The sequence below is a fragment of the Neisseria sp. HMSC073G10 genome (genome assembly GCF_001812605.1).
Classification (GTDB): Bacteria; Pseudomonadota; Gammaproteobacteria; order Burkholderiales; family Neisseriaceae; genus Neisseria; species Neisseria subflava_A.
The window spans coordinates 158,468-199,130 of the sequence record NZ_KV809488.1 but is presented as its reverse complement, the minus strand read 5'-3'; the positions used below and the strand labels follow the sequence as shown (position 1 = coordinate 199,130).

Sequence of the window (40,663 nt, the reverse complement as noted above, 5' to 3'; positions counted from 1 at the left end):
TGTTGGGGGAAAGGAATTTTGCAAAGGTCTCAGATATGCTTTTGGTTTTATTAAAAAATAAAAAAAGACGTGTAACGGGTACACGTCTTTTTCAGAGAATGAGCTTTATTGCTTATATTCGCTGCCGTCTTCACGGAAAAGTTTTGGCTGATCGCCTTTTTCCACCACTTCTTTATTGATGACGACTTTTGCTACGTCTTTCAAATCTGGCAGGGTGTACATGGTGTCCAAGAGGCAACGTTCGACGATAGAGCGCAGGCCACGCGCACCGGTTTTGCGTTCCATCGCCAGTTTGGCAATACTGCGCAAGGCGTCTTCTTCAAACTCAAGGCCGACATCTTCCATTTCAAACAAGGTTTGGTATTGTTTGACCAAGGCGTTTTTCGGTTCGGTCAAAATGTTGACCAAAGCATCTTCGTCCAATTCTGCCAATGTGGCAATCACCGGCAGACGGCCGATAAGCTCGGGAATCAAACCGAATTTAATCAAGTCTTCCGGCTCGACTGTTTCAAACAGGGCTGAAATATCGGCGTTTTCATCTTTGCTGTGCACCGCCGCACCAAAGCCGATACCGCCTTTTTCAGTACGTTGGCGGATGACTTTTTCCAAGCCGGCAAATGCACCACCACAAATAAAGAGGATGTTGGTGGTATCAACGTTGATGAATTCTTGGTTCGGATGTTTGCGACCGCCTTGAGGGGGAACGCTGGCTACCGTGCCTTCAATCAGTTTCAGCAAGGCTTGTTGCACACCTTCGCCGGATACGTCACGCGTGATGGACGGATTGTCGCTTTTGCGTGAAATTTTATCGATTTCATCGATATAGACGATGCCGCGCTGGGCTTTTTCAACGTCAAAATCACATTTACCCAAAAGTTTGGTGATGATTTGTTCGACGTCTTCACCGACATAACCGGCTTCGGTTAAAGTTGTGGCATCCGCCATGACAAAAGGTACATCCAGTTTGCGCGCCAAAGATTGCGCCAACAGGGTTTTACCTGATCCGGTAGGGCCGATGAGCAGGATATTGGATTTGGACAACTCGACTTTGCCCTCCGCTTTCGGGTGGCGCAGGCGTTTGTAGTGGTTGTAAACCGATACTGCCAACGCTTTTTTTGCGTGTTCCTGACCGATAACGTGGTCGTTGAGGTTGGCAACGATTTCGGCCGGGGTAGGCAGTTTTTTCTCGGCGTTTTCTTCTTTCGCTTTGACAAGCTCGTTTTCAATTTCGCCGAACTCGTTGTCTTGCAGCATTATGCCGCAAGTTTCTACACATTCGTTGCAGATGAAGGCGTGTTCGCCTTCGATCAGGTTTTTAACGTCGTTTTCGGACTTCCCGCAGAATGAACAGGTGCGTTTTTCTTCAGACATAATAATTTCTTCGTATGGTTGTATGGAGGCTGTGTTGTAAAGGGGGAACAGATATTTCGGGCGTATTGCCGGATTGAGGGAATGCCTCTGACAAAGGAGCCTAAGTATAATGACTATCTTGTGTTTTTTCAAATCAGAGCAGGCATTGCGCCGTATCGTCTAAGAAACAGATGCGGACGTTGGATTTGAATATCTCGCAAACAAACGCAAAGTTTTCTCAACTCGCTTTACAATTAGCGAAAAATTTAACAGAATGTTGAATTAAATGTATTTTTTTTTGAATTGGCAGATATGAAATTCTATAAAACTTTAGGAATGGTATGGACAGGTGTGGCATTGGCCTTTGCTTCTGCGCCTGCCGTTGCCAATGATATGGATGTATTGGGACAATTTTTGGAGCAAAATTTCCCAGTGCAAAATGACCCGCTGGAAGCTTTTGCATTGAGTCATGCCGACCAAGTCGAAGCTCAAGCCGCTTTGGCAGGTCCTCTGCTGTCTTCGCAATCTGCTTTGATTTTCAATAATAAAACCGGTGAAGTGCTGTATCAGAAAAACCCTGATCGTGTCATGCCGATTGCCTCTATTTCCAAATTGATGAGCGCGATGGTGGTTTTGGATGCGCATCTGGATATGAACGAGCCTATTACGATTACCGAGGCTGAAATCGACCGTTTGAAAGGTACGGGCAGCCGTTTGAGCATCGGCACGACGCTGACACGCGGCGAACTGTTGCACCTGAGCCTGATGAGCAGTGAAAACCGTGCTACTCATGCATTGGGCCGTACGTATCCGGGCGGTATGAGCGCATTTGTTGCGGCTATGAATGCCAAAGCGCAAAGCCTGGGTATGACCAGCAGTCGTTTCTATGAGCCTACCGGTTTGAATTTCCAAAACGTTTCCACTGCACGCGATTTGAATCGCATGGTTGCGGCAGCAAGCAAATATCCGCTGATCCGTAAAAATTCTACTTCAAATTACGGCTCGGTTTGGACGGCAAATGGTCGTCAAAACTACAAAAACTCCAATGCCTTGGTGCGTGAAGGCAGCTGGAATATTGAATTGCAGAAAACCGGCTATATCCGCGAGGCAGGACGTTCTATGGTGGTTAAGGCCAATGTACAGAATCAGCCGATTACCATTGTGTTGCTCAACTCTCCGTCTTCCACAACCCGCGTAAATGATGCGCGTAAGATTGAGTCTTGGATGTTGCAGCGTCGCTCTTAAATATTACGCTTAAAGGCCGTCTGAAACCGTTCAGACGGCCTTTTGTGTAAAGAGTATTAAATTTGGGTACAATGTTGTTACATTAATTTTAAAACACAGAGAGAAAACATGTTGAAAAAATGGAATAAAAAATATTGGGCCGGCATGGGCGTGATTTTGGCATTGACCGGCTGTACTTCTGTAGCAGATATGGTTGGCTACGATACTGCGACTTTAAATGAAGACGCGGCTAAAAGTTACACACAAGTCATTCAAAAAGCACGTGGTCAAAAAGCTTTGGATGTTTCATCTCCAACTGCTCAACGCGTTCAACGCGTGTTTGCACGTTTGCGTCCTCATGCTGAGCGCGCCAACAAAACCGGCGTGCCTTTCAACTGGCAGATGAACGTTATCCGCAGTGATGAAATGAACGCATGGGCAATGCCAGGCGGTAAAATGGCCGTGTACACCGGTATAGTAGAGAAATTGAAGCTGACTGATGATGAAATTGCCGCTGTTGTCGGCCATGAAATGACCCATGCTCTGTTGGAACACAGCAAAAAAGCTTTGGGCGGACAAGTATTGACCGGCTTGGGCGGTTCGATTTTGGCCAGCTCAACCGGTGTGGATGGCGATTTGGTCGGCTTGGGTGCAGATTTGTTGGCAACCAAACCGTTCTCACGCCATCAGGAAAGCGAAGCGGATGCCGGCGGTGTGCGTTTGATGGCTGAAGCAGGCTACAATCCTGAGGCTGCGGTAAGTGTGTGGGAAAAAATGAACAAAGTACAGGGCGGCAGCTCATTGGCTATTTTGTCGACCCACCCGACCAATCAGGCGCGTATCAATGCAATCCGCAAAATGTTGCCTGAAGTGATGCCGATTTATCAGAAAAACAAACGTTAATTTGACGTATTGATGATTTTGCCGGTTTGAACAGATGATTCAAACCGGCAAAGTTTTATGGTTTCAGTCTGACAGTTTGGCAAATTTATCCCAATTTGCCTGAACGTACGCTGCTGCAGTTTCCAAGTCTTTATCGACAACATCATAATAATCGCCGTCAAGCTCTTCAAAATCGGGAAAAGCTTTGCGGATTTCGTCGAAATCTTGTTGTTCGTCCGCCATTTTTTCAATGGCTTCGCCGTGTTTTTCGTACAGGGCTTTGGCTTTGTCTAAGATTTTCGGTATCGGCTTGATGCGCCAGCGGCGCAGGCTGTCGGCAACCGGATTGCCGAAGATGTATTCTCCGTATCCTGAAGCGATAAGCTGTACGAAGCCGCCTTCTTGAACCTGGCTGTCGAGATAGCAAAGGGCGGTCAATGTATGCTGTTCGTCGTTGAGGCCGGACATTTCCTCGTCGCCTGCCTGTTCGGTTTGATCCAAATAGGCTGCGCTGAGTGTATAAAGAAATGAAGCGGAATCGGAAGTATCGAAATCTTGAAGGCGGAGCAGGGTAGTCATAATCATTAAAGGCCGTCTGAAAAAAGTGATTATATAATGTTTTCAGTCTGAACCTACTGGCCGTTTTGCTTTACAATATCGGAAGATAAGAAAACATAGTGAGGAACCAAACCATGAGTACACAGTCTGAAAAAAACGTTGTAGTCATCAAGCCGCAGGATTTGCCGCTGCATTGCTCCGGCCCTAATCATGAAACATGGAACGGCCATCCGCGTGTGTTCTTGCCGATTCAGTCCAACAGTGAGATTGAATGCCCATATTGTGGCACTTATTACCGTCTTGATGGCGAGATTCCGCATCACCATTACTAATCTATGCCTATGTTGAACAAAATCATCTGCGCTTTGTGCGTGAGTTTGTGCGCTGCGTGCGGTTCTTATAAGGCCGTTCGCCCTGACGCGCCTTTACCGGTCATTGCACAGGCGCAGACGTATTCTGTCCGTTATCAATCCGTACAAGGTCGGACGATTACTGCAATTTATATCAACAGCCACAGCCCGATGATGGTTGAGCTGCGTGAAGGCAATACGGTTGAGAAACTGGTGCAAGTCCGCTTGCGCAGTCAGGGTGTCGAGTACGCCAATCCAAGCTCGCGCTGGCAAATTGGCGACGGGTTTGCCGTACTGATTCGCGGCGGAAAAGAAGTTGTATTTAAAGAGATTGTGGAATAGGGCGGTTTAGCCTTTAGCCAAATATTTGATTAAAGGTTTGGGCAAACCATAATCTGCCAAATGTTCCGCTGATACCCAAAGGCCGTCTGAAAGATGTTCAGACGGCCTTTGTTGCGTCTGAAAAGGGGTAATCATCAATAAGCGGTGGGTCAGGCGGTGGGTAAACGTGGTTTGTTCTTCAAGGCCGTCTGAAACAATGCCGAAGCGTTTGGCGTAAGCATACAAATCGTCTAATTTTTCAAAACAGGGTACGCAATACAGACCGCCCCAAATGCCTTTGGCAGGGCGTTTTTCAAGCAATAATGCGCCGTCAGTGTTATGAATAATCAGCCAGTAAAGCGGTAGGGTTTGCACTTCGGGAGCAGTTTTTTTGCGAGGCAGTTCGTCAATGCGGTTTTGTTTTTTTGCTTCGCAGATGTCTGCCATAGGACATTGATGACACAAAGGTTTTGTCCGTTTGCAGACGGTTGCGCCCAAATCCATCAAGCCTTGCGTGTAGGCAGGCATATCAGTGTTTTCAGACGGCAGCAGGCTTTCGGCAAGCGTCCAAAGCGAGTTTTCAAATTTCTTATCTTGCGGATTGCCGTCTTGGGCAAAGACACGGCAGAGAACGCGTTTGACGTTGCCGTCCAAGATGGTTTCTCGTCGGTTGAAAGCAAAGGCAGAAATGGCGGCAGCGGTACTTCTGCCTACGCCGCAGAGTGTTTCCAAGTCCTTGCGCTCGGAAGGAAAGATGCCGCCGAATTGTCCGACGACTTGTTGCGCGGCTTTGTGCAGGTTGCGTGCGCGGCTGTAATAGCCCAAGCCTGCCCACAAGGATAAAACCTCGTCTTGCGGCGCAGCGGCAAGCGATTGCACGGTTGGGAATTTGGTTAAGAAACGCGGATAGTAGTCCAATACGGTAGCAACCTGCGTTTGTTGGAGCATGATTTCTGAAAGCCAGACGGAATAGGGGTCTTTGACCTGCCAAGGCAAGTCGTGACGACCATGCTGCCGTTGCCAATCGATGAGTCGTCGTGCAAAGGATGTGGGTGTGTTCATTAATATTTACTTTTTAATTATTTATTTTTAAAACAGTATGTTGTAATATAACATACGAAATAATAATCAGAATTGACTTATATAGTGGAGGGGTATATAAATATAGTTAACGTAGATTTACGCTGTATTGTTAAAGTTTATTAACCGCTCAAGGAGATTCACATGAAAGCAATGGTTTATCATGGCGCAAACGACATCCGTTTCGAAGAAAAACCCCGCCCTCAAATTATCGATCCGACCGATGCAGTCGTCAAAATCGTTAAAACTACGATTTGCGGTACCGACTTGGGTATTTGGAAGGGAAAAAACCCTGAAGTTGCCGACGGTCGTATCCTCGGTCATGAGGGCATCGGTATTGTAGAAGAAGTCGGCGATGCTGTAAAAAACATCAAAGTCGGTGATAAAGTCATTATTTCATGTGTCAGCAAATGCTGTACTTGCGACAACTGTAAAATCCAACTTTATTCACACTGCCGCAACGGCGGTTGGATCTTGGGCTATATGATTGACGGTACTCAGGCCGAATACGTCCGTACGCCTTATGCCGACAACAGCTTGGTTCCGCTGCCTGACAACGTCAACGAAGAAGTTGCCCTGCTGTTGAGCGATGCTTTGCCGACCGCCCACGAAATCGGCGTGCAATATGGTGATGTGAAACCTGGCGATACCGTATTCATTGCAGGTGCCGGCCCTGTCGGTATGTCTGCGTTGTTGACTGCACAACTGTATAGTCCTGCCGCCATTATCGTTTGCGATATGGACGAAAACCGCTTGAAACTGGCGAAAGAATTGGGCGCGACCCATACTATCAACCCTGCTTCCGGCGATGTGAGCAAGCAAGTTGCCGCTATCGTTGGCGAAGACGGCGTAGATTGCGCCATTGAAGCGGTCGGTATCCCTGCGACTTGGAATATGTGTCAAGACCTCGTGAAACCCGGCGGCCATATTGCTGTGGTTGGTGTACATGGTCAATCCGTTGATTTCAAACTGGAAAAACTGTGGATTAAAAACCTTGCCATCACAACAGGCCTGGTTAACGCGAATACCACCGAAATGCTGATGAAAGCCATTTCCAGCAGCTCAGTGGATTACACCAAAATGCTGACCCACCGTTTCAAATTCAGCGAATTGGAAAAAGCCTACGACGTGTTCAAACACGCTGCTGAAAACCAAGCCATGAAAGTGGTTTTGGAAGCGGATTGATTTGAAAATCGCTTAATATGCTGTTAATTAAAGGCCGTCTGAACATTCAGACGGCCTTTTTGTATGGTTTTATTTTTTCTTCTTCAACCAAACACCGCTTTCGATATGGTGGGTAAATGGGAATTGGTCGAACAGGGCGGCGCGTTCGATGGTATGGGTTTGACAGAGCGTGTCGAGGTTGGCGCGCAGGGTCTCAGGATTGCAGGAAATATAGAGGACGTTGTCGAATCGGGCAACCAATTTGAGCGTCTCATCATCAACGCCGGCGCGAGGAGGATCGACAAAAATAGTTGAAAAATCATAGTTTTTCAAGTCAATGCCTTGTTCTTGCAGGCGGCGGAATTCACGGTTTTGCGTGTAGGCTTCGGTAAATTCTTCCGCAGACAGGCGGGCGATTTTAAGATTGGTAATTTGGTTGGCTTCAATATTCCATTGGGCGGCGTTGACGGAAGTTTTGGAAACTTCGGTTGCCAGCACCTGATTGAAATGTTGTGAAAGCGGCAGGGTGAAATTGCCGTTGCCGCAGTACAACTCAAGCATGTCTTTGCCTAAGTTTTGTGCGGCATCACACGCCCACGTCAGCATTTTTTGGCATACTTGGGCATTGGGTTGGGTAAAGCTGCCCTCGATTTGACGATAGCGGAAGGTCTTGCCATTGACTTCCAACGCTTCGGTCACAAAATCTTGGCTCAATACGATTTTTTGTCCGCGGCTGCGGCCGATGATGTGAATGCCCAAATTGTGCGCCAGCTCTTGCGCGGCTTGTTGCCATGCTTCGTTCAGCTTCTTGTGGTAAATCATGGTAACCAGCATTTCGCCGCTTAAGGTGGACAAAAATTCGACGGCGTACCAGCGGTTTTTCAGCTCGGGATGATTGGATGCGGCTTCAATCAGTTTCGGCATCAAGGCATTGATGGATTCGGATGCGGCAGGAAATTGGTCGCAACGGATCAGACTTGTCCCGCTTGCCTTTTGCCCTCGTTCAAACATGGCGTAAAACATTTTGCCACCCTCATGCCAGATACGGAACTCGGCACGCATTCTGTAATGCTGTTCCGGAGATTTAAAGACTTCGATTTCAGGGAAATCCAGTCCTTGGAAAAGTTGCTGAAGATATTGCTTTTTGTCGGCTAGTTGTTGCTGGTAGGCAGTCATTGGGGCAGTCTTTCAGAAAATAATGGCGAATTATAATATAGTTGGCGCAAAGATACGAAAGGCCGTCTGAAACATCGGTTTCAGACGGCCTTTGATTTCAAAGCATCAGCTTGTCAATCAGCCTTGCATTTGTTTGGCTTGAACGGCAGTCAGGGCGATGGTGAAGACGATGTCTTCAATTAATGCGCCGCGGGACAAGTCGTTAACCGGTTTGCGCAAACCTTGCAATAACGGGCCTACGCTCAGGACGTTGGCGCTGCGTTGTACGGCTTTGTAAGTACAGTTGCCGGTATTGAGGTCTGGGAAAACCAAAACGGTTGCTTGACCGGCAACAGCGCTGCCCGGAGCTTTGGATTGACCGATAGATGGAACGGTAGCCGCATCGTATTGCAACGGACCTTCGATGGCCAAATCAGGGCGTTTTTCATTAGCCAGTTTGGTTGCTTCGATTACTGCATCGACATCAGGGCCGCTGCCTGAGTTGATGGTAGAGTAGGAAATCATGGCCACTTTGGGATCGATACCGAAGGCTTTGGCACTGTCGGCAGATTGAATGGCGATGTCGGCCAGTTGTTCAGGCGTTGGGTTCGGATTAACCGCGCAGTCGGCAAATGCCAATACTTGGTTAGGCAGCAACATGAAGAATACGCTGGATACAAGGCTTGCACCCGGAGCGGTTTTAATCAGTTGCAGGGCAGGGCGGATGGTGTTGGCAGTAGTGTGGACTGCACCGGAAACCAAACCGTCTACGTCGTTTTGAGCCATCATCATGGTACCCAGTACGACGGTGTCTTGCAGCTGTTTGCGGGCATCTTCCGGAGTCAGGCCTTTGGATTTGCGCAATTCGCACATCGGCTCGACGTATTGCTCAACCAAAGAAGCAGGATCAATGATTTCCAAAGAATCAGGCAGGGAGATGCCGCGCTCTTTCGCAACGGCTTCAACTTCTTCTCGGGTAGCCAACAGTACGCAACGGGCGATGCCTTTTTCGTGACAGATAGCAGCGGCAGCGACGGTGCGTGGTTCGGCGCCTTCAGGCAGAACGATACGCATATCGGCTTTGCGTGCGAAATCGATCAGGTTGTAACGGAATTGGGCTGGAGACAGGCGTTTGGCTTCGCGTTTGGCCAAAGCGGATACGTCTTGCAGTTTGTCGCTGGAGCCGAAGAAAGTCAGGCCGGTTTGCTCGGCAACTTGTGCGCCTAAAGCAGCGGCTGCGCCGTCAATGATAAAGCCTTCCAATAAGCCCGGGGAGTTGGTGTAGAGCTGTTTGGTGAGGTTTAATTGTTGGGTAACGGCGGCTGCGTCGGTGTTGTCGGATTTCAGCGCCAATACAACGCCTGCGTCCAAAGACAGCGCTAATTCGACGTTTTTGCCTGCCAAGAACAATTTGTCCGCATCAGGAGTGATGCCTTCGATAACGAGGTTATCTGCGTTTAATGCGGCAACTTTACCGACAAGTGCGTCAAACCAGTCGTCGCTCTTGCCTTGAGCCAACAGGGCTTCTGTAGTGGAGTCAACGGCTTGGAAAACTTGCGCATTCAATGCCGCTGCAAATGCTTTTGCCGCTGCATCGGCGCTCAGGCCGGTAGATACCGGTGCGATCAGGATTTTTGCCATTTTGTGTCCTCTCTTTCGTTAATTGTAGAAGGGTGTTGCTGGGGCGCAGCTGGTGCTGCATTTTATCACTTTGGGATAACATATACACAGCCATATTGACATATGTCATCAGGCCATCTGAAAAGTATAAACGCAATGGACCAAATCCATCAATCCCCCATTGCTGCCAAAAGCTCGGCTTGATGCTCGGCAATCAGGGCATCATGATTTTCTCTAAAAGTGTCGGTTTATATATTTACTCAAAATAAATATTTTTTAATTTTAAAAAAGATCGCACTATTTTAAATATACTGTTCATAGGGGAAATTCTGGTATTCAGGTAATTTAGAAATGGAGATCAGTGATTGAAGGTTAAGTCATAATTTTTGGAAGTATTAGAGTATCAGTAAAATAGAAATGAGTAAGACAAAGTTTGATTAATTCATTGGGAAAGGCCATCTGAAATTTTTGTTTCAGATGGCCTTACTCTAGAAGGTTAGTTTTCAGGCATACTACCCCATTGATTATCCCCATTGAAGGATGGTTGGCACATCAAAACAATTAGCCAGATTGGGCCAATAATAGGAATAAGTATAATGAGAAACCACCAACCTGATTTTCCTATATCATGGAGACGTCGAATAACGACAGATAAAGATGGAATAATTACAGCTAGAGCAAATAGGTAATATAGGAGGAAGAAAATATCTCCAAGACTTCTGCTAATTTCAGACATTATTATTGCGACAATAAAAATGGAAAAATCTGCAATTATTCTAAAGAGTGTATATCCCCAAAATTCTCGTTTGGATGCTCTCCCTGAAAATTGTGCATAACGTTTAGATAGCGTTTCCAAAAATAAGGCAAACAGTGATAATTGTCCATTTTCATTTCTGGATTGCGCCACAGTATTGAATGCATTTACGACATTATTAGATGAACTGCTATTTAGTGCCTTGTAAATACCAATAGCCTGACCATCTCCATTAATATCAAAATCAACATTCATGCCTCGAGTAGGAATGTTTTGTTCTTTCCATTCTTCGCTTTTAAATGGATAACGCTTACCATCCTCCCCGTTGATCAGACCACCACCGTTTTGAATTGAAAAGTCTAAAATTTGTCCCTTCATTTGTATCACTCCTAATATTTAATTGATTTCTAAGTAGAAACTACTTTTATCTTTATTCTGCCATTTGATTGAGTAAGTGATGTTTTCACTTCCTTTTGTTGTGGTCAATTTGGCAGAACATACTCTTATTTCGGCATCATGATTAACGGCAGTTTCTTCCACATCATCCAATGAAACAAATTGACCTAAAAGAAATGAGCGTTGGTTAATGATTTTTTTAACCAAATCTTCTGCATCACTTGAACCGCATGAAGGTAAGCCCCCCATACAACCAGTTAATAACATCACTGGTAAAATCCCAGCAAAGAGATAGTGTTTAATTTTCATTTGGTCACCTCAAGATTTAAAGTTTGATAAAAATAGAAAAGTACAGTAAAACTGTATGAAGTATTGCATTTAAGTATTTTTATGTCAAGAAGTACAGCAATACAATTTCAATTGAATCTATTTCTCTCTAATATCTTTTGCATGAATATAAGTCGTGCAATTAGATTTTTGAGAAAACAAAAAGGTTGGACACAGCAGCAACTTGCTGATTTTGCAAATACTTCGAAAAGTAATATCTCCAATCTTGAGAATGGTAATCAAGGATACAGTGAGGCTATCTTAAAATATCTTGCTGATGCATTGGGATGCCGTGTTTCGTCTATTTTTCTGCTAGCAGAATACTTGGAAAGACAGCAAAACAATACATTAAAGGATTTAGAAGAAATGCCGGTCGAACTGATTTTTTTACAACTTCCTGAACCTTTACAACAGTCTTTTAAATTATTGATGATCCAGACCTTGGAGCAAATCTCAAAATAAATACTGTTTTATAGGTTTGTTTGTTTTTAAATAAAAGCCGTCTGAAATTTACATTTCAGACGGCTTTTATATTGGTAATGATGATCAGAGTGAGGCAAATATCAATCCCCCATTGCCGCCAAAAGCTCGGCTTGATGCTCGGCAATCAGGGCATTGGTGATTTCTTCCAAGTCGCCGTCCATCACAAAATCCAGTTTGTGTAGGGTAAGGTTGATGCGGTGGTCGGTCACGCGGCCTTGTGGGTAGTTGTAGGTGCGGATGCGCTCGCTGCGGTCGCCGCTGCCGATCAGGGATTTGCGTTCGGCGGCTTCTTTGGCTTGGGCTTCACGTTTTTGCGCGTCGTTCAGGCGGGCGGCGAGGACTTTCATCGCCTGCGCTTTGTTGGCGTGTTGGCTGCGGCCGTCTTGGCATTCGACTACCATGCCTGTCGGTAAGTGGGTAATGCGGACGGCGGAGTCGGTTTTGTTGATGTGCTGACCGCCTGCGCCGGATGCGCGGAAGGTGTCGATGCGCAGGTCGGCGGGGTTCAACTCGATGTCTTCGAGTTCGTCCGCTTCGGGCATGACGGCGACGGTACAGGCTGAAGTGTGGATACGGCCTTGGCTTTCGGTGGCAGGAACGCGTTGCACGCGGTGGCCGCCGGATTCAAATTTCAGACGGCTGTATGCACCCAAGCCGATAATGCGGGCGATGACTTCTTTATAGCCGCCTAATTCGCTTTCGTTGGCGGAAACGATTTCAACCTGCCAGCGGTTGCGCTCGGCGTAGCGGCTGTACATACGCAGCAAATCGCCAGCAAACAGCGCGGCTTCGTCGCCACCGGTACCGGCGCGCACTTCGATAAAGATATTTTTATCGTCATCGGCATCTTTTGGCAGCAGCAGTTTTTGCAATTCGGTATCGAGTTCGTCAATTTTGGCTTTGGCCGCTTCGATTTCTTCAGCGGCAAAGTCTTTCATTTCAGGGTCAGACAGCAATTCTTCGGCATCTGCCAAGTCGCTTTGCGCCAGTTGGTAGTTTTGGAAGACTTCGACGACGGGGGTCAGTTCGGCGTGTTCGCGTGTGAGTTTGCGGTAGTTGTCCATGTCGGACGTGGCTTCAGGCTGACCGAGCAAATGCGTGACTTCTTCCAGTCGATCGCTGAGTTGTTGTAGTTTTTCTAAGATAGACGGCTTCATAAATTTTCCAAAATACGGATGCCGTCGGGTGGTCTGCAACGGCGAAATAAGGAGTCATTATAATGGGTTTGAATGAAAATTCAAAAAGATATGATTGATTAGAAAGGCCGTCTGAAACCTGTTTTTAAGTTTCAGACGGCCTTTTTTATATGGGCTTATTTAGGCGCAGCCAAGATGCCTGTTTGGTTCAGCAGGAACAAAACGGTAAAGCCGGTCAAATAAATCAAACCGATAATGGCGAGGAAGTTCATGCCCATCGTCAGTTTGTGACGTTTGTCGCCTTTGACGAGGCGGTAGTTCAGCCAAGCGAACACAGGGGCGGCAACGAAGGCGGTAATCATGGCGAATTTGAGCAGTTCCGCCATTGCGCTGTTGAACCAAAAAATCACGGCCAAGCCTGAGCCTGCGACCCAAATGTTCCAAGCAAACAGTTCGACGTTGCCGGTTTTGTCTTTACCGCGCAACAGGCGTACCGGTTCGGCAATCGCGCGGGCGTAGCCATCCACTACGGTAATGGTGGTGCCGTACATGCAGGCGAAGGCGATAAATGCCACTAATGGACGAGACCAGTCGCCGATGGTCACGGCGTACATATTAATCAGCTGGCCGACATATTTGCCACCGGCCATTTGCACTTCCTCGCCGTTGCCGTATTGTACATATGCACCCAAGGCGAGGAAAACGACCGCCAAAATCGCGCTGGTAATGTAGCCGACGTTGAAGTCGAAAATACCGTCGCGGTAGCTGGAAGGGTTGATGCGTTGTTTTTCAGTTACCCACAAAGAGTTGATGGCGGAAATTTCAATCGGCGCAGGCATCCAGCCCATCAGCGCGATTAAGAAGCCCAAGCCGGTCAGCGTCCATGGGGTAGGCTCGATAAAGTCGGGTTTCATCTGCATGCCGCGAGACATGGCCACGGCTGCCGCGGCGACGGTGGCGATCGTCAGGCTGACGATGATGATTTTGGAAACGTTGTCCAATGCTTTATAGCGGCCGCTTGCCAAAATCAGCAGGCAGGAAACCATAATCATGACGGACACCATGCCGGCATCGAAAGTCAGCGACGGGATCGCCATTTTGACGATGGCGGCGGTAACGATGGCGACTGCACCGGCATTAATCGTTGCTGATGCAATACATAAAATCAAAAATACCCACAAATAAACGCGGCTTTTTTCGGCATAGCCCTCAATCAGGCTTTTGCCCGTGTCCAGCGTGTAATGTGCGCTGAAGCGGAAAAAAGGGTATTTGAACAGGTTGGTCAGAATGATAATCAGCGCAAGCTGCCAGCCGTAAAGTGCGCCTGCCTGCGTGGAGGCAATCAGGTGCGAGCCGCCGACTGCCGCCGAAGCCATCATGATACCCGGGCCGAGAGCATTGATTTTGCTTTTCCAAGTAGAGGAGTGTGTATATTGTTCTGCCATAAGTATTTTCCGCCTGTTTCAGACGGCCTTATTATCAAAAAAAAGCATATTTTAACGTAAATAAAAAGTTTGCCCAATAATATGCGTAATACTTTTTATCAATCAAAGGGAAAATACGGTGTTAAAAAGCCGAGATGACGGAGTGAACGATATTTTGTGCCAAAAACATTTTTTCAGACGGCCTTGTATCGCTTTTTATTCATGAATATGGGGTAGGGAGGGCAGAGTGTGTCGGTTTGGAAACGAAATGGCCGGGCAAGGCTTTTTGATGCCTTGAGGTCGGCATATCAAGGGAAAGTATGGAGCAGGGAATCCACGTTTTGCTCGGTGATTTCAGCCAGTTGCGCCAGCGGTACGCCACGCAGTTCTGCGGCAATTTCGGCGATACGTCGGATGTTGGCTGGTGTGTTGGTTTCTTGGCCGAGCATGAAAGGACTGTCGGTTTCGAGAACGAAATCCGTGTCGTTTAAAGCTTGTAAGGCAATGCGGACTTTTTTGGCATTGGGATTGAGCAATAGCGAGCCTATGCCGATTTTGAAGCCGAGTTTCACCAAAATCCGCGCTTCTTCTACGCTGCCGGAGAAGGCGTGAACGATACCGCCTCGTGTGAAACCGGCGGTTTTGACGGCGGCGGCAATGGCGGCGGTGGCTTTCAGATTATGGATGATGACGCGGCGGTTGAGGTGTTGGGCGAGGATGAGTTGGCGGATAAAGACGTCGGTTTGCGTGTCGCGTTGTGCTTGGGTTTGCTCTTTGCCATAAAAATCCAAGCCGATTTCGCCAACCCATGCCTGCGGATGTTGGATCAGTTCGGTTTCTAATTGTTGAAACGCTGTTTCATCAATGCCGTCTGAAAACCACGGATGGATACCCAAAGCGATATGGATGTTTTCAGACGGCCTCTCCAACTGCGCAACTGCCTGCCAATCATTTGGAGATGTAGCCGGTACGATAAAACGAGCCACGCCGACGGCTTGTGCATCGGCAAGCACTGCAGGCAGCGTATCGGCAAGTTTGGGGTCGGCAAGATGGCAGTGGGTGTCGGTGAAAGTCATGTTTAATGGCGGGTTTACAGCAGATTTAATTGTCGCAATTCTTGTTGCATCATATCCGCATTCCAGTCATGGGATACGGCAAGGGTCATCAGCGCAGTGGCGGTTTCAAGGTTGCATTTGCCGCCGTTGATAATACCTGCCTGACGCAAAGCATCGCCTTGGGCATAGACGGCGGCGGCGCAACCTTGCGGCACTTGGCTGATGTTGAGCAGCAATTTTCCTTGTTGCGTAAAGGCTTGGACGGATCGGACAAACGCATCGTTGCTTGGCGCATTTCCGTGGCCGTAGCTTTGCAGGATTAGGGCTTGGGCGGAAAGATAGGGCAGGCCGTCTGAAAGTTCTTGTGCGGCATAACCGGGAATCAGCGTGCGGACGGAAACTTTGGCTTCAGGATTTGGAAGACGCGGTTTGAGGCCGTCTGAATGTTGGGTCGGGGCGGTACGAATATTGTGCCAACCTTTGTTTTCATCCCATTCTGCGAGTGCGCCAAAATGCAGGTTGTCAAAACCTGCGGCGGTCTCGGTGCTGACCTTGCTGCTGCCGACGGCGGGGAAGAGTTTGCCGTCAAAGGCAATGGCCACTTGTTTGAGCTTGAGCGAGAAGGCGGAAACGGCGGTGGCAAGGTTGCGCGGCGCATCGCTGTTGGCGGCATCGTAAGGCCATTGCGAGCCGGTCAGGATAATAGGTTTGTCCAAGCCTTGCAGCGAAAGGGAGAAGAGGTTGGCGGTGTATGCCATGGTATCCGTGCCGTGCAACACCAAAATGCCGTCATAGTCAGGCAGTTTGGCGATAATAAGCTCCAGCCAGTTGCGTTGGTTTTGCAGCGTTACCGCGGAAGAATCGATGAGCAGCTGGCAAACGTGCCATTCGAAATCAAGGCCGTCTGAAAAGGGGGCAAGGGCTTTATCGACGAGCGCGGTGTCGGGGCGCAGGCCGGCGCTGCTTTGGGTCATGCCGATGGTGCCGCCGGTGTAGAGGACAAAGATTTTTTGTTTCATGGTGTTTTGGGTCAATGATAGAGGCCGTCTGAAAGCGGGGAAGTGTTTCAGACGGCCTGGAAAGGTTTATTGATTGGCTTGTTTTTTGGCTTTTTCAGCGCGTTTTTCGTGTAATTTTTCACGGAAGAAGGTATGGCGGCGGTGTTTTCTCCACCAAATCCAGCCGACAATGACTGCGCCTATGCCCAGTACCGCAAAGATACCGGATTGCAGGCTGTGCATTTTTTTCATCAGCCAGTCGGTATTGCGTGCGCCGTATTCGCCCAGATAAATCCAAACCGGAACAGAAATCAGCGCGGCCAAGCCGTCCATCAGGATAAAGCGCAGGTAGGAAACCTTACGGCTGATGCCGGCGGTCACGAAAACGGCGGTACGCAGGCCGGGCAGGAAACGTGCGACAAATAAAACCCAGTTGCCGTATTTGTCAAATTTTTCCTGTACTTGGGCATAGCGTTTGGGCGTCATCACGCGTGCAATCGGTTTGAATTTAAGGATTTTTTGTCCCCAAATCCGGCCGGCCGCAAACATAAATCCGTCGCCTACCAATACGCCGAGCATGCCGACGGCAAACATAATATGCGAGTTGGTATAACCCAGGCCGGAAATCACGCCGCCGGTTACCAGCGTCAAATCTTCAGGAATCGGCACGCCGAAGCCGCAAATAACCAAAACGAAAAACACGGCCGCATAGCCGTATTCAACGAAAAAAGATTCTAAAAATGCAAACATGGCCGCCGTCCCACGATAGATATTGATTGATGACTGGATTAAGTTGGAATTCTACCAAAGATAAGGCCGTCTGAAAGCAATCACAAGCAGATATTGTTTAAATTTGACGGTAGTTTGCAAAAAATATGGAAATTCGGACGCGGAAAGTTGGGATATGGACGGATTTGGCAGGTACAATAGCCGCTGGTTTATCTTTCAAACCCGAAATGGCGGTCTGTTTTAAGACGGCCTGTTCAGGAAAATGAAATCATGAAATACAGAGATTTGCGAGAATTTATCGCCGGATTGGAAGCCGATGGCAAACTCAAGCGCATTCAGCATCCGGTGTCGCCGCATTTGGAAATGACCGAAATCGCCGACCGCGTGCTGCGTGCCGAAGGGCCGGCGCTGTTGTTTGAACACCCGATTAAGCCCGACGGTACGCGCTACGATTATCCCGTGTTGGCGAATCTGTTTGGCACGCCCGAACGCGTGGCGCTGGGCATGGGGGCGGACAGTGTGTCCAAGCTGCGCGAAATCGGGCAGACGCTGGCGTATTTGAAAGAACCCGAACCGCCCAAAGGCATTAAAGACGCGTTTTCTAAATTGCCGCTGCTGAAAGATATTTGGAGCATGGCGCCGAACGTGGTGAAAAACGCGCCGTGTCAGGAAATTGTATGGGAAGGCGAAGACGTTGATTTGTATAAACTTCCGATTCAGCATTGCTGGCCGGAAGACGTTGCGCCGCTGGTAACATGGGGTTTGACCGTCACGCGCGGACCAAACAAAAAACGCCAGAACTTAGGCATTTACCGCCAGCAATTAATCGGCAAGAACAAGCTGATTATGCGCTGGCTGTCGCATCGCGGCGGCGCATTGGATTATCAGGAATTCCGCAAACTCAATCCCGATACGCCGTATCCCGTCGCGGTCGTGCTCGGTTGCGACCCCGCCACCATTTTGGGCGCGGTAACGCCTGTTCCCGATACCTTGAGCGAATACCAGTTTGCCGGACTGCTGCGCGGTTCGCGGACGGAACTGGTGAAATGTATCGGCAATGATTTGCAAGTGCCTGCCCGTGCCGAAATTGTATTGGAAGGCGTTATTCATCCGAACGAAACCGCGTTGGAAGGCCCATACGGCGACCACACGGGCTATTACAACGAGCAGGATCATTTCCCCGTGTTCACGGTCGAACGCATCACCATGCGAGAAAACCCGATTTACCATTCCACCTACACGGGTAAACCGCCCGATGAGCCTGCCGTTTTGGGCGTGGCGTTGAACGAAGTGTTCGTACCGCTTTTGCAAAAGCAGTTCCCCGAAATTACCGATTTCTACCTGCCGCCCGAAGGCTGTTCCTACCGCATGGCGGTGGTCAGCATGAAAAAACAGTACGCCGGACACGCCAAGCGCGTGATGATGGGTTGCTGGTCGTTCCTGCGCCAGTTTATGTACACCAAATTCATCATCGTGGTCGATGACGATGTAAACGTGCGCGACTGGAAAGAAGTCATCTGGGCGGTAACCACGCGCATGGACCCAGTACGCGACACTGTTTTGATGGAAAATACACCTATTGACTACCTCGACTTCGCTAGCCCCGTCAGCGGACTCGGTGGCAAAATGGGTTTGGATGCGACCAACAAATGGCCGGGTGAAACCGACCGCGAATGGGGGCGTGTGATCAAAAAAGACCCTGCCGTTACGGCCAAAATCGATGAGATTTGGGAGAGTTTGGGTTTGTAGATGTCGGGTTTATTGGAATTTCTACTGTAAATATTGATGGAAATAATTGGGTCTATGTTTGAGGGTACGGTAGAAATAGTGAGGTTCGATTGGAGAGAAAGAAAACTCTCCAAAAAAGGCTTGATAATGTTGACGATATGGTTTGCCATCATTGTTGCACTGATTGTGTATATGGTCATTCCTAAGTGAACATCTTATTCTGACAAGGTATCTGTTAAAAGGCCGTCTGAAACTTTTTGGGTTTCAGACGGCCTTTGATTTGAAAACCTAGCGCGGTTTGAGCCACTTCCATTGTTCTTGTATGGTTTCTTGCAGGGCTTTTTGTTTTTCTGCAGACGTGTTCATGCCATTGGTCAAGCGGCTGTAATCAAGGGTAATGGAAGGGTTTTGTACGGTTCCGCCGATTTTGAGGGGGATCGGTTTGTTTTTGGGTTGCAGCACGTTGCTGATAAGCAGGTTTTCAGACAGCTTTTGGGTATTCAAATCGGTATAGCCGCTGCTGACAACGTGCAGGCTGTCGGAAAACAGTTCGGTGTTGATATGATGGCTGATGCCTTTCTCGATTTCGCTATTGAGGATGAAATGATGGAAAGGGGTTTTGAGGTTGCTGTTGTCGATTTTTTCCGAAGAGATGCCGTTTTTCAGAATGCTGTCCATATCGATACCGTGCCATGCGCCGTTGGTAATATCGAGGAGCAGGCTGCCGTTTAGGGCTTGTATCATTTGAGCGCGGTCGTTGCCGGAAGTTTGAATATCGATAACGGCATCGCCGCTGCCGCTAAAGCTGTGGAAACCGAACAGGTCTTGCAACAGCGGCTGAATTTGTATGCCTTTCGCGTTTTGCTGAAGGTGGTAGGAAGCAGGTTGGGTCGCCGCAATACTCAGGCCGCCCTCAGTTTTGCCGCCATAAAGCCCGGCTTTGAAACGGTGTAGGGCGATATGTTCTTTATCGGCGGTGAGCAGGGATTCGATGTTTTCTAATTGCAGGCCGGCAGTTTGAATGCTGCCGATTTGGAGGTTGGCCTCAATGTCGGGCAACCAGGATTTGGCCAGCAGGGAAGGAAGATTCAGTGATGGCTGGGTTTTCAGATCTTCCAAGTAAGGGGTCAGATTGAGTTTTTGTAAGGCGATACCGGCGTCAAGGTGCGGACGCGGTTGGGCATCGCGTTGGTATTTAAAGGCCAAGGCGAGGGCTTGTCTGTCAAATGCGCCTTTCAGACGGCCTTCCCATGTATTGAGGCTGAAATTGGCCTGTCCTTCGAGGGTGCTGATGAATCGGGGGCGGGGAAGGCGGTTGATGGTGTCTTGTAGGGTGCTGAGGTGTAGTTTTGGTGCATCGATGCCTTTGCCTTTTTGCCAAACCAACGGGCTGGAAAAGGTAAAGTTGGTTTGGAGGCGGTCGTTTTTATGGCTGCCTTTGAGTTCAAAATTGGCGGCGGTCAAAACGGTTGGATAGAGGTTGGTTTTGTCCAGTTTGAATGAACCGTCCCATTGGTTGTTTTCACTGCCTGCGGTCAATGCGCCATTGAGTGTGTTGAGGTGCAAATAGCCGTTTTTGAATTGCAAGAGGGGAGAACGTGCGTTGATATGCAAGTTTTGATAGTCGCTTTCGGCTTGCAGATTGAAGTCGCGCAAAAGGGCGGTTTGGTTTTGCCAATTAAGGCTGCCTGCGATTTGGGCATCCAGCTTGTTTTTGAGTAATACGGTTTGCAGGTTTAATTTGAGGGCGGGAACGCTCCAGCCGGTATCATCTTGTACAAGATGGCCGATGCCTTGCCAACTGATGGGGTTACCGATGTTTTGCAGTGTGCCGCTCATATCGAATGGACGGCCGTCTGAATCAGCTCTGCGCAGGGAAAATTGCAGATCGTTTAAGGCAATATCTTGTTCTTTATTGTGATAACGGATGCTGCCGTTATTGATGATGACGCGGTTGAGCTGAAAACTTTCTTTTGACGATGGGTCTTGTTGTAGGCAGACGGGCAGATGGTGTTTTGAGTCCAGTGTCAGTGTCGGGTTTAAAAGAATCCATTTCTCAAGTATGGGCGCATCCGACCATAGGCTGCTCCAACCAAAGCCCATTTTGGACTCGGCGATGTTCAGCGTCGGTGTGTCAGGTTCGGAAGAGGAAAGGCTGAGGTCTTTTAAAATTAGCGTGGGGCGCGGCAGCCATTTTCTGCCGATAGTGGCGTTGTATTTGATTTGGCAGCCATGGGCGGAAAAGTTTTTTTGTATAAACGCGTCGATGTTTTCTGTGTTGAATATGCGGAACATTAAGGCACTCAATACCGCCGCGAGGCATAAAAGCGCGGTAATGCTGAAAACCAGGGTTTTCAGCCAAAATTTTCCTGAGTGCAACATGGAATGAACAGACAATTCAGATTCTCGCTTTGATGGGAGCTTTAAGGAGTGATTGGAAGTTTAAGCCTTGCTGCTTAAGCGTGTGGAAGTATAACACAGAGCGTGGGCCTGTGTTTCAGACGGCATCGGTATGTTAATAAAAAACACCGCCCGAAGGCGGTGTTGATTTAAGCATAAATTATTTACGCAGACCCAGGCGGGTAATCAGTGTACGGTAAGTATCAGGCTGAGTACGACGCAGGTAAGACAACAGGCGACGACGTTGGCTAACCATTTTCAACAGGCCGCGACGGCTGTGGTGGTCTTTAGGGTTGGCTTTGAAGTGAGGAGTCAGGTCGTTGATACGGAAAGTCAACAGAGCGACTTGTACTTCAGAAGAGCCGGTATCGCCTTCTTTGCGTTGGAAATCTTTAACAATTTGTGCTTTTTGTTCTACGGTCAATGCCATGATGGATAACTCCGAAAATAAAAGAACCTTTTCAGGTTCGGACAAGTTTGCCAAGCCAAACGACCTAAGCAAACTCCTAAGTGCCTTTTTAGAAAGACGGGCGGATTATGCCACAATTTGTCTTTGTGCGCCATATCTTTTCAGACGGCCAAAAAAAGCGGCGATACCTTTCAGTACCGCCAAAGCTGCTTTGGTGATAAAAAACTAAACTTTATTTGCTCGCACAGCGGAAGCCCAAGTTATTTAAAACATATTTGGACTGCAGGCTGGTGCGGATGCCGTAGCGTAAGAATGCCGCATAGTTGGACGGATCACTTGAGCCTACGGATGCGCCGCTACAGAACATTTGGGTGTTGGACGAGCCGGCAGAGAGTTGGCTGCTGTTGAAGTCTTCAGTCCATTCCCAAATCAGGCCGTGCATATCATATACACCCCAGTAGTTGGGTTTGCTTTTACCGATGTCGCGCAGGCCGTTGCGGCCGCCGTCTGCATACCAATCCAAGATGGTGCGGTTATAGCCAGGCTCGGCAGAGCCGTCTTTTTGAGTGGCAGAAGCCAAGCCTGCAAACTCCCATTCGTCAATAGTCGGCAGACGTTTGCCTTTGGAAACGCAGTAGGCATTTGCGGCGAACCATGAAACATTGGTTACAGGGTGTTTGAGTTCGCTGGCTTTAGGCGCAAAACTGTTGCTGCCGTTTTTTACCCAATGTTTCAGGTAAGCTTTTTCAGCGTGTTTGGAGCCGATATTGCCTTTTTGCCATTGCGGATGTGTTTTCACAAATTCGGCAAATTCAGCATTGGTTACCGGATATTTGTCAAGCTGGAAAGGTTTGACTCTAATAAGGGAAGTTTCTTTTTTGAGATAGAGAGGACGGTAGCTGCCTCCTTCGATTTTTACCATTTCGGCAGCAAATGTATTGCCGCAGATTAAGGCACTGCCTAAGAGGAGGAGTCGTATGAGTTTCATGGTACGCCCTTATTATCGATTGAAACAGGAAATTTATTTTTCAGATAGCCTAATCATAACAAGGCCGTCTGAAAAATCAATCTGTCTGATTGAACAGGAAGATTAATCGTGATGGAAGCCACTGCGGCTCTAAAGAGTAGGGCAGCAGTGGCTTGGCGTATTAAACCGAGAGATTATTTAGCGGCTTCAGAAGCACCAGACGCAGCTGCTGGAGCAGAAGCGGCAGCACCGGCAGGTTGGTAAACGGTGTCGCTCAGTTTTTTGGTCATGATTTCAGGGTTTTCATCACCCTCAACTTTCAATTGACCCAAAGCACCTTTGTTGAACGCACGGAAGATAGAGTGGTCAACCAAAGTGTAGCTGCCTGGAATGTCGACTTTGAATTCAACGATAGCGGCACCACCGGCAGGAACAATTGTACTTTGTACGTTTTCGTTAATCAGTTTACCACCTTCAACATATACTTTGTCAAAGATTTCGCCGATAACGTGGAAAGAAGATACCAAGTTAGGACCACCGTTACCAACGTACATACGAACAGTTTCACCAGCTTTAGCTTTCAGGGCGTTGTCGCCGGCGATAGAACCTACGTGACCGTTAAATACAACGTATTCAGGTTGTTCAGCAATCGCTTTATCCATATCGAAAGGTTGCAGGCCTTGAGCACCTTTTTTACCTTTAGTATAGAAGTCACCTTGTACAATGTAGAACTCTTTGTCCACTTTAGGCAGACCTTCTTTAGGTTCAACCAAGATCAAACCGTACATACCGTTGGCGATGTGCATACCTACAGGAGCAACGGCACAGTGGTAGATGTACAAACCGGCTTGCAGTGCTTTGAAGCTGAAGGTAGAAGTGTGGCCTGGGGCAGTAAAGGTAGCTTCTGCACCACCGCCTTGACCGGTAGCAGCGTGGAAGTCAACGTTATGAGGAACGGTAGAAGAAGGATTGTTAGAGAATTCTACTTCTACGGTATCGCCTTCGCGTACACGGATCATTTGGCCCGGAACGTCGCCGTTGAATGTCCAGTAATGGTATTCAACACCGTCTTCCATGGTCATGGTTTTTTCGATGGTTTCCATTTTAACGCGTACTTTAGCCGGATGATCGCGATCAGTTGGAGGTGGAACTTCCGGAGCGTGAGTTACGATAGCATCGATTACAGGCAGTTCTGAAGAAGGAGTCTCTGCAGCAGCTTGTGAGTTGGAAGCGGCAGGAGCTTCAGCAGAAGCGGTAGCAGCTGGAGTTTCAGCTGGTTTAGCAGCTTGCTCGCCGCATGCGGCCAATGCAAATACAGAAGCGATAAGTGCGGCTAAGGTTTGGCGTTTCATGTTTAAAGTTTCCTTATAGTAAGAAAAGTTAAGAATCCTGATAGGATGGTTCGAAGTTTTGTATGATTATGTAGGCGCTTGTTTGGTCATATTTTGATGTAAATCAAATTGTTCAGGGAATATGAATCTTTTAATCCCTAAATACTCCTTTAGAAGTATAAAAAAATACATCGAAAAGTTTATTTTTGTGTGAAAATGTTAGCGAAAACTTAACACAAAATACGATAAAGGAGGGTCTGTATAGGCAAATGGGAATCAATATCATATAAGTTAATGGTTTTAAAGGAATATTATTGACAAAATATTTCTTTACTTATTAAACCGTGATACAATCTTTAACATTCATATTTGATGAATTAATACCCAACCACTTTTTACCAAAATCAAGGAGTACTTAAAATGGGACAGTACAAGAAGCTTTGGTACTTGCTGTTTGCCGTACTGGCAGTATGCTTTACCATTCTTGGTTATATGGGTAGCGAAGTCTATAAAAAGGCTCCGCCATACCCTGAACAAGTCGTTTCCGCATCCGGCAAAGTCCTGATGACCAAAGACGATATTTTGGCAGGTCAATCTGCATGGCAAACTACCGGCGGTATGGAAGTCGGCTCTGTATTGGGTCACGGTGCATACCAAGCTCCGGACTGGACTGCCGACTGGCTGCACCGCGAGCTGGTTGCATGGTTGGATCTGACTGCGCAAGAAACTTACGGCAAAAAATTTGACGAAGTTTCTCCTGAAGAACAAGCTGTTCTGAAAACACGTTTGGCTGACGAATACCGCAATCAAAGCCGTGTTAAGGAAGATGGTTCTGTCGTTGTCAGCGAAACCCGCGTGAAAGCGATCGAAAGCATCCTGCCTTACTACCACGGTGTATACAGCGACGATCCTAAGTTCCAAACCACTCGCGAACACTTTGCAATGAAAAACAATACATTGCCAAGCACAGAAGCGCGTGAAAAACTGTTCAATTTCTTCTTCTGGACTTCTTGGTCTGCTTCGACCAACCGTCCTGACGAAACTTTCACCTACACCAACAACTGGCCGCATGAGCCTCTGATCAACAACGTACCGACTACTGAAAACTACATGTGGTCTTTCACCAGCGTGGTATTGTTGCTGATGGGTATCGGCTTGCTGATGTGGGGTTACTCTTTCTTGACCAAACACGAAGAGGTTGAAGTACCTACTGAGGATCCTATTTCCAAAGTACAACTGACTCCTTCTCAAAAAGCGTTGGGCAAATATGTATTCCTGACTGTTGCGTTGTTTGTCGTACAAGTACTGTTGGGTGGTTTGACCGCTCACTATACTGTCGAAGGTCAAGGCTTCTACGGTATCGATACCGCCTTGGGCTTTGAAATGGCCGATTGGTTCCCATATGCGCTGACCCGTACTTGGCACATCCAATCCGCTATTTTCTGGATTGCAACCGGCTTCCTGACAGCAGGTCTGTTCTTGGCTCCGATTGTGAACGGCGGTAAAGATCCTAAATTCCAACGTGCCGGTGTGAACTTCCTGTACATCGCCCTGTTCATCGTAGTCGGCGGTTCTTACGCAGGTAACTTCTTTGCTTTGACTCACATCATTCCACCTGAGCTGAACTTCTGGTTTGGTCACCAAGGTTACGAATACTTGGATTTGGGTCGCTTCTGGCAACTTCTGCTGATGGTCGGCTTGCTGTTGTGGCTGTTCCTGATGTTGCGTTGCACCATCTCTGCCTTTAAAGAAAAAGGTACAGACAAAAACCTGTTGGCTATCTTCGTAGCTTCTATGGTCGGTGTGGGTGTGTTCTACGCTCCTGGTCTGTTCTACGGTGAGAAATCTCCAATCGCTGTGATGGAATACTGGCGTTGGTGGGTGGTTCACCTGTGGGTAGAAGGCTTCTTCGAAGTGTTCGCTACTGCTGCCTTCGCATTCATCTTCTACAACATGGGCTTTGTCCGCCGTAGTACTGCCACTGCTTCTACTTTGGCTGCTGCTGCCATCTTTATGTTGGGCGGTATTCCAGGTACATTGCACCACTTGTACTTCTCCGGCTCTACCTCTGCCTCTATGGCAATCGGTGCATGTTTCTCCGCTTTGGAAGTTGTACCTTTGATTCTGCTGGGTCGTGAAGCTTACGAACACTGGTCTTACCAACACCTGTCTGACTGGGCGAAACGTCTGCGTTGGCCTCTGATGTGCTTCGTAGCAGTTGCCTTCTGGAACATGATCGGTGCTGGCGTATTCGGCTTCCTGATTAACCCGCCGATTTCCCTGTTCTACATCCAAGGTCTGAACACTACTGCAGTTCACGCTCACGCGGCTCTGTTCGGTGTGTATGGTTTCTTGGCTCTGGGTTTTGTATTGCTGGTTGCACGCTACCTGAAACCTAATGCTCAATTTGATGACAAACTGATGACTTGGGGCTTCTGGCTGCTGAACGGCGGTCTGGTCGGTATGATTGCCATCAGCCTGTTGCCGGTCGGCGTGATCCAAGCTTACGCTTCTATCACTCATGGTCTGTGGTATGCACGTAGCGAAGAATTCCTGCAAATGGAAATCCTGGATACCCTGCGTTGGGTTCGTACCGCTGCTGACTTGATCTTCATCGGTGGTGCTGTCTGCGTTGCTATCCAAGCTACCAAAATCGTATTCAGCCGCGATAAATAATCTTAAGCTGAATTAAATCGAAGGCCGTCTGAAAAGTTTTCAGACGGCCTTTCTGTTATAATTTCAACATTCTTAAATTGACAAGATAAAACATTATGTTCAACCAAGCTGCTCAAGAGCTGACCACTGTTCGCGATTTATTGCGTTTTGCCGTCAGCCGTTTTAATGATGCCGGACTGTTTTTCGGACACGGAAGTGATAATGCCCATGACGAGGCAGCCTATCTGATTTTGCACACTTTGAACCTGCCTTTGGATATGTTGGAGCCTTATTTGGATGCCAAATTGTTGCAAAGTGAGAAGGAGGAAGTGTTGTCCATTATCGAACGCCGCGCAGTGGAGCATATTCCTGCCGCGTATCTGACGCATCAGGCATGGCAGGGTGAGTTTGATTTTTATGTCGATGAGCGCGTTATTGTGCCTCGTTCTTTCATTTACGAATTGCTGGGCGACGGTATCCGTCCTTGGATTGAACACGATGAATTGGTGCATCGAGCTTTAGATTTGTGTACCGGTAGCGGCTGTTTGGCCATTCAAATGGCGCATCACTATCCCGACGCACAAATCGATGCTGTTGATTTAAGCTTGGATGCGTTGGAAGTGGCCGCGATTAATATCGAAGATTATGGCTTGGAAGACCGTATCAGCTTGGTGCATACCGATTTGTTCGAAGGTTTGGATGAAACCTACGACTTGATTGTTTCCAATCCGCCTTATGTTGACGCGGAATCTGTGGAAGCGTTGCCTGATGAATACCTGCACGAGCCGGAATTGGCTTTGGGTAGCGGCGAAGATGGTTTGGACGCTACACGTCAAATCATTCTGCAAGCGGCGAAATATTTGAATCCGAAAGGTGTATTGCTGGTTGAAATCGGTCACAACCGTGAAGTATTGGAAGCGGCTTATCCCGAATTACCGTTTACTTGGTTGGAAACCAGCGGTGGTGATGGGTTTGTATTCTTGTTGACCCGCGAGCAATTATTGGGTGAAGAGTAGTTTATTTTGATGTAAATAAAACAAAGGCCGTCTGAAAAAGTTTCAGACGGCCTTTGTTTTATATAATCTTTAATATTTAAAGAAAATACAAATGCCTATGGTATGCTGAATATGAAATCCAAGCAGGCTTTGAAACTATGGCTTATAATATTTGTCATAGTTTCTAATGTCAGTGGATTTTTATTACTGACTTTTTGTAGAACATATACTGCCAAACTCCATATTATGAATAATTATTTAAAATCAGGCCTGTTGGCTGCTGCCTTGTTCAGTATGCCCGTTGTCGCCTTTGCCCAGCAACATACCGTTTATTTCAATCAAAACGGTAAACTGACGGCGACCATGCCTTCGGTTGCTTATGTCCGCCAATACAAGATTGAGGCAGGTAAGGCGCAGGTGCAGGATTTTTACTATCCATCGATGAAAAAATATTCTGATCCTTATGAAGTACCTGCCGGTCAGATTAAGGTTTTTGTGCCGGCGTTGGATAATGGCACATTAACCCTGTGGCATTTCAACGGTCAGAAAAAGATGGTTGGCAGCTATCGCAACGGCAAACCGCATGGTGAATGGGTCAACTGGTATCCAAACGGCAAAAAATCTGCGGTGATGCCTTATCAAAATGGCCTGAGTGAGGGCGTGGGTTCCCGCTATTACCGAAATGGCGTGAAAGAAAGCGAAATTCAGTTTAAGCACGATAAAGCCAATGGCCATTGGAAACAATGGTATTCAGACGGCAGCCCGAAAACCGAAATGATGATGAGCAATGACAAACCGACGGAGATCATCAGTTGGGATGAAAATGGCCGCATCGTGTCTGAATTGAGTATTCGCAACGGTAAACGTAGCGGCATCATTTTGGATTGGTATGATGATGGTGCGAAGAAATCCGAGTTGGTTTATAAAGACGACCAGTTGGTGAAAAAAACTTTCTGGGATACGGACGGATACGTTCTCGAATAATTTTGATCATAAAAAAAACCGCAGGCTGATCAGCTTGCGGTTTCTTATTACATGCAGCCTTTGTTTTGGCACAGGGTAAATAACGGCGCGCCGCTTTCACGGATTTTTTTGCCGCCGTCCAAGTCGGTAAATTCTAAAATGGCAGCCGCTTCGATTACTTCGCCACCTAATTTGCGGATCAGCTCGACACCTGCCAGCATTGTGCCGCCGGTTGCCACCAAATCATCTACCAACAAAACGCGTGCACCCGGCTTGATGGCATCGGTATGGATTTCTACCGTTGCTTCGCCATATTCCAAAGCATAACTTTGAGAAATCGTATCAAACGGCAGTTTGCCTTTTTTACGGATGGGAACGAAGCCGACATTTAGCTGATAGGCCAAAGCCGCACCAATGATAAAACCGCGTGCGTCCAAGCCTGCTACGACATCAACTTTTTGCCCCATATAGCGGTAAACCAGTAAATCGACCAGCAGGCGGAAATATTCTGCGCTTTGCAAAACGGGAGTAATGTCATGAAACAAAATCCCTTTTTGCGGCCAGTTTTCAATTTTACGGATTTTGTCCGCCAAAGCTTCTACGCCCATTACTTCAGGATGAATCAACATCTCGACATTCCGAAATCAAAAAGTTTTTAACGCGATATTGTAGCGGTCATATGCGGACTTGCCAAATTAATCGATACAATAGCCAAATTTTGCAACATGCCGTCTGAAATTCCGAGAAACATTGTGTTGTGTTATAATTTACAGGTACATACCATCGGCTGAACCACCATGCAAAATCATAAAAAAGGCAATATTTACATCATTTCCGCCGCTTCCGGCACGGGTAAAACGACCTTGGTGTCGCGCCTGTTGAAAAATCATGACGATATCCGTGTTTCCATTTCTCATACCACGCGCCAGCCGCGTGAGGGTGAGGCGCATGGCGTGCATTACCACTTTGTTCCCAAAGAAGAATTTGAATCACTGATTGAGCAAAGAGCCTTTTTGGAGCACGCCAATGTGTTCGGCAATTATTACGGCACCAGTATTGCCGGTGTGAATTCCTTGAGCGAAGAGGGCTATGACGTAATTTTGGAAATCGATGTGCAAGGTGCGGCACAAGTGCGTAAATCGTTGCCTGAAGCTAGCAGTATTTTCATTCTGCCACCTTCCTTTGAAGTTTTGGCGCAACGTTTGATCGGCCGTGGTACAGACAGCGAAGAAGTTATTCAAACACGTCTTTCAAAAGCCCGACATGAGATTGAGCAATCCGTTTTGTTCGATTACGTCGTCGTGAATGACGATTTGGATCGTGCCGAAGCCGATTTGTTCCACATTATTAAAGCAGGCCGTCTGAAAAAATCCTCTCAACAGGGATTTATTTCAAACCTGTTGGAAAATTCCTAAAAAACAGCGAAAATAACCGTTTATTTGAAACATAGAAAGAAAGCAAGCAAACATGGCTCGTATTACTACTGAAGACTGCACAGGTAAAATCCCTAACCACTTCGACCTTACCCTCGTTGCCGCCCGTCGCGCACGCCAGCTCGAAAACGGCAATACGCCATTGGTTGACGACATCCGCAACAACAAACCAACCGTAACCGCCCTGCGCGAAATCGCAGCCGGACAAATCGGAACCGAGCTGCTGACCCGCAACAAATAAACCAACCGGCAAACCGATAAAACCGTCGCGCGGACTGTATCGGTGCGATATCACAACCGATACAGTCTGACGGCTTAAAAAAATAGCCATAAAAGGCCGTCTGAAAATGCCAGCCCCACTGCCTACCGCCCCCTATGACCCGCTGACAGCAGAAGCGCGCGAGCTTCTGTTTCGCACCGCATCCTATCTCAATACCAATGAGCAGGCCGAGCTTGAAAGAGCCGTTGCCTACGCTTTCCACGCCCATGACGGACAAACCCGTAAAAGCGGCGAGCCCTACATTACCCATCCCCTTGCCGTTGCCACGCAGCTTGCGATTTGGCACATGGATGTTCAAGGCCTCTGCGCGGGCGTTATGCATGATGTATTGGAAGATACGGGCGTAACCAAAGTCGAAATGGCGGCAGAATTCGGCGATACCATTGCCGAAATGGTAGACGGCCTCTCCAAACTGGAAAAACTCAAATTTGAAGATCATGCTGAGCATCAGGCGGAAAGTTTCCGTAAGCTTATCCTAGCCATGACTAAAGACGTGCGCGTCATCGTCGTCAAACTTGCCGACCGATTGCACAATATGCGTACCCTTGGCTCTATGCGTCCGGAAAAACGCCGCCGCATCGCCAAAGAAACCCTCGAAATCTATGCTCAAATCGCCAACCGCATTGGTCTGAACAATGCGTATCAAGAGCTTCAAGACCTATCGTTCCAAAACCTCCACCCAAGACGCTACGAAACCCTGAAAAAAGCCATGGACAACAGCCGCAAAAATCGCCGCGATGTTGTCGGCAAAGTGTTGCGTGCATTTGGTCAGCGTTTGGTTGGTGTCAATATTGAAGCCAAAATCAAAGGCCGCGAGAAAAACTTATACAGCATCCATCAAAAAATGCTGGCTAAAAAGCTGCGTTTTGCCGAAGTAATGGATATCTACGGCTTTCGGGTCATTGTAAACAATATTCCTGCCTGTTATGCCGCGTTGGGTGCATTGCATAATTTATACCACCCAAAGCCCGGTCGTTTTAAAGACTATATCGCCATTCCGAAAAGCAACGGCTACCAAAGCCTACACACGACCTTGGTCGGCCCTTACGGTTTGCCGATCGAAGTGCAAATCCGTACGCGTGAAATGGACGCTGTGGCTGAGGGTGGTATTGCCGGTCATTGGATTTATAAATCCGGTGAAAACACTCCGGACCAAGCCGTCCTCCATATGAACCGGTGGATGAATAATATTCTTGACCTGCAAGCCAGCAGCTCAAATGCCATCGAGTTTCTGGAGCATGTCAAAGTCGATTTGTTCCCCAACGAAGTCTATATCGTTACCCCGAAAGGCGATATCCTTACCTTGCCTAAAGGGGCAACGCCGATTGACTTTGCCTATGCTGTTCACACCAATATCGGCCATAAAACCGTTGCCGCGCGCATTAATAATGTCATGATGCCGTTGCGCACTAAGCTGAAAACCGGTGATACGGTCGAAATCATTACTTCCGAACATGCCAAGCCCAATGTGGCATGGTTGAATTTTGCCGTTTCCAGCCGTGCGCGCAGCGCCATCCGCCAATACATTAAAAATCTGAATCGTCACGATGCCGTTGTTTTGGGTGAAAACTTGCTGCAAAAAGCTTTATCCAGCCTGTTGCCTAAAGATATACTGCTTTCAGACGACCTCAAAGAAAAATACCTTGCCGATTTGAATACCAAACAAACCTCGTTTGAAGAGGTCCTCTACAATGTCGGTATGGGGCATACTTTGCCGGTACACGTTGCCATGCACATTGCCGAGTTGGCAGGCCAACATTTTGGCAGCACGGTCAAACTCAGCCCGATCAAAGTCAACGATCAGGAAACCGGCCGGATTCATTTTGCCGAATGTTGCCATCCGATTCCCGGCGATGCGATCCGCGCCTTATTGGTCAAAGACAAGGGTATGATTATCCACCGTGATACCTGTCAAACTTTGGTCAAAGCTGATCCGGAAGAGCAACTCGATGCGGGTTGGGACAGTTTGCGCAATCAAACGTACCGCACCATCCTCAACGTCAAATCCGAAGATGCGCATGGTTTGTTGGCTTCAATGGCGCAAGCGATTTCCAATTCCGGTGCGGATATCGAATCTGTCGATACGCCAACCAAAGCGCAAGCAGGAACGGAAGGTTTTGTAGAATTTAAATTCACAATTAAAGTCAAAGACTTGGATCAGGTTAATCAGATTATTCATGCAATGCATGCCAATCCGAATATCCGCAAAGTGATTCGAGGATGATCTCGTTATAAGCAAAGGCCGTCTGAAAGTGTTTTCAGACGGCCTTTTTGATGTTTACAAATAAAAGCTGTTGGCTTCTTTTTAAGAGGGTTTATGGCTTTTTTGTAATTGGATTGGGTTTAACTCAACCAAAAACGGAAAACCAAGAAGAAAACCAAGGCCAAAACGCCGGCCCAAACCAGCAACATGAATCCGGCTACCGCCTGACCCAAGCGGTAAACAGGATTTTTGCGTTCGTCTTCGAGTAGGGGATTAGGTGTATCGTGCGGTTTGTCGGACATGATGAAGCTCTGATTGAATTATTGAATAAAAACGTAAGGGTACGCCGATAGAAGCAAAGATTCAAGTGGGAATGATTATTGATAGAAGTCTTCGTCTTCATTCCACGCCGTTTTTAAGGCCGTCTGAATGGTATCGGCACCAAAGCCGCGATAAGCAAGGAAACGTGCTTGTTTTTGTTTTTCTTTCAAATCTTGAGCTTCTTGCTTGAATTTTTTACGTAAGACGGAAATAGCGGTTTGCAGCTCGTCCTCCCTATCGGGTAGGAACTCCCGACAGTCGTCTGCATCGATACCTTGTTGCGCCAAAGCTTGCTTGAGGCGGAGCGTGCCGTAACGGTTGCTTTTACTGTGAATATAGGCTTCTGCGTAACGTTGGTCGGATTGCCAATTCCGTTCGGCAAATTCGTCCAAAACCTTTTCCAATTCTTCTTCGCTTTCAGCGTGTGGGGCCAGTTTGCGTTTCAAGCCGACACGGCTGACTTCTTGACGGGAAAGAATATCCAAGGCGCGGGCGCGTAAGGTTTTGGGAGGTTTCATGGGGATATGGAAGGGGAGGGATTTAACTACATTGAATTACATTTTCAGACGGCCTGATTAGGTAAAAGCACCGAAAAGGCCGTCTGAAAATAAAGCCGAATTACTCTTCGTCTTTGTTTTTTTGTGGTTGCAGATTTTCGTAGATTTCAGGCAGGGCGCGAATCAACAAATCAGGTTTGGTCGCTTTGTCTTGCGAGAGCAAGGTCATGTCACCGTAGCCGAATGTCACGCCGACGCTGAAACAACCGGCCGCTTTGGCGGCAATAATGTCATTTTTAGAGTCGCCCACCATCAGCATATTGGCAACGTCGATGCCCAAAACTTCGGCCGCATGTTGAAGCGGCAATGGGCTGGGTTTTTTCTCAGTCAGGCTGTCGCCGCCGAGAACTAGGCTGAAGTAGCCATCGAGATTAAGTTGTTTCAGCAGCTCTGCAGCGAGTACTTCATTTTTATTGGTAATGACAACCAATGGAATACCCAAGGACTTGAGCAGACCGAGGCCAGCTTCGGTTTCAGGGTAGGGGCGGGTAAAGTCGCTCAAGTGCTCGCGATAATATTTCATAAAGAACACAAAACCTTTTTCCCAGATTTCAGGATCGGCTTCTTTTTCACGATCATTGGTAATGACGCGATGAACCAACTTGCTAATGCCGTCGCCGACATAACTTTCAACCGTTTGGGTAGGTAAAACAGGTAAACCCAAGTGCGCACACGTGGCTTGGGCTGCTGCGGCCAAATCGGGAACGGAATCACATAAGGTACCGTCCAAATCAAAGGCAACGGCTTGAACGTGTTCTAAAGCAGCAGAGGTCATTGAGTAGCTTTCTGTCATATTATTTAAGCGCTTATTTTAACATTGTTTGCCTGATTTGCCGATGTTTTGCTGATTCTTTAAAGGGATATTTGTTTAAATTGTTAACAATTTTCGCTGGTGTAAGTCTGTCAGTCTGTTGGCAATGTGGAAAGGATTTTGTCAACAAAAAGGGTGGTTTGGTAGGCATTAAAAAACAAAGGGTTTGTGTACTTTTTTGAATGGTTTGATGAGCATTTATACTAGGCCGTCTGAAAATTTTTTGGTCGGCATGCCGATATTTTCAGACGGTCTCAAACTAAATTCATATATAAATGAATGGATTTGCTTTTTATCGACTACATGCTATTACATTTTTTCCTGTTTTTGTATATAGTAACAAGTATGGCTCTCGTCTAATCATGTGTATGAAAAGGAAAAATACATGTCCGCATCTGCTGTTAAAGAAACACTGAATCCGTTTGAAATTGCACAAAAACAAGTAAAAATTGCCTGCGATCGCCTGAATGCCGACCCGGCAGTATTTGAAATCTTGAAAAAGCCGCAACGTGTTTTGGAAGTCAACTTCCCTGTCAAACTCGACAACGGTACAGTAGAAAATTTCACTGGTTACCGTTCCCAACACAATAACGCCGTCGGCCCTTACAAAGGCGGTGTACGCTTCCATCCCAATGTAAATCTGGACGAAGTCAAAGCCCTGTCTATTTGGATGACCATCAAATGCTGCGTGGCCGGCATTCCTTACGGCGGTGGTAAAGGCGGTATCACTTTGGATCCGCGCAATTATTCCGAAGCGGAATTGGAACGTATCGCCCGCGCTTATTCCGAAGCCATTTCTCCGCTGATTGGCGAGAAAATCGATATTCCTGCACCTGATGTGAACACCAACGGCAAAATCATGTCTTGGATGGTTGATGCCTATGAAAACGTGGTGAAACATTCCGCACCGGGCGTATTTACCGGCAAACCGGTTGAGTTTGGCGGTTCCTTGGCACGTACCGAAGCCACCGGTTACGGCGTAAATTTCGCCGCCGTCCAAGCTTTGGAAAAACTGGGCAAAGACGTGAAGGGTGCCACTTACGCCATTCAAGGTTTCGGTAACGTGGGCTACCACACCGGTTACTATGCACACAAAGCCGGTGCGAAAATCGTTGCCGTATCTACTGTTGACGTTGCCATCTACAACGAAAACGGCTTGGATATGGAAGCAATCATTAAAGAATTCCAAACCAAAGGTTTCATCACCAACGAAGCCGGCTACGGCAAAGAAATCAGCAATGCCGAACTTTTGGCTCTGGAAGTGGACGTACTCGCCCCTTGCGCACTGGAAAACCAACTGACTTCTGAAAATGCCGGTAAAGTCCGCGCGAAAATCGTGGTTGAAGGTGCAAACGGTCCGACTACTCCAGAGGCCGACGTTATCCTGCGTCAAAACGGCGTATTGGTTGTTCCTGACATTTTGGCAAACTGCGGCGGCGTGGTTGTATCTTATTTTGAATGGGTACAAAACCTGCAAGGCTACTACTGGGAGTTTGACGAAGTTCAAGAGAAAGAAACCGTTGTCCTGCGCCGTGCGTTCCGCGATATTTGGAACTTGGCTCAAGAATACGATGTCGACCTGCGTACTGCTTCTTACATGATGAGTATCCGTCGTGTTGAGAAAGCAATGAAACTGCGCGGCTGGTATTAATCGTTTGAGCGATAGCTAAGAGTAGGCCGTCTGAAACCTGTTTTCAGACGGCCTTAATGTTTTTGATAAGAGCCTTTACAAATTTTAATCCACCTTGATTCCATTTCAATCAAACTCAGCTATAATCCCCTTTTTTGACCTTTCCGGAAAAGACATAATCATGAACAAAACTTTCAAATTCAGCGCATTGGCTTTGTCTGCTTTGTTGGCACTGACTGCTTGCAACCAAAAAGACACTGCCGCTAAAGATGCCCCTGCTGCTTCCGCAGCTTCAAATGCGACTGCAGATGCTTCTGCCATCGGTTCTACTGCCCAACAAGCCAGCTACGCAATGGGTGTGGATATCGGCCGTTCATTGAAACAAATGAAAGACCAAGGTACGGAAATCGATTTGAAAGTCTTCACCGAAGCCATGGAAGCCATGTTTGAAGGTAAAGAAGTCAAAATGACTGAAGCCCAAGCTCAGGAAGTGATGATGAAATTCCTGCAAGAGCAACAAGAAAAAGCTACTGCCAAACGTGCTGAAGATGCCAAAGTAAACTTGGAAAAAGGAGAAGCGTTCCTGAAAGAAAACGCGACTAAAGAAGGCGTGAAAACCAGCGCTTCCGGTCTGCAATACAAAATCACCAAAGAAGGCGAAGGCAAAAAACCGACTAAAGACGACGTCGTTACCGTTGAATACGAAGGCCGGCTGATTGATGGTACTGTATTTGACAGCAGCAAAGCCAACGGCGGCCCAGTAAGCTTCCCTGTAAGCCAAGTAATCCCAGGTTGGACTGAAGGTATTCAACTCTTGAAAGAAGGCGGCGAAGCAACATTCTACATCCCTGCTAAATTGGCTTACCGTGAAGTGGGTGCCGGCGATAAAATCGGCCCGAACGCTACTTTGGTATTCGACGTGAAACTGGTTAAAGTCGGCGCGCCTGATGCCGCTGCACAACAACCAGTACAAGTTGACGTACAAAAAGTTCAATAATCCGAATCAAGGCTTACGCCCTTAAATAACGGATAAAAGGCCGTCTGAAAAATTCCGTTTCAGACGGCCTTTGTTCCAAACAAACAAGGAATTATGATGAAAAATATCGTCATCCTTATTTCCGGACGCGGCAGCAATATGCAGGCGATTGTGAATGCTGATATTCCCGATGCCAACATTGCAGCCGTATTGAGCAACAGCGAGACCGCAGCCGGATTGGCATGGGCGGCAGAGCGCGGTATTGCCACCGACAGTTTGAACCATAAAAACTTCGACTCGCGTCTGGCATTTGATCAGGCCATGATGGAAAAAATCGATGCCTATCAGCCCGATTTGGTTGTATTGGCGGGCTTTATGCGCATTTTGACTCCGGAATTCTGCGCACATTATGAAAACCGCCTGATCAATATCCATCCGTCCATCCTGCCCTCTTTTACCGGTTTGCATACCCACGAACGCGCATTGGAAGCAGGTTGCCGAGTGGCAGGCTGCACCATCCACTTCGTGACGCCCGAGCTGGATTGTGGACCGATTATTTCACAAGGCATTGTTCCTATTTTGGACGGCGATACCGCTGACGACGTTGCCGCACGCGTGCTGACGGTTGAACACCAGCTTTTCCCACAAGCCGTTGCAGACTTTGTTGCAGGCCGTCTGAAAATCGAAGGCAACCGCGTTTTGAATGCACAACGCAATGCCGCCGGTCAAAGCCTGTTGGCTTAATAAAACACGATACACACAAGGAAAACATCATGAATCCGATTAAAACAACCCTGCTGACACTTTCCCTGCTCACTGCCTCCATCGGCGCACAAGCCGCTGAATTGCCGCAATCTGCCGTTTTGCAATACTCAGGCAGCTACGGTATTCCTGCGACCATGACCTTCACCCGCAGCGGCAACCAATACAAAATCGTCTCTACCATCAAAGTACCGCTTTACAATATCCGCTTTGAATCCGGCGGCAGCATCAACGGCACGACCTTGCATCCGTCTTACTACAAAGATGTACGCGGCGGTAAATTGTATGCCGAGGCCAAATTCTCCGGCGGCAACATCACTTACGGTAAAGCAGGTGATTTGAAAACCGAAAAATCCGGCCCTGCCATGGACTTGTTCACTTTGGCATGGCAACTGGCCGCCAATGACGTGCGCCTGCCGTCAGGTTTGAAAATTACCAACGGTAAAAAACTGTACACCGTCGGCAGCATGAACAAAATCGGCAGCGAAAGCTATAAACTGAACGGCGGCACAACGCCTGTAAGCAAATATCGCGTCCGCCGCGGCGACGATACCGTTACTTACTCTTTTGCTTCCGATATCGACAATATCCCTGCGCAAATCAGCTATACCGATGACGGCAAAACCTACAACCTGAAACTGACTTCCGTCAAAATCAACGGTAAAGTAGTGAAACCGTAATCTTTATTTGCTCAAACAAGAAGGCCGTCTGAAAAGTTTTCAGACGGCCTTTTATCTTTATAGCAACACAATATCGTATTGTTCCTGCGTGTAGGCGGTTTCGACTGCCAGCGAAATCGGCTTGCCGATAAAGTCTATCAACATCGCCAGCGATTGCGATTCTTCGTCTAGGAACAAGTCGATGACATTCGGAGCGGCCAAAATGCGGAAGGCTTGGACATCATAGCGGCGCGCTTCGCGGACGATTTCGCGTTGGATTTCGTAGCACACGGTTTGCGGCGTTTTCAGACGGCCCCGGCCTTGGCAGGAAGGGCAGGGTTCGCAGAGGATTTGGCTTAAGTTTTCACGCGAGCGTTTACGGGTCAGTTCGACAAGGCCCAGACTGGTAAAGCCGTTGAGGGTGACGCGGGTGCGGTCGAAACTGAGGGCTTTGGCAAGCTCTTGCAGGACGGCTTCGCGGTGGACTTCCTGCGCCATATCGATGAAGTCGATGATGATGATGCCGCCGAGATTGCGCAGGCGAAGTTCGCAGGCGATGGTGTGGCAGGCTTCGAGGTTGGTGCGGAAGATGGTTTCATCAAAATTGCGCGCGCCGACAAAGCCGCCGGTGTTGACATCGATGGTGGTCATGGCTTCGGTGGACTCGATGATGAGGTAGCTGCCGAAGTTGAGATTGACGCGCGGTTGCAGGGCGCGGGCGATTTCCTGCTCGATGTTGTGGGTTTCAAATAGGGGGCGTTCGCCTTTGAACAGCTCGATTCTGCCTAATGCGCCTTGAACGTATTGTTCGGCAAACTGGGTCATGCGGCGGTGGTTTTCGGTGGAATCAACCAGGATTTTGTGCGTATCGAGGCTGAACATATCGCGCAAAACGCGCAGGCTCAAAGGCAAATCTTGATACAGCAGGGTTTCGGGCGGCTGAATTTTCGCTTGTTTTTGAATGTGTTCCCATACTTTGGTCAGATAGTTGATGTCTGATTGCAGTTGGTCATCGGAAGCGTTTTCGGCGTTGGTACGGATGATGTAGCCGTGGCAGGCATTTTCGGGCAGCAGGTTGTTGAGGCGCTCCCTCAAACTGCTGCGTTCGGCATCATCCTCGATGCGTTGGGAAATGCCGATGTGGTCTTCTTGCGGAAGATGGACGAGGAAACGGCCGGCCAGTGAGATTTGGGTGGACAGGCGCGCGCCTTTGGTGTTGATGGGGTCTTTGATGACCTGAACCAAGACGGACTGACCTTCAAAGAGCATGTGTTCGATGCGTTGGGTTTCGTCCGGGTTGCGGCGTTGTTCGAGGACATCGACGATGTGCAGAAACGCGGCGCGTTCCAAACCGATATCGATAAACGCGCTTTGCATGCCGGGAAGGACGCGTTTGACGACGCCCAAATAAATATTGCCGACCAAGCTATGACCGCTGTTGCGCTCGATGTGCAGCTCGCAGATATTGTTCTCTTCCAAAACGGCCACACGCGTTTCTTGCGGCGTAATGTTGACGAGGACGGTTTCGGACGGACGCACGGCGTCCTTTGGGATGGGAATTCCTGAAAGCATGGGGGTACCTGATTTTGAATAGAAAAACTTTTGCGATGTGTCCTTCTCCAAAAAAACAAATGGCAAAAGTCATTCTGTGAAAGCGCTTATCATACTTTAATTATGGTTTTTCCGCATCTGCACAAATGTTTATGGCCAAGAGGCCGTCTGAATGTTTTTTACAACCGTACGGCGGGAACACTTGTAAAATAGCACCTATGCCCATATAGTCATGAACATTGGTATTTTGGAAGAAATCATGCAAACCGTTACTGTTTATACCGGTCCGTATTGTCCGTACTGCACCATGGCGAAAAGGCTGTTGCAGGCGGTGGGCGTGAAAGAAATCAACGAAATCCGCATCGACGGCAATCCGGAAGTTTTTGCCGAAATGCAGCAGCTTTCCGGCCAGCGCAGCGTGCCGCAGATTTTTATCGGCGACACCCATGTCGGTGGCTTTACCGATTTGTACCGCTTGCAGCAGGAAGGCAAGCTGGACGAATTACTGAATCCTTAACCCTTAACTTAGGAAAATAAAATGAGCGAAGAATTGCAACCCGTATTCAGCGTTGAGCGTCTGTATGTAAAAGACTTGTCTTTGGAAGTGCCTCACGCACCACAAATTTTCTTGGAACAGGGCGAGCCTGAAGTGGATATGCGCGTTTCTACCGGCAACACCAAACTGGAAGACGGCTTCTACAGCGTTGACGTTACCGTTACCGTGACTGCCAAACTGAACGAAGAGCGCACTATGTTCTTGAACGAAGTTACCCAAAGCGGCATCTTCCGTCTGGAAAATATTCCTGAAGAAGACGTACAACTGCTGTTGGGCGTTGCTTGTCCAAACATCCTGTTCCCTTACGCACGCGAAGCCATTTCCAACAGCGTAACCCGCGCCGGCTTCCCACCTGTATTGCTCGCTCCGATCAACTTCGAAGCCATCTACCAACAACAACAGGAAGCTAACGCTTAATCGCGTTATACCTAAATTGAGGCCGTCTGAAACATTGCGTTCAGACGGCCTTT

The 40,663-nt window shown here is 47.9% G+C and carries 41 protein-coding genes; 20 read left to right on the top strand and 21 right to left on the bottom strand.

Annotation, left to right across the window (positions count from 1 at the left end; translation table 11 throughout):
• Positions 1 to 105: 105 nt before the first annotated feature.
• Positions 106 to 1,371 carry an ATP-dependent Clp protease ATP-binding subunit ClpX gene (gene clpX / locus HMPREF2865_RS01520; protein ID WP_070645175.1) on the bottom strand — a complete coding sequence of 422 codons (1,266 nt, stop codon included), beginning with the start codon at positions 1,369 to 1,371 and terminating at the stop codon, positions 106 to 108.
• A gap of 291 nt (positions 1,372 to 1,662) precedes the next feature.
• On the opposite strand from clpX, the gene HMPREF2865_RS01515 reads away from it, so the two are divergent.
• Both HMPREF2865_RS01515 and HMPREF2865_RS01510 read left to right on the top strand, forming a co-directional pair.
• Entirely contained in the window at positions 1,663 to 2,595 is a 933-nt protein-coding gene (locus HMPREF2865_RS01515; RefSeq protein ID WP_070645200.1) for a serine hydrolase, read from the top strand.
• Positions 2,596 to 2,703: 108 nt separating this feature from the next.
• Positions 2,704 to 3,477 carry a M48 family metallopeptidase gene (locus HMPREF2865_RS01510; protein WP_070645172.1) on the top strand — a complete coding sequence of 258 codons (774 nt, stop codon included), beginning with the start codon at positions 2,704 to 2,706 and terminating at the stop codon, positions 3,475 to 3,477.
• 63 nt (positions 3,478 to 3,540) lie between these two features.
• Here HMPREF2865_RS01510 and HMPREF2865_RS01505 read toward each other — a convergent pair whose 3' ends face one another.
• Entirely contained in the window at positions 3,541 to 4,035 is a 495-nt protein-coding gene (locus HMPREF2865_RS01505) for a DMP19 family protein (RefSeq protein ID WP_070645198.1), read from the bottom strand.
• A 113-nt stretch (positions 4,036 to 4,148) separates the two neighbouring features.
• Here HMPREF2865_RS01505 and HMPREF2865_RS11455 point away from each other — a divergent pair, with 113 nt between their 5' ends.
• Both HMPREF2865_RS11455 and HMPREF2865_RS01495 read left to right on the top strand, forming a co-directional pair.
• Positions 4,149 to 4,346 carry a zinc-finger domain-containing protein gene (locus HMPREF2865_RS11455; RefSeq protein WP_003745781.1) on the top strand — a complete coding sequence of 66 codons (198 nt, stop codon included), beginning with the start codon at positions 4,149 to 4,151 and terminating at the stop codon, positions 4,344 to 4,346.
• A gap of 3 nt (positions 4,347 to 4,349) precedes the next feature.
• Positions 4,350 to 4,706 carry a hypothetical protein gene (locus HMPREF2865_RS01495; protein ID WP_063067965.1) on the top strand — a complete coding sequence of 119 codons (357 nt, stop codon included), beginning with the start codon at positions 4,350 to 4,352 and terminating at the stop codon, positions 4,704 to 4,706.
• Positions 4,707 to 4,712: 6 nt separating this feature from the next.
• On the opposite strand, the gene mutY is transcribed toward HMPREF2865_RS01495, so the two are convergent.
• Complete coding sequence (mutY, locus tag HMPREF2865_RS01490) at positions 4,713 to 5,747, bottom strand: A/G-specific adenine glycosylase (RefSeq protein ID WP_070645166.1); 1,035 nt, start codon at positions 5,745 to 5,747, stop codon at positions 4,713 to 4,715.
• A gap of 162 nt (positions 5,748 to 5,909) precedes the next feature.
• Here mutY and HMPREF2865_RS01485 point away from each other — a divergent pair, with 162 nt between their 5' ends.
• Positions 5,910 to 6,950: a zinc-dependent alcohol dehydrogenase family protein gene (locus HMPREF2865_RS01485; RefSeq protein ID WP_070645163.1), complete on the top strand. Its 1,041-nt coding sequence runs from the start codon at positions 5,910 to 5,912 to the stop codon at positions 6,948 to 6,950.
• A 69-nt stretch (positions 6,951 to 7,019) separates the two neighbouring features.
• On the opposite strand, the gene trmA is transcribed toward HMPREF2865_RS01485, so the two are convergent.
• From trmA to HMPREF2865_RS01465, 4 genes are all read right to left on the bottom strand, one after another.
• A complete protein-coding gene (trmA, locus tag HMPREF2865_RS01480; RefSeq protein WP_070645159.1) occupies positions 7,020 to 8,105 on the bottom strand; it encodes a tRNA (uridine(54)-C5)-methyltransferase TrmA in 1,086 nt (361 codons plus the stop codon).
• Between the two features lie 117 nt (positions 8,106 to 8,222).
• Entirely contained in the window at positions 8,223 to 9,725 is a 1,503-nt protein-coding gene (pta, locus tag HMPREF2865_RS01475; protein ID WP_070645157.1) for a phosphate acetyltransferase, read from the bottom strand.
• Between the two features lie 475 nt (positions 9,726 to 10,200).
• Positions 10,201 to 10,836, bottom strand: a complete 636-nt coding sequence (locus HMPREF2865_RS01470; protein ID WP_004519377.1) for a DUF805 domain-containing protein — start codon at positions 10,834 to 10,836, stop codon at positions 10,201 to 10,203.
• Between the two features lie 18 nt (positions 10,837 to 10,854).
• Positions 10,855 to 11,163 (bottom strand): hypothetical protein, encoded by a 309-nt coding sequence (locus HMPREF2865_RS01465; RefSeq protein WP_003745794.1) that lies wholly within the window; start codon positions 11,161 to 11,163, stop codon positions 10,855 to 10,857.
• Positions 11,164 to 11,244: 81 nt separating this feature from the next.
• Between HMPREF2865_RS01465 and HMPREF2865_RS01460 the strand changes: the two genes are divergently transcribed.
• Positions 11,245 to 11,643: a helix-turn-helix domain-containing protein gene (locus HMPREF2865_RS01460; RefSeq protein ID WP_223168901.1), complete on the top strand. Its 399-nt coding sequence runs from the start codon at positions 11,245 to 11,247 to the stop codon at positions 11,641 to 11,643.
• A gap of 101 nt (positions 11,644 to 11,744) precedes the next feature.
• On the opposite strand, the gene prfA is transcribed toward HMPREF2865_RS01460, so the two are convergent.
• The 5 genes from prfA to HMPREF2865_RS01435 form a co-directional block, all read right to left on the bottom strand.
• A complete protein-coding gene (gene prfA / locus HMPREF2865_RS01455) occupies positions 11,745 to 12,821 on the bottom strand; it encodes a peptide chain release factor 1 (protein WP_049348946.1) in 1,077 nt (358 codons plus the stop codon).
• A gap of 155 nt (positions 12,822 to 12,976) precedes the next feature.
• Positions 12,977 to 14,245: an NRAMP family divalent metal transporter gene (locus tag HMPREF2865_RS01450; RefSeq protein ID WP_070645154.1), complete on the bottom strand. Its 1,269-nt coding sequence runs from the start codon at positions 14,243 to 14,245 to the stop codon at positions 12,977 to 12,979.
• A 287-nt stretch (positions 14,246 to 14,532) separates the two neighbouring features.
• Positions 14,533 to 15,300: a TatD family hydrolase gene (locus tag HMPREF2865_RS01445; protein WP_070645152.1), complete on the bottom strand. Its 768-nt coding sequence runs from the start codon at positions 15,298 to 15,300 to the stop codon at positions 14,533 to 14,535.
• A gap of 14 nt (positions 15,301 to 15,314) precedes the next feature.
• Positions 15,315 to 16,298, bottom strand: a complete 984-nt coding sequence (locus HMPREF2865_RS01440) for an asparaginase (protein WP_070645150.1) — start codon at positions 16,296 to 16,298, stop codon at positions 15,315 to 15,317.
• Positions 16,299 to 16,364: 66 nt separating this feature from the next.
• Positions 16,365 to 17,027 carry a DedA family protein gene (locus tag HMPREF2865_RS01435; RefSeq protein WP_070645148.1) on the bottom strand — a complete coding sequence of 221 codons (663 nt, stop codon included), beginning with the start codon at positions 17,025 to 17,027 and terminating at the stop codon, positions 16,365 to 16,367.
• A 249-nt stretch (positions 17,028 to 17,276) separates the two neighbouring features.
• On the opposite strand from HMPREF2865_RS01435, the gene ubiD reads away from it, so the two are divergent.
• Positions 17,277 to 18,755: a 4-hydroxy-3-polyprenylbenzoate decarboxylase gene (gene ubiD / locus HMPREF2865_RS01430; protein WP_070645146.1), complete on the top strand. Its 1,479-nt coding sequence runs from the start codon at positions 17,277 to 17,279 to the stop codon at positions 18,753 to 18,755.
• Positions 18,756 to 19,022: 267 nt separating this feature from the next.
• Here ubiD and HMPREF2865_RS01420 read toward each other — a convergent pair whose 3' ends face one another.
• Positions 19,023 to 21,116: an AsmA family protein gene (locus tag HMPREF2865_RS01420; RefSeq protein ID WP_070645143.1), complete on the bottom strand. Its 2,094-nt coding sequence runs from the start codon at positions 21,114 to 21,116 to the stop codon at positions 19,023 to 19,025.
• A 178-nt stretch (positions 21,117 to 21,294) separates the two neighbouring features.
• Complete coding sequence (gene rpsO / locus HMPREF2865_RS01415) at positions 21,295 to 21,564, bottom strand: 30S ribosomal protein S15 (protein WP_003679932.1); 270 nt, start codon at positions 21,562 to 21,564, stop codon at positions 21,295 to 21,297.
• Here rpsO and HMPREF2865_RS01410 point away from each other — a divergent pair.
• Positions 21,563 to 21,772 (top strand): hypothetical protein, encoded by a 210-nt coding sequence (locus tag HMPREF2865_RS01410; protein ID WP_039861972.1) that lies wholly within the window; start codon positions 21,563 to 21,565, stop codon positions 21,770 to 21,772. The two genes, rpsO and HMPREF2865_RS01410, sit on opposite strands and share 2 nt — an antisense overlap.
• A gap of 3 nt (positions 21,773 to 21,775) precedes the next feature.
• On the opposite strand, the gene HMPREF2865_RS01405 is transcribed toward HMPREF2865_RS01410, so the two are convergent.
• Both HMPREF2865_RS01405 and nirK read right to left on the bottom strand, forming a co-directional pair.
• The gene (locus HMPREF2865_RS01405) at positions 21,776 to 22,531 is read right to left on the bottom strand and encodes a formylglycine-generating enzyme family protein (RefSeq protein ID WP_070645140.1); all 756 of its coding nucleotides are present in this window, start codon (positions 22,529 to 22,531) and stop codon (positions 21,776 to 21,778) included.
• 173 nt (positions 22,532 to 22,704) lie between these two features.
• Positions 22,705 to 23,862: a copper-containing nitrite reductase gene (nirK, locus tag HMPREF2865_RS01400; RefSeq protein WP_070584268.1), complete on the bottom strand. Its 1,158-nt coding sequence runs from the start codon at positions 23,860 to 23,862 to the stop codon at positions 22,705 to 22,707.
• A 399-nt stretch (positions 23,863 to 24,261) separates the two neighbouring features.
• On the opposite strand from nirK, the gene HMPREF2865_RS01395 reads away from it, so the two are divergent.
• From HMPREF2865_RS01395 to HMPREF2865_RS01385, 3 genes are all read left to right on the top strand, one after another.
• Positions 24,262 to 26,517: a nitric-oxide reductase large subunit gene (locus tag HMPREF2865_RS01395; RefSeq protein WP_070645136.1), complete on the top strand. Its 2,256-nt coding sequence runs from the start codon at positions 24,262 to 24,264 to the stop codon at positions 26,515 to 26,517.
• 95 nt (positions 26,518 to 26,612) lie between these two features.
• On the top strand, positions 26,613 to 27,512 hold the full coding sequence (prmB, locus tag HMPREF2865_RS01390; protein WP_004519392.1) for a 50S ribosomal protein L3 N(5)-glutamine methyltransferase: 900 nt from the start codon (positions 26,613 to 26,615) through the stop codon (positions 27,510 to 27,512).
• Between the two features lie 225 nt (positions 27,513 to 27,737).
• On the top strand, positions 27,738 to 28,475 hold the full coding sequence (locus HMPREF2865_RS01385; RefSeq protein WP_070645133.1) for a toxin-antitoxin system YwqK family antitoxin: 738 nt from the start codon (positions 27,738 to 27,740) through the stop codon (positions 28,473 to 28,475).
• Between the two features lie 47 nt (positions 28,476 to 28,522).
• On the opposite strand, the gene HMPREF2865_RS01380 is transcribed toward HMPREF2865_RS01385, so the two are convergent.
• Positions 28,523 to 29,083: an adenine phosphoribosyltransferase gene (locus HMPREF2865_RS01380; protein WP_070645130.1), complete on the bottom strand. Its 561-nt coding sequence runs from the start codon at positions 29,081 to 29,083 to the stop codon at positions 28,523 to 28,525.
• A gap of 168 nt (positions 29,084 to 29,251) precedes the next feature.
• Between HMPREF2865_RS01380 and gmk the strand changes: the two genes are divergently transcribed.
• The 3 genes from gmk to HMPREF2865_RS01365 all read left to right on the top strand — a co-directional run bounded on the left by gmk (position 29,252) and on the right by HMPREF2865_RS01365 (position 32,391).
• Positions 29,252 to 29,869 carry a guanylate kinase gene (gmk, locus tag HMPREF2865_RS01375; protein WP_003686079.1) on the top strand — a complete coding sequence of 206 codons (618 nt, stop codon included), beginning with the start codon at positions 29,252 to 29,254 and terminating at the stop codon, positions 29,867 to 29,869.
• Between the two features lie 52 nt (positions 29,870 to 29,921).
• Positions 29,922 to 30,128 (top strand): DNA-directed RNA polymerase subunit omega, encoded by a 207-nt coding sequence (rpoZ, locus tag HMPREF2865_RS01370; protein ID WP_003682294.1) that lies wholly within the window; start codon positions 29,922 to 29,924, stop codon positions 30,126 to 30,128.
• Between the two features lie 106 nt (positions 30,129 to 30,234).
• On the top strand, positions 30,235 to 32,391 hold the full coding sequence (locus HMPREF2865_RS01365) for a RelA/SpoT family protein (RefSeq protein ID WP_070645127.1): 2,157 nt from the start codon (positions 30,235 to 30,237) through the stop codon (positions 32,389 to 32,391).
• A 119-nt stretch (positions 32,392 to 32,510) separates the two neighbouring features.
• On the opposite strand, the gene HMPREF2865_RS11895 is transcribed toward HMPREF2865_RS01365, so the two are convergent.
• From HMPREF2865_RS11895 to HMPREF2865_RS01355, 3 genes are all read right to left on the bottom strand, one after another.
• A complete protein-coding gene (locus tag HMPREF2865_RS11895) occupies positions 32,511 to 32,672 on the bottom strand; it encodes a hypothetical protein (protein WP_039861975.1) in 162 nt (53 codons plus the stop codon).
• Between the two features lie 75 nt (positions 32,673 to 32,747).
• Positions 32,748 to 33,209, bottom strand: a complete 462-nt coding sequence (gene recX / locus HMPREF2865_RS01360; protein WP_049329865.1) for a recombination regulator RecX — start codon at positions 33,207 to 33,209, stop codon at positions 32,748 to 32,750.
• A gap of 100 nt (positions 33,210 to 33,309) precedes the next feature.
• The gene (locus tag HMPREF2865_RS01355) at positions 33,310 to 34,023 is read right to left on the bottom strand and encodes a phosphoglycolate phosphatase (protein WP_070645126.1); all 714 of its coding nucleotides are present in this window, start codon (positions 34,021 to 34,023) and stop codon (positions 33,310 to 33,312) included.
• 421 nt (positions 34,024 to 34,444) lie between these two features.
• Between HMPREF2865_RS01355 and HMPREF2865_RS01350 the strand changes: the two genes are divergently transcribed.
• The 4 genes from HMPREF2865_RS01350 (at position 34,445) to HMPREF2865_RS01335 (ending at position 38,107) form a co-directional block, all read left to right on the top strand.
• On the top strand, positions 34,445 to 35,710 hold the full coding sequence (locus HMPREF2865_RS01350) for a Glu/Leu/Phe/Val family dehydrogenase (protein WP_049331560.1): 1,266 nt from the start codon (positions 34,445 to 34,447) through the stop codon (positions 35,708 to 35,710).
• Between the two features lie 160 nt (positions 35,711 to 35,870).
• Positions 35,871 to 36,686, top strand: coding sequence for an FKBP-type peptidyl-prolyl cis-trans isomerase (locus HMPREF2865_RS01345; protein WP_070645123.1), 816 nt, complete (start codon positions 35,871 to 35,873; stop codon positions 36,684 to 36,686).
• 96 nt (positions 36,687 to 36,782) lie between these two features.
• On the top strand, positions 36,783 to 37,409 hold the full coding sequence (gene purN, locus HMPREF2865_RS01340) for a phosphoribosylglycinamide formyltransferase (protein WP_049344053.1): 627 nt from the start codon (positions 36,783 to 36,785) through the stop codon (positions 37,407 to 37,409).
• A 29-nt stretch (positions 37,410 to 37,438) separates the two neighbouring features.
• On the top strand, positions 37,439 to 38,107 hold the full coding sequence (locus HMPREF2865_RS01335; protein WP_003682278.1) for a membrane protein: 669 nt from the start codon (positions 37,439 to 37,441) through the stop codon (positions 38,105 to 38,107).
• 57 nt (positions 38,108 to 38,164) lie between these two features.
• Here HMPREF2865_RS01335 and HMPREF2865_RS01330 read toward each other — a convergent pair whose 3' ends face one another.
• Positions 38,165 to 39,658 (bottom strand): Rne/Rng family ribonuclease, encoded by a 1,494-nt coding sequence (locus HMPREF2865_RS01330; RefSeq protein WP_070645120.1) that lies wholly within the window; start codon positions 39,656 to 39,658, stop codon positions 38,165 to 38,167.
• Between the two features lie 238 nt (positions 39,659 to 39,896).
• On the opposite strand from HMPREF2865_RS01330, the gene grxC reads away from it, so the two are divergent.
• Together grxC and secB are read left to right on the top strand one after the other, a co-directional pair.
• The gene (gene grxC, locus HMPREF2865_RS01325) at positions 39,897 to 40,154 is read left to right on the top strand and encodes a glutaredoxin 3 (protein WP_003684090.1); all 258 of its coding nucleotides are present in this window, start codon (positions 39,897 to 39,899) and stop codon (positions 40,152 to 40,154) included.
• Positions 40,155 to 40,175: 21 nt separating this feature from the next.
• Complete coding sequence (secB, locus tag HMPREF2865_RS01320) at positions 40,176 to 40,610, top strand: protein-export chaperone SecB (RefSeq protein ID WP_003745844.1); 435 nt, start codon at positions 40,176 to 40,178, stop codon at positions 40,608 to 40,610.
• Positions 40,611 to 40,663: the final 53 nt, after the last annotated feature.

What these genes read in the sequence shown, in the direction of transcription:
- HMPREF2865_RS01395 (WP_070645136.1), top strand. Translation starts at nt 24,262, where the DNA reads ATGGGACAGTACAAGAAGCTTTGGTACTTGCTGTTTGCCGTACTGGCA.
- HMPREF2865_RS01365 (WP_070645127.1), top strand. Translation starts at nt 30,235, where the DNA reads ATGCCAGCCCCACTGCCTACCGCCCCCTATGACCCGCTGACAGCAGAA.
- HMPREF2865_RS01470 (WP_004519377.1), bottom strand. Translation starts at nt 10,836, where the DNA reads ATGAAGGGACAAATTTTAGACTTTTCAATTCAAAACGGTGGTGGTCTG.
- HMPREF2865_RS01510 (WP_070645172.1), top strand. Translation starts at nt 2,704, where the DNA reads ATGTTGAAAAAATGGAATAAAAAATATTGGGCCGGCATGGGCGTGATT.
- HMPREF2865_RS01335 (WP_003682278.1), top strand. Translation starts at nt 37,439, where the DNA reads ATGAATCCGATTAAAACAACCCTGCTGACACTTTCCCTGCTCACTGCC.
- HMPREF2865_RS01440 (WP_070645150.1), bottom strand. Translation starts at nt 16,298, where the DNA reads ATGAAACAAAAAATCTTTGTCCTCTACACCGGCGGCACCATCGGCATG.
- prfA (WP_049348946.1), bottom strand. Translation starts at nt 12,821, where the DNA reads ATGAAGCCGTCTATCTTAGAAAAACTACAACAACTCAGCGATCGACTG.
- HMPREF2865_RS01345 (WP_070645123.1), top strand. Translation starts at nt 35,871, where the DNA reads ATGAACAAAACTTTCAAATTCAGCGCATTGGCTTTGTCTGCTTTGTTG.
- HMPREF2865_RS01505 (WP_070645198.1), bottom strand. Translation starts at nt 4,035, where the DNA reads ATGACTACCCTGCTCCGCCTTCAAGATTTCGATACTTCCGATTCCGCT.
- HMPREF2865_RS01450 (WP_070645154.1), bottom strand. Translation starts at nt 14,245, where the DNA reads ATGGCAGAACAATATACACACTCCTCTACTTGGAAAAGCAAAATCAAT.
- HMPREF2865_RS01405 (WP_070645140.1), bottom strand. Translation starts at nt 22,531, where the DNA reads ATGAAACTCATACGACTCCTCCTCTTAGGCAGTGCCTTAATCTGCGGC.
- HMPREF2865_RS01385 (WP_070645133.1), top strand. Translation starts at nt 27,738, where the DNA reads ATGAATAATTATTTAAAATCAGGCCTGTTGGCTGCTGCCTTGTTCAGT.
- nirK (WP_070584268.1), bottom strand. Translation starts at nt 23,862, where the DNA reads ATGAAACGCCAAACCTTAGCCGCACTTATCGCTTCTGTATTTGCATTG.
- ubiD (WP_070645146.1), top strand. Translation starts at nt 17,277, where the DNA reads ATGAAATACAGAGATTTGCGAGAATTTATCGCCGGATTGGAAGCCGAT.
- prmB (WP_004519392.1), top strand. Translation starts at nt 26,613, where the DNA reads ATGTTCAACCAAGCTGCTCAAGAGCTGACCACTGTTCGCGATTTATTG.
- HMPREF2865_RS01355 (WP_070645126.1), bottom strand. Translation starts at nt 34,023, where the DNA reads ATGACCTCTGCTGCTTTAGAACACGTTCAAGCCGTTGCCTTTGATTTG.
- trmA (WP_070645159.1), bottom strand. Translation starts at nt 8,105, where the DNA reads ATGACTGCCTACCAGCAACAACTAGCCGACAAAAAGCAATATCTTCAG.
- mutY (WP_070645166.1), bottom strand. Translation starts at nt 5,747, where the DNA reads ATGAACACACCCACATCCTTTGCACGACGACTCATCGATTGGCAACGG.
- pta (WP_070645157.1), bottom strand. Translation starts at nt 9,725, where the DNA reads ATGGCAAAAATCCTGATCGCACCGGTATCTACCGGCCTGAGCGCCGAT.
- HMPREF2865_RS01330 (WP_070645120.1), bottom strand. Translation starts at nt 39,658, where the DNA reads ATGCTTTCAGGAATTCCCATCCCAAAGGACGCCGTGCGTCCGTCCGAA.
- HMPREF2865_RS01515 (WP_070645200.1), top strand. Translation starts at nt 1,663, where the DNA reads ATGAAATTCTATAAAACTTTAGGAATGGTATGGACAGGTGTGGCATTG.
- purN (WP_049344053.1), top strand. Translation starts at nt 36,783, where the DNA reads ATGAAAAATATCGTCATCCTTATTTCCGGACGCGGCAGCAATATGCAG.
- rpsO (WP_003679932.1), bottom strand. Translation starts at nt 21,564, where the DNA reads ATGGCATTGACCGTAGAACAAAAAGCACAAATTGTTAAAGATTTCCAA.
- gmk (WP_003686079.1), top strand. Translation starts at nt 29,252, where the DNA reads ATGCAAAATCATAAAAAAGGCAATATTTACATCATTTCCGCCGCTTCC.
- HMPREF2865_RS01485 (WP_070645163.1), top strand. Translation starts at nt 5,910, where the DNA reads ATGAAAGCAATGGTTTATCATGGCGCAAACGACATCCGTTTCGAAGAA.
- HMPREF2865_RS01465 (WP_003745794.1), bottom strand. Translation starts at nt 11,163, where the DNA reads ATGAAAATTAAACACTATCTCTTTGCTGGGATTTTACCAGTGATGTTA.
- secB (WP_003745844.1), top strand. Translation starts at nt 40,176, where the DNA reads ATGAGCGAAGAATTGCAACCCGTATTCAGCGTTGAGCGTCTGTATGTA.
- HMPREF2865_RS11455 (WP_003745781.1), top strand. Translation starts at nt 4,149, where the DNA reads ATGAGTACACAGTCTGAAAAAAACGTTGTAGTCATCAAGCCGCAGGAT.
- HMPREF2865_RS11895 (WP_039861975.1), bottom strand. Translation starts at nt 32,672, where the DNA reads ATGTCCGACAAACCGCACGATACACCTAATCCCCTACTCGAAGACGAA.
- HMPREF2865_RS01445 (WP_070645152.1), bottom strand. Translation starts at nt 15,300, where the DNA reads ATGACTTTCACCGACACCCACTGCCATCTTGCCGACCCCAAACTTGCC.
- grxC (WP_003684090.1), top strand. Translation starts at nt 39,897, where the DNA reads ATGCAAACCGTTACTGTTTATACCGGTCCGTATTGTCCGTACTGCACC.
- HMPREF2865_RS01380 (WP_070645130.1), bottom strand. Translation starts at nt 29,083, where the DNA reads ATGTTGATTCATCCTGAAGTAATGGGCGTAGAAGCTTTGGCGGACAAA.
- HMPREF2865_RS01410 (WP_039861972.1), top strand. Translation starts at nt 21,563, where the DNA reads ATGATGGATAACTCCGAAAATAAAAGAACCTTTTCAGGTTCGGACAAG.
- HMPREF2865_RS01420 (WP_070645143.1), bottom strand. Translation starts at nt 21,116, where the DNA reads ATGTTGCACTCAGGAAAATTTTGGCTGAAAACCCTGGTTTTCAGCATT.
- HMPREF2865_RS01350 (WP_049331560.1), top strand. Translation starts at nt 34,445, where the DNA reads ATGTCCGCATCTGCTGTTAAAGAAACACTGAATCCGTTTGAAATTGCA.
- HMPREF2865_RS01435 (WP_070645148.1), bottom strand. Translation starts at nt 17,027, where the DNA reads ATGTTTGCATTTTTAGAATCTTTTTTCGTTGAATACGGCTATGCGGCC.
- HMPREF2865_RS01460 (WP_223168901.1), top strand. Translation starts at nt 11,245, where the DNA reads ATGTCAAGAAGTACAGCAATACAATTTCAATTGAATCTATTTCTCTCT.
- clpX (WP_070645175.1), bottom strand. Translation starts at nt 1,371, where the DNA reads ATGTCTGAAGAAAAACGCACCTGTTCATTCTGCGGGAAGTCCGAAAAC.
- HMPREF2865_RS01495 (WP_063067965.1), top strand. Translation starts at nt 4,350, where the DNA reads ATGCCTATGTTGAACAAAATCATCTGCGCTTTGTGCGTGAGTTTGTGC.
- rpoZ (WP_003682294.1), top strand. Translation starts at nt 29,922, where the DNA reads ATGGCTCGTATTACTACTGAAGACTGCACAGGTAAAATCCCTAACCAC.
- recX (WP_049329865.1), bottom strand. Translation starts at nt 33,209, where the DNA reads ATGAAACCTCCCAAAACCTTACGCGCCCGCGCCTTGGATATTCTTTCC.